This is a genomic window from Corallococcus sp. CA047B (assembly GCF_003612065.1).
Lineage (GTDB): Bacteria > Myxococcota > Myxococcia > Myxococcales > Myxococcaceae > Corallococcus > Corallococcus praedator.
Genome location: NZ_RAWD01000008.1, coordinates 1 through 57,671, shown reverse-complemented (window position 1 = coordinate 57,671; position 57,671 = coordinate 1). Strand labels below are relative to the sequence as shown.

Here is a 57,671-nt window from a genome sequence, read left to right as displayed (position 1 = left end):
ATCCCATCCAGACCATGGACATCCACACTCCCCCAAGACCGTGAAAAACAGTCGAAAAAAGTGTGTCACGGATGCGCTTCCACCGTCACGCAGGCGAGCATTGATTTGTTTTATTCGCGGTAGACGTGTTTTGCCTGCATGGGTCCACCCTCTGGATTTGCGGGCTGCGTACGAAGGCGGACGGGGCTGCGCGGGCATGCCTTCCTGCTCCCATCCATGGCCCCGGGTTACCATGTGCTTGAGGACGTCATGGGTAGGGAGCATCCTCCTGCGCATGGGCAATGGAGACAGGAAGCCGGCGACGTATGCCGACCTGGAGGGTGTGCCGCCGACGAAGGTGGGTGAACTCATCGAGGGAGCCCTGGTCATCAGTCCCCGGCCAGCGTCCCGGCACACGCGGGCGGCGACGAAGCTGGGCGCCTGGCTGGATGGGGCCTTCGACCTGGGGCGGAACGGACCTGGAGGATGGCTCGTCCTGGATGCACCGGAGCTTCGCTTCCCACACCCAGGTGATGCCTTGGTGCCAGACGTCGCGGCGTGGCGGCGCGAACGGATGCCCGAACTGCCCGACGTCCCGTTCTTCTTGTTGGCGCCGGACTGGGTCTGCGAGGTGGTGTCCGACGTCACACGGACCTGGGACCGGGGCCCGAAGATGCGCGTCTACGCGCGTGAGGGTGTGGAGTGGTTGTGGTTCATCGATCCGCTTGCGGAGGGTCTGGAGATCCACCGACTGCGGGATGGCCAGTGGCGCCTGTTCGGCGTGCACCTGGGCTCTGGCACCGTGGACGCCGAGCCCTTCGACGCGGTGCCGCTGAACCTGGGCAGGCTCTGGAGCCGGTGATCAGGGCAGCTTCGGCCGGATGATGCGGGGCGCGTCCGGGTTCACGTCCAACAGGCGCACGGGGTCGCCTTCGCGCACGGTGCCCGCCTTCAGCACGCGGGCGAGCTGACCCCTGCGGCCCCAGCTCTCCTGGAGCAGTCCGGGGCGCAGCGCATCCAGCTTCCAGCACGGCACGCACGGCTCGGTCAGCTCCACCACCACCTCGCCTCCCAGCGCCAGCCGCTGGCCCGGTGGCAGCGCATCCAGCGCCAGTCCTTCCACCAGCACGTTCTCCTTGAGCGCGCCCGCGGGCACATCCAGCGCGGCCCGCTGGGCTTCGTCCACGAGCAGCAACTGGCGCTTGTGCCCCACGGCGCGCCGCTGGTGACGGTCGCCCTCGAAGCCGTGCTGCTCCACGGCCCGGGCTTCGGGGACCTGGCGCATGGGGGTGTTGCGCTCCTGGGCCAGGAAGAGGGCGCGGATGGTGCCGGCGGGCGTGCTCACGGCGCGACACTAACGCCCGCGCGCTTCGCGTGTGAGGGGCAGGCAGGGCTGCACGGGCCTGCCTTCCCAGGCCCCGACCGTTGGAGATGCGGCATCCGTCCTCCACTCGGGCCTGCCGCGCCGGGGCGGGGGTGTTATCGCGGCAGCGACGCCGTGCGACTCCCGCCTCGCGAGGGGGCCCGGCGCCTGGACATCGCTGTTCCCTGCTGGGGAGGCCTCACCGTGAGCACGAAGAATGTTCGCATCGAGAAGGACACCTTTGGTCCCATCGAAGTCCCCGCCGACCGGCTCTGGGGCGCGCAGACGCAGCGCAGCCGCCAGAACTTCGCCATCTCCAATGAGCGCATGCCCCCGGAGCTGGTCCACGCGCTGGTGCTGGTGAAGAAGGCCGCCGCGCTCGTGAACCAGGAGAACGGGTCGCTGTCCCAGGAGAAGGCCCAGGCCATCGTGAAGGCCGCGGACGAGGTGCTCGCCGGCAAGCACGAGGAGGAGTTCCCCCTGCTGGTGTGGCAGACCGGCAGCGGCACCCAGACGAACATGAACTGCAACGAGGTGCTGGCCAACCGCGCCTCGGAGCTGCTGGGCGGCGAGCGCGGGGAGGCGCGCAAGGTCCACGCCAACGACGACGTCAACAAGGGGCAGAGCTCCAACGACGTGTTCCCCACCGCGATGAGCGTGGCCGCCGTGGAGGCCGTGGTGAAGCACGTGCTGCCGGAGCTTGAGGCCCTGCGCGACGTGCTGGCGCGGAAGTCCCAGGCGTTCCAGTCCATCGTGAAGATTGGCCGCACGCACCTGCAGGACGCGACGCCGCTCACGCTGGGCCAGGAGTTCAGCGGCTACGTGGCGCAACTGGAGCGCGCGAAGGGCCACATCGAGGCCTCGCTGCCGCACCTGCTGGAGCTGGCGCTGGGCGGCACCGCCGTGGGCACCGGCCTCAACGCGCCCCCGGGCTACGCCGAGCGCGTGGCGGCGGAGATTTCAAGGCTCACGGGCCACGGCTTCGTCACCGCGCCCAACAAGTTCGAGGCGCTGGCCGCCAACGACGCGCTGGTGCAGGCGCACGGCGCGCTCAAGGGCCTGGCGGCGGTGCTGTTCAAGGTGGCCAATGACATCCGCTGGCTGTCGTCCGGGCCGCGCTCGGGCATCGGTGAAATCAACATCCCGGAGAACGAGCCGGGCAGCTCCATCATGCCGGGCAAGGTGAACCCCACGCAGAGCGAGGCGCTCACCATGGTGTCGGCGCAGGTGATGGGCAACGACGTGGCCATCTCCCTGGGCGGCGCGTCCGGCAACTTCGAGCTCAACGTCTTCAAGCCGCTCATCATCCAGAACTTCCTGCAGAGCAGCCGGCTGCTGGCGGACGGCATGCGCAGCTTCCGGCTGAACTGCGCGGTGGGCATCGAGCCGAACCTCCCCCGCCTCCAGGAGAACCTCCAGCGCAGCCTGATGCTGGTGACGGCCCTCAACCCGCACATCGGCTACGACAACGCGGCGAAGATCGCCAAGACGGCGCACAAGCAGGGCAAGACGCTGAAGGAAGTGGCGGTGGAGCTGGGGCTCGTCACCCCCGAGCAGTTCGACCAGTGGGTCCGCCCGGAGAAGATGACCGGGAACCTGTAGGAACAGCGCCTTCCGGGCCTTGGGACACATGCCTCCCGCTTCAGCGGGAGGCACGCGTCACGGCATCGGAAGGGCCCACAGCTCACGGCCGCTCTCCCGGGTCCAGGCCGGGAAGTAGAGGTGGTCTCCCGAGGGCATGAACCACCCGCCCGGCGACGACGAGTCCGGGCCCGGCGCGAGGTCCGCGATGCGCACCGTGCTCTGCACCGTGCCGTCCGTGCGCCACAGCTCCGTCCCCGACTCGGCGTCCGCCGCGGCGAAGAGAAGGGGACCTCCCGGACGGCTCGCCGCGAGGACCGAGGGCGGCCACATCCCTCCGTATGCGTCCACCTCCACGGGGGACTTCATCAGGGGCAGGGTGCCGGTTTCGGTGCCGTCCGTCCGCCAGAGGACGGAGGCCGGCGTGGTTTCCTCCGCCCAGAACAGCACGAGGTCGTTCAGGGCGGTGAGTCGGGTGACGCCATGGAACGACGCCGCCTTGCCCAGGCTGGCCACCCGTTCCATCGACCGACCATCACTCTTCCAGAGTTCCTGGGCCCGGTCCGCCGTGTGGGCCCACCGGCCGAAGAACAGATGGCCTCCCATGACCACGCCAGCCCCGTGCCGCGAAAGGTCGGCATTGGAGGCGGTGGTGTCGCTGACGGGGGTGGTGCCTTCGACCGTGCCGTCACTGCGCCACAACTGCATGTCGCTGCCATCCACCGGGAAGCGGGACACCCAGAAGAGGAGCTGGTTGCCCAGGGCGGTGCCCGCCTGGACGAAGTGGAAGTTCGCCGGGGCCGACAGGGACTTCACCTTCACCGTGCCAGCGGCGGTGCCGTCGCTCACCCACAACGCGTGGTGCTCCTCCGACTCGCGGACCGCGAAGAAGATCCGCGAGCCGACCGGCATCAACCGGACGGGGGCCTCGGAGCCGAGTCCCGTCTTCACCCGCGCCGTCCCCTGGGGTGTTCCGTCGGTCACCCAGAGCGCGCCCTGCTCGCCCTCCTTCACCCCGAACAACACCCTTGCTCCCAGGGGCGCCAGCTCCAGGGACACTTCGCTGTCCCTGTCCGTCGCCAGGTCCTGGTAGGGCGTCAGGGCCTCGGCGTTTCCGGACGCGACGTCGTACCGCCAGAGCCGGAAGGGGGGCTGGGTGGAGGCGCTGAGCGGGGAGGCGAAGACCAGGTTCCCGTTCACGAGGGTGAGCCGCTGGGGAGACAGCAGGGCCCCCGCGGACCAGGGGCCTTCCGCGACCCGGGTGCCGGCGTGCGTTCCGTCACTCCTCCAGAGCCGCCAGCCCTCATCGCCGACAAGGTCGAAGCGCGTGAAGTAGAGGGTGCCCGCCACGTCGAGCGCCTCGCCCAGGCGGTAGCCAAAGTAGGGCTCCGTGGGAAACAGCGATCCACCGCCGGGGATGATGTCCCGCACCAGGAACGCGGTGCCCACCTGCTGGGCCGGCCAGGCCGGTTCGGGATCGAAGGGAGGGATTTCCACGCAGCCCATCCCCCACGACAATCCGGCCCCCAGCAGCCCTGCCTTCAGCATCTCCCACCGCATGGTGTTCGCCCCCTCGGGAACCGGCTGGCGGCATCCCGCCAGCGACCTGGGGCTTCCCTATCAAATCCGTCTGGCATTGGGACAGTGCATCCCGGCGGCCTTGGCGCGTGCGCGGCGCGGGAAGGCCCACAGCGCGAGCAGGAACAGTCCCCACACGCCCGCGTCCGCGCCGCCTGCCTGCTGACAGCCGCCCGTGTCCGTGTCCGGAGCCGGGCCCGGGTCGGAAGGCGGGACGCGGACCGGGGGCGGCGGGCGCACCTTCACGGTGACGTCGAAGGTGCACTCGCGCGCGTTGCCGTGCGTGTCGGTGGCGATGGCCCGCACGGTCGTGGTGCCCGGCGCGAACAGGCTGCCGCGCGCGGGGACGTAGCTCAGCGTCACCGGCGACGCGACGTCCGACGCCTGGGCCTCCGGCCATTCCACGGTGGCGCCCTGGTTGGAGTCGGTGACGCGCTCCTGCGTGGGCGGACAGCCGAGGTCGGGCGGGCGCGTGTCCTCCACGGTGACGAAGAAGGCGCACCGGTCCTCGTTGCCTGAGCTGTCGTAGGCCTTCACCGCCACCGGCGTCCTACCGAAGGCGAAGGTGTGTCCCGACGGCGGGAGGATTTCCACCCGCGTCGGGGACGCGGTGTCCGTCGCCTGCGGCAGTGCATAGTTCGCGACGGCGCCTTTCGGGCCCGAGGCCTCCAGGCGCAGGTCCGGCGGGCAGGACATGAGCGTCGGGGCCTGCGTGTCGCTGACGATGACGTCGAAGGTGCACTCGCGCGAGTTGCCGCTCGCATCGGTGGCGCGGATCCGCACCGGGGTGGTTCCCAGCGGGAAGTCACCCCACGCGGGCGGTTGGAAGTCCAGGGCGACGCGGGACACGGTGTCCATCGCGACGGCGTTCTCGTAGGCGGACACGAAGGCGCCCTGCCGGGATGTGGCTTCGCGCCGGAGGTCGGGAGGGCAGGTGAGCGCGGGCGGTGTGGTGTCCCGCACGGTGATGTCGAAGGTGCACGTGGCGGTGTTGCCCGTGTCGTCGAGCGCCAGGGCCTGCACGGCCGTGGTGCCCAGGGGAAGGGTGTCGCCGGACGCGTAGCTCATGCGCACCGTGGGGCGCGGATCCTCCGCGTCCACGGCGGTCGCCGCCGGATAGCGCACCGGCGCGCCCTGGCTGCTCACGGCTTCGGCTTCCTGCGCGCCGGGGCAGGTGAGCGTGGGCGGCGTGGTGTCCGCGACCTCGCGGGGAAGGGCCCACAGCTCGCGCCCGGCTTCCGGGGTCCAGGCGGAGAAGAAGAAGTGCCGGCCCGCGGTCGCCAGCCCCCTGGGCGACGAGGAGTGGGGACCTGGGAGCGCGTCCACCACGCGCACCGTGCCTTCGGTCGTGCCGTCCGTCTTCCACAGCTCCATGCCGGAGGCGCCGTCCGACGCGGCGAAGACGACGGGCCCCTGGGGACCCAGCGCGAACATCCGCTCCGGACCCGCCACGGCGCCCACCGGACCCGGGTTCAGGTCCTTCACCCGCACGGTGCCCCCGGGCGTGCCGTCACTCCTCCAGAGTTCGTAGCCGCTCGCGCCGTCCGACGCCCAGAACACCAGCAGCGGGCCCACCGCGGTGAGCGACCCGGGCCGCGTGAGGTTGCTGGCGGTGCCGAAGTCGTGGAGGGCCTCCAGTGTCTGGCCGTCGTACTTCCACAGGCGGGGCGGGGCGTTGTTGGCGACGAGGGAGAGGTACAGGGTGTCCCCCACCGCGGCCCAGTCGCTCGTGGAGCCCGGCAGCGTGACCAGGAAGCGGGTGCTCCCCGCCGTACCCTCCGTGACCCACAGCTGGTTGATGCCCCCCAGGCGGACCTGGAGGAACACGCGGCGGCCCACGGGGAGCAAGCCCAGCACCTCCGAAGAGTCCGACTCGGTCCGGAAGGACTTGAGCATCACCGTGCCCTCCTGGGTGCCGTCGCTCTTCCACAGCGAGTCCTGCGCATAGGCCTGACGCCACGCGAAGTAGAGCGTCTCGTTCCCGGGCGTGAGCCAACGGGGTGCTTCGGTGGGGGACGTGCCCGGACCGGTGGACAGCCGCACCGTGCCTTCCAGCGTGGCGTCCGTCGTCCACAGCTCCCATCCCCCGAAGTAGCCGCGCTGGCTGAAGTAGCCCCGCGTCCCGGTGGCGACGAGGCCGCGGGAGCCGGAGGGGAAGGCCGCCCCGCCCAGCCGCTGCAGCTTCCGCGTGGAGCCCTCCAGTCGCCACAGGTCGCTGGAGGAGGAGCCTCCCGTCAGGAAGAGGAGCTGTCCATTCAGGGGCATGAGCTGCATGGGAGACAGCGAGAACCCGCCCGTCGCCGTCTCGGTCACCTGCCGCGTTCCGTCACCCGTGCCGTCACTGCTCCACAAGGTCCGGACGAGCGTCTGCGTGGTGCCGGTCTTGACGATCTGGGGCGCGGTGAAGAACAGCGTGCCGTCCAGGTCCACGGCATCGTTCGGGTTATCGAAGTCGAAGGCGCCGGCCTCGATGGCGGACCGCCTGGGGATGGACCGCGTCCCCTCCGCCGTGCCGTCCGTCATCAGCAGCTCCCCGTCCGTCGCGGAGAAGAACAGCCGGTCCCAGGCCCACAGCTGCACCCTGTAATCGAGGCCGGGGGCCATCGTGAAGAAGGGGAAGGTGCCGGACTCCGTGCCGTCCGTGCGCCAGAGCTGTTGTTGGTCGCCGTCCCAGGCCTGGAAGAAGAGGCCCCCGGGCGTGCTCATCATCGGGGCCCGCCCCAGGTCCAGACCGGGTACCCCGGCGAACTGGACCGGAGCCACGCCTGGAGCGTCCAACCGCCACATCCGGCTCAGGCCCGTCGCATCCTTCGCGCGGAAGTAGAGCTTCCCTTCGTGGGCGGTGGGAAACTGGGGCGCGCTGTCCAGGCTGCCGGCAACGAGGTCGATGACGCGCACGGTGCCCTCGGGCGTGCCGTCCGTCCGCCACAGCTCCTGTCCACCCTGCGCGTCCCACCCGCTGAAGTAGGCGAGGTCCCCGACGACCGCGATGGGTGGGTAGCCGGTGCCGTAGCGGTCAGGCAGGACCGTGCCCAACTGCACGGTGCCCGCCTCGGTGCCGTCGCTCGTCCACAGGCGCCGGGTGCCACCGGCCACCAGACCCCAGAACAGCAGGCGGTCGCCCATCCGGAAGAACGCGTAGGGCGCCAGGTGCTCCCGCCCGGGAACCGCGTCCTTGATGAGGACGGTGCCTTCGGGGGTGCCATCCGTCTTCCACAGCTCCTGGCCTGTCTCCCACGTGTAGCAGGGGAAGATGAGCGTGTCCCCGATCCAGGTGGCGGGCGCGTCGAAGCGCGCCCCGGACGCGACCTCCTTGAGGATCCGGGTCCCCGCGGGGGTTCCGTCGCTCCGCCACAGCGTGAACCCATACGGGCTGCTGATGCTCATGGCCTCGAAGTAGAGGGCGCCGTCATGCTCGGTGATGAACGACGGGGGCGAGGCCAGGGCCAGCACCAACTCGGTGCCCTGCGCGGTGCCGTCCGTGCGCCACAGGCCGTGGACATCGCGGGAGGCGACGAGCATCCGGGCGGAGAAGTAGAGGTGGTTGCCCATCCGGGTGAGCTGCGTGGGCTCCGAGCCCCAGAGCCCCGGCAGCAGGTCCGTCACCAGGACCGTGCCCTCCCGGGTGCCGTCCGTCTTCCACAGCTCCCGGCCGTGGAGTCCGTCCTCCGCGGTGAAGAAGACGGTCGACCCCACCTCCACGAAGTGCAGGGGTTGGGCGAAGGGGAGCTGTACCTTGTTGCCCGGAGCCAGGTCGCCCACCAGGAAGGGCGCGGCCTCCAGCCCGGAGGTCACCGCGGCGGGCCCGGGCACGGCCCCGCTGGTGGACTCGCACCCCACGCCCAGCCACGCGGCCAGGATGCACACCGACACCACACCTACATTCCACCGCGAAGCCATGATGTTCCCGGGTCAACCTGACGTACCCCTCCCATACGCAGTGGGGCCAGAATCCTGGGTTCTAGCCCGTCCCCTCCACCCAAGCGTGGGACAGCGCACGCTCCGGCAAGAAGGAGGGAGCGCGCGGACTCGGGGACGATTAGGGTACGGGGGCCATGAACGTCCCCTTCGTCATTGAGACCACGCACCGCGGCGAGCGGGCGTACGACCTCTACAGCCGCCTGCTCAAGGACCGCATCATCCTCCTGGGCACGCCCATCAACGACGATGTGGCCAACCTCATCGTCGCCCAGCTCCTGTTCCTGGAGTCCGAGGACCCGGACAAGGGCATCAACCTCTACATCAACTCCCCCGGTGGCTCCGTCACCGCGGCGCTCGCGATGTACGACACGATGCAGTACGTCAAATGCCCCGTGTCCACCATCTGCGTGGGTCAGGCGGCCTCCGCGGGCGCGCTGCTCCTGCTGGCGGGCTCCAAGGGCAAGCGCTACGCCCTGCCCAACAGCCGCATCATGATCCACCAGCCGCTGGGTGGCGCGCAGGGTCAGGCCACGGACATCGACATCCAGGCCAAGGAGATCCTCCGCCTGCGCACGTACCTCAATGGCCTGTTCGTGAAGCACACCGGTCACACCATCGAGCGCATCGAGAAGGACACCGAGCGCGACTACTTCATGAGCGCCGAGGAGGCCCGGCAGTACGGCCTCATCGACGAGGTCGTGGAGCGCGCGGGCATCCCGACGCCCAAGTAGTCGCCGCTGGCCCGGCGGCCGGGGAGGCCCTCCCCGCGCCGTCGCTCCAGGCGGGCACGCGCGGAGCGGACGAGCCGCAACTGTCCCACAGTGCCGCTTGACGCTGGCGTGACCACCGTCTGGTGATGACGCCCCGATTCGTGATTGCCGCTCTGCTGCCTGCCCTCCTGGCGGGTGTTGGTTGTGCCACCGGCCCTACGGGGCGTCCGCCCGTGCCGCCCTCGTCCGCGTCCGTGCAGGCGGAGCTGGGCGAGCGCAACGTCGTCGACGCTGGCGCGGAGTACGCCCACCAGAACGGCGTCCTGCTGGCGGAGGGCGGCGAGGGCGAGGCGGTGCGCGTCAGCCCCAACTACTGGCGGATCCGCTTCGCGCTCCCGGAGGAGGGCTCCGGCAAGCTGCTGGAGCTGGACTTCGATGAGCTGGCGCGGCGCGTGACGGGTTCACGCCGCCTGGACATCACGCCCACGTTCCCGCCCACCTCCAGCACCTTCCAGCCCAGCGACGCGAGCCCCGCGACGGGCGGCTCGGGTCGCTGAAGCGCCGCGCGGTTACGGCAGCCGGGTGACGCGGTCGAGCGCCGGGGCCGGCAGCGGATTCGCCTCCGTGCTCTTCGCCGTCAGGTACGCCTCCAGCGCATCGGCATCCACCGCGCCGCCCAGCAGGTTCGTGCCCTCCGTGAGGACGGTAAAGCCGTCGCCGCCCGGCGCGAGGAAGCTGTTCACCGTGACGCGGTAGCTGGCGGCGGGATCCACCGTGACGCCGTTGAGCTGGATGCTGGCCGGGTCCACCTTGGAGCCCAGGGGCGCCGCCGCGCTGAACGCATACGAGAAGCCCGCGGACGGGTGGAGGATGCGGGTGGCGGTGCCAGGGCGGAACTGCTGCTCCAGCAGGCGCTCAATCTGCGCGCCCGTGAGCGTCAGGGTGACCAGGCTGTTGCCGAAGGGCTGCACGGTGAAGGCCTCGCCGTAGGTGATGGCGCCGGTGTCGCTGGGGTTGGCCGCATCGCGCACGAGGTCGCTCCGCACGCCGCCCGGGTTCATGAAGGCCACCACGGCGCCGCCCTGGCCCGCGGGCTTCGTGGCTTCCAACTGGGCGTCCGCGATGACGAAGCCCATGGTGGACTGTCCGGTGGGGTCCTTCAGGATGTCGCCGCGCGTGAGCGTCTGGTCAATCCAGCCGATGACGCGGTTTTCCAGTGGCGTCGTCAGGCCCTTGTAGCGGGCCACCTGTTCGGTGACGGTGGGGTCCGGCGTCACGGTGCGGGTGACGATGACGTTCTGGGCCTGGGCCTGCGTCAGGGCGCCCGTCTTCGCGTCCAGGGTCAGGTCGATGTCCGTGAGCAGCCGGCCCACGGAGGCGGCGCTGGTGACGAGCTTGCCGCTCAGCGAGCAGTTGTAGGCCTGATGGGTGTGGCCGCTGACGATGACGTTCACGGCGGGGTCCAGCTTCTGGGCGATGTCCAGGATGGGGCCGGAGATGCCCTTGCACTCGTTGTAGAGCGAGTCGAGCGCGGGCATTCCGCCCTCGTGCACCACGATGACGATGGCGCCCACGCCCTGGGACTTCAGCTCTGGCACCAGCGCGTTGACGGTCTCCACCTCGTCCTTGAAGGTGAGGCCGGCCACGCCCGACGGGGTGACGATCTGCGGCGTGCCTTCCAGCGTCATGCCGATGAAGGCCACCTTCACGCCCTCGAAGGTGCGCACGTCGTAGCGCGGGAAGAGGGTGCGGTCCGGGCCGGTGGCCACGTTGGCCGCGAGGTACTTGAACCGCGCGCCCTCGAAGCCGGTGCCGTCCTGGCAGCCGTCCACCGGGTGGCAGCCGCCGGCCTGCATGCGCAGGAGCTCCGAGCCGCCTTCGTCGAACTCGTGGTTGCCCACCGCGGCCAGGTCCAGGCCCACCTGGTTCATGACCTCGATGGTGGGCTCGTCGTGGAAGAGGGCGGAGAGCAGCGGCGTGGCGCCGATGAGGTCACCGGCGGAGACCACCACCGTGTTCGGGTTCTTCGCGCGCAGGTCCGCGACGTGGCGGGCGAAGTACACGGCGCCGCCCGCGTTCACGCGGTCCGCGGCGCCGCCATCCGGCAGCAGGGCCGTGATGATCTGTCCGCCGGTACCGCCCGCGGGCTCCAACTGCCCGTGGAAGTCGTTGAACGCGATGATCTTCACGGACACCGTCGCCGCGCTGCCTCCGTCGTCGCGGGTGCCGGCGTCGGTGCTGGTGCCCGCGTCGGTCTCCGCGGGCGGCGGGAAGGTGACGCGCTGGCAGACGTGTTCGACGCAGGTCCAGCCATTGCCCTGGCTGTCTGGGGTGACCTGCCCCGCGCAGTCGAAGGCGTTCACGCATTCTTGATTGCCGCAGCCTCCGTGCAGGACGAGCAGCAGGCCCGTGACGAAGGCACCGGCGAGGAGGAAGACGCTGGGACGCGCGACATCACGCGCGGCGGGAACAGAAGGTTGCATCGGGACGGCTCCTGGATTCAGACAGCGGAGGGGTGACCGCGATGTGAGCTCCCCCTCCGGACGGCGGGGACCCTGGCACCGTCGCATGACGTTCGCGTGAGGGCTGGGTCCCGAATGGGTGCCGGCCCTCTGGATGTGACGTGAACGACACGCAGGGGCGGGTTCAGGGGAGGGCGGACGCCTGGCACCACAGCAGCTCCGCGACGCCGCCCACGCGTCCCTGGAGCACGGCCTTCTGGCGCAACAGCCCGCCCAGGTGGCGGGCCTCGTCGCGCGACATGCCGGGGACGAAGAGGCTCTCCTCGAACCAGCTCCGGTCGTCCGCCACGCCCACGGCGGACACGGGGTGATGGCCGCGGGCTTCGAGCAGGCCGCGCAAGGTGCGCTGGAGCCGCGCGTTGGTCCGCGAGCCGTGCGCCCGCGCGTGGGGGTTCCACGCGGTGAGGAAGGCCCAGGACGTGTGGCCGTGCGCGGTGAGCGCGGCGTCGAGCAGCGGGTGCGTGGCACCCACGCGCAGCACGTGCTTCACGCCTCCGACGAGGGGGTGCGCGCGCACGACGTAGCCCGTGGACTCGAAGGCCTTGCGCAGCGGATCCGCCGGTTCGTCATGCATCGCGGCCCCTGGGGGCATGCCTTGAGCACCGGCGACCCGAAGGCCCCCGGTCCACGGGGCTGTTCATGCGGATCCGCTGCCTGTGCGCGCGGCCTACGGCTGGGTGCCCTGTGCGGTCGCGGACTGCGGACTCGTGGGCGCGGGGTTGGTGCCCTGCGGAGCCGACGTCGGCGGCGTCGCGGCGGGCGGCGTCGCGGCCTGCGGGGTCGTCGGGGTCGGGGCCGAGGGCGCCGCGAGGAGCGGCAGGGCCGGATGCCCCACGAGGAGCTCGGGCGGAATCTGGCTGGCCACGATGGGGTCCTGCTGCGCGGTCCGCCACGGCACTTCCGGCCACCAGCGCTCCGTGGGAGGTGCCTGCGCGAGGAAGTCCTGTCCCAGCCGGGGCGAGGTGACGCTCACCCCGTCCTGCTTCGCCGCCGCCAGCGAGCGCTCCATGGGCTCCGTCCACGAGTGGGTCGCCAGCGTGACGAGCCCCCAGTGCACCGGCAGCATCAACCGGCCGCGCACCAGCCGGTGCGCGAGCACGGCCTGCTCCGGCCCCAGGTGCCAGTCCGGCCAGCCCGCGCCGTACTGGCCCGTCTCAATCATCGTCATGTCGAAGGGCCCCAGCTTCGCGCCAATCTCCTCCATCGCGGGGAACAGGCCGGTGTCGCCCGAGTAATAGACGCGGTGCTGGGAGCCCACGAGCGCCCAGCCCGCCCACAGCGTCTTGTTCTGCTGGAGGAAGCGGCCCGACGCATGCCGCGCGGGCGTGCACACGATGTCCAGCCCCTTCACGCGCGTGCGCTCCCACCAGTCCAGCTCCACGATGCGCTCCGCGGGCACGCCCCAGTACTCCAGGTGCGCGCCAATGCCCAACGGCACGACGAAGGTGGTGTTCCAGTCCTTCATCGCGCGGATGGTCGCGAAGTCCAGGTGGTCGTAGTGGTCGTGGGAGATGACCACCGCGTCGATGGGCGGCAGGTCGCTGAGCGCGATGGGCGCGGGGAACCAGCGCTTGGGGCCAATCCACCCGAGCGGCGAGGTGCGCTCGCCCCACAGCGGATCCGTGAGCACGCGGTGCCCGTCCACCTCCACCAGCGTGGACGAGTGCCCCAGCCAGGTGACGCGCAGCCCGCCCGGCGGAGGCGTGGCGAAGCGCTTCGGATCGATGGGCGGCACCGTCAGCGGCGTCTGGGGCGCGCTGTCGGGGCTCGAATTGAACATGGCCGACAGGGACTCTTCCCAGTGGTTGAGGATGGGCTGCGGGTTGACGAAGCCTCCGTCCTTCCACTGCGGAGACTTCTCCATCCGCTCGCGCCGCGCGCCGTCCGCGCCCCGGCCGAAGGACTCCCAGCCATCGAAGACGACGACGAGCAGGAAGGCGACCAGCAGCACGAGCGCCCACCCGAACACTCGCAGCAGCTTGCTACCCCAGGATGAACCCTGGGGGCCGTGGGGCGGAAAGGCCGTGCGGAAGGCGCTCTGGCGGGCCTTGTCTGCGGCCCGGATGGGCCCGGCGTTCATCTTCATGCCCGGACCCTGATGGGTCCGGTGCGCGGGTGTCAATGGGAAGCGGCGAGTTCCTACGGGGTCGCCGCGACCGCGGCGCGGATCTCCGGGCGAAGCCGCTGCTCCAATCCCACGGAGAAGGCGCCCACCCGCTCCTCGTTCGTCGCCTCCAACTGCATGCCCAGGATGGCGTAGTAGCCGCTGTCGCGGTCCACCCAGGGGGTGAATCCGAACGCCCCGGGCGACGACACGACCGCGCAGCCCGTGGAGGGCGTGTCGCACTCCAGCCACGCGGTGAGGCCGTAGTGGTACGTCAGCCCCCCGTCCACCATGGGCGAGCTGCCGATGACGACGTCATACGGCTCGCGCGACTGCGCGTCGAAGAGCGAGGCGGACGCGAACGGCACGCCCCCCACGGTGCCCCGGTGGTACACGACGCCCAGCAGCTTCGCGTACTCGTCCATCGTGGAGCGCAGGCCGCCCGCGATGAGCGGGTTGCTGGTGCCCAGCGTGTTGCGCGGGAAGGTGTAGTAGGCGAGCTCCGCGCTTGTCAGCCCCAGCGGCGTCTTCACCTGCTCGTCGAAGATGTCCTGCCAGGGCTTGCCGGTGCGCACTTCCGCCATGCGCGCGGCGACGTGCAGGTGGGCGGAGCCGTAGTCGAAGCGCGTGCCGGGAGGCGCCACGGGCGTACCGGCCGCGATGGCCTCCACGCACTGCGCGAGCGTGCCCCCCATCTGCACGGTGCAGGGGTGGTTCGGCTCCAGGCCGGACGTGAAGGACAGCAGGTGGCGCAGGGTGATGCCCGCCTGGGGCCCCGTCCACCCAAGCACCTCGCCCGTCGTGGAGTCCAGGGACAGCACGCCCGCGTCCACCAGCCGGAACAGGGCCAGGCCCGATGCCATCTTGGACGCGGAGGCGATGGCCACCCGGCGGTCCGGCGCGAAGTCGCCGTAGCTCTTCACGAAGACGCGCCGGTCCTGCGCGTCGTACACCGCGAGCGTCACCCCCGGTACGCCCGCGTCCGCCACGCTCTCCGCGACCATGGCATCCACCTTCGCGAAGGGATCCACGGTCCCGGCATCCAGCACGCCCGCGTCCGGCGGCGTCGGGTGGTCGTCCGGGGAAGAGGACGCTTCTCCACACGCGGTCAGGGTGAGGGCCAGCAGCAGCAACGCTCGGATGTTCAGCACCAGGGGCCTCCAGGAGATGGAGTCCCCTTCAACCCGTGCTCCGCGAAAAGGTTTCGTCAGGGCGTCGGCGGCACGACCTTGTAGCCCCGCTGGAGCAGCGGTGAGAGCCGGTCGGTGAGGTCCCACGACTCCACGAAGCGTCCGTCGCGCAGCCGGTAGAGGGAGTCCCCGTGGAGCGTCACCGAGGGCGGCCTGCCGTCGTCGTCCACGGGGCCCTGGGCGTCGGTGCCCACCGCGCGCCAGCGCACCAGCACCCAGTCGTCCTCCGCGAGGACGTGGAGCAGCTCAAAGCGCAGGTCCGGGAAGAGCGCGAAGCCGGCCTGGGCCTGGGTGCGCACCACCTCCGGGCCCCGGAGCTGCGCGGGCGCGTCCTCCGAGCGGTCCACGTAGTCGGCCGCGACGTACTCCGGGATGCGGTCCAGGCGCTTCTGGTTGTAGACCTCCTCGGTGAACAGGCGCGCGCGCTCCTTGTTGTCCGCGCTCACCCGTTGGGCCCGCTCCGCCGGGGACACCGCCGCGCAGCCGGTCATCCCCAGGAGCCCCAGCACCACCCACCACGCACGTGTCCTCATGTCGCGCGCGAGTCTGCCGAGCCCGTGGGGGCGCCGTCAGCCGCCACGTCGTCGAAGCGTTCACCGCCGGGCGCCAGCCGTCCCAGCCCGATGGGGGCCGCGAGGCACGCGTCGGGAATGCCGAACGCGTCCACCAGCCCCACGGCGTCCGGCCGCAGCTCCGCGCACAGCTTCACGCGCTCCTTGCGGATGGCCTTCGCCTTGGGCGCCTCCAGCCAGCCGTGCTCCAGGAACCAGCCGCTGGCGGACTCCAGGCAGGAGAGGCCGAACAGGTCCGCCAGCCGCCCCAGCACCGGCTTGAGCGCTTCGTCCTTCACCGCCGCCACGCCCAGCAGGAACTGCTCCAACACGATGCGCTCCACGCTCGCGTGCGCCAGGGCCAGCAGGTGGGTCTGCACCTGGTTGAAGGCCTCGAACGCCTCCACGCCCGCGGTGAGCCGCTTGCGGATGCGCTTGGACACCGAGGAGAGGATCTCCTCCTCGCGGAACCTCAGCGCGCGCAGGTGGAAGTCGCTGTCGCGCAGGTGGTCGCTGTCGGTGCGCCGGCCCGCGATGGGGTTCCTGTCCGTCACCACCAGGGCCGCGCGGTCCACGATGAGCTTGAGCACCGCGAAGACGCGGTCGTCCTCGAAGCGCTGGCGGTAGCCCGTGAGCAGGCCCTTGGCCACCAGCTGCATGAGGACGGTGTTGTCCCCTTCGAAGGTGGTGAACACGTCGGTGTCCGCCTTGAGGGACGGCAGCCGGTTCGCGGTGAGGTAGCCCTGGCCGCCGCACGCCTCGCGCGACTCCTGCACCGTGGCGGTGGCGTTCCATGACGCGTAGGCCTTGAGGCCCGCGGCCAGCGCCTCCACTTCGCGCGCGTCGTCCTCCGTGCGGTGGACGTAGCGGTCCACCAGGTGCTCCAGCGCGAAGTCCAGCGCGTACGCCTTGGCGACCAGCGGCAGCAGGCGCAGTTGGTGCGACTGGTGGTCCAGCAGGCGCACCTCGCGAGAACCGGTGGGACCGAACTGGCGGCGCAGGTCGCCGTAGCGCACGGCGATGGTCAGCGCGCTCTTGGCCGCGCTTAAGGAAGCGCACGCCACGCTCACCCGACCCGCCACGAGCGCGCCCAGCATGGTGAAGAAGCGCTTGGAGTCGCCGGTGATGGAGCTGGTGTATTCGCCGGCCTCCGTCACCTGGCCGTAGCGGTCCAACAGGTTCTCGCGTGGCACGCGCACGTTCGTGAACCACAGCCGGCCGTTGTCCACGCCGTTGAGGCCCATCTTCTCGCCGCAGTCCTCGATGCGGATGCCCTTGAGCACCTTGCCGTGCGTGTCGCGCAGCGGAACGAGCAGCGCGTGCACGCCCAGCCGCTCACCGTCCACCTCCAGTTGCGCGAACACGGTGGCCATGCGCGCGTGCCGGGCGGCGTTGCCAATCCATTCCTTGCGAGCGGTCTCCGACGGCGTGTCGATGACGAACTCGCGCGTGTCCGCGTCGTAGCGGGCCACCGTCTCGCAGTCGCGCACGTTGGAGCCGTGGCCCAGCTCGCTCATCGCGAAGCAGCCGGGCAGCTCCAGGGTCGCGACCTGCGGCAGGTACTGCTGGTGGTGCCGCTTCGTGCCCAGGAACAGGATGCTGGAGCCGAACAGGCCGAAGTGGACGCCCGCCTTGATGACGAGGCTCAAGTCGAAGAAGGCCATCGTCTCGAAGGCGGCGATGAACGCGCCCAGGTCCGCGCCGCCCTCGCGCCCCTTGGGGAAGGCGAGCTGGCCCAGCCCGTCGTTGGCCAGGTGCTTGAGCCAGTCGAACACCTGGTCGCGGTACGCGTCGGTGTCCAGCCCTTCCTTGTAGCGGAAGTCCGCGTCCTCCAACCAACCGCGCACCTGCTTGCGCACGTCGCGGTAGGTGCGCTCCAGCACGTCGGTCATCGCCGCGGGGTCGAAGGACGCCGTGTGCGAGCGCGCCTCGGCGTAGGGGGCGCGCGACGCGTGGGGCATCAGGGAGCGCACCGCCTCCTTGCCGTCCACGCCCAGCGTGGCCTCCAGCGCGTGCAGGGCCTGGGCGAGCTCCGCCACGGGCACGTCGAGCGGCGCCTCGCCGGCGAGCACCTGGGCCAACTGCACGCCCAGCTCCGCGAGGTTCTGCTGGTTGCTGGTGGCCAGCCGTTCGGCGGTGGCGCGGATGTGGTCGCGCACCAGGGACAGCTCGCGGGGCGAGGGCGGACGCAGCGGATCCACCCAGAGGGCCAGGACGCTGCTGGCCTTGAGGTTGAGCCAGGGCTGGGCGCGGGCGGCGGTGCCCAGGGCGCGAAGCTCCTCGGCCGTCAGCTCGCCGTCCGTCCAGGCGACGTAGAGCATGGGGATGAGGGGGGCGAGGCCCGACTGCGAGAGCAGCTCCCGGGCGGAGGGACGCGAGGTGGCATCGAGCATGAAATCTCTCCAGGCGAGGGAACGGGCGCAGTCTCGCCATGGTGGAAGGTGGCGGCAACGACGGAATGGGGTCCTGTTCACCTTGCGGCCGAGGAAACGGGCGGTGGACTGCCCTGGGGGCTTGTCCGTTCCTACGTTGCAGCCCATGAGCGAGCTCCAGGATGTGGAACTGCTGCCCCAGCCGGGGGCCCATGGGTTCGATGGGGACGGTACGAACCGCAAGCACGAGATGCAGGGACCGTTCGAGCTGCCGCCCGGTCCGGAGGGCTTCTCCTTCGCGCTCTACCAGTCCACGGGCGTGGGCCTGTCGCCGGGGCACCGGGTGCACCTGCTGGAGAACAGCGAGGTCTTCGACCGGATGTTGGAGGACATCCGCGCGGCGAAGCACAGCGTCCACATGCTCATCTACATCTGGCGGCCGTGTGAGCTGTCGGACCGTTTCGTGGAAGCGCTCACCGAGCGCTCGCGCGCGGGGGTGCAGTGCCGCGTGGTGGTGGATCCGGTGGGCAGCGAGGAGACCACCGGGGACAAGGACTTCGACCAGAAGGTGGAGAAGCGGCTCACCGACGCGGGCGTGGAGGTGCACTACTACCGGCTGCTCGCGGGCAAGGTGCTGGGCCGGCTGCTGGGGCGTTCACACCAGAAGATCGTCGTGGTGGACGGGCGCGTCGCGTACACGGGCGGCTTCGGCATCTGGAAGGTGTGGGAGGGCGACGGGCTGAAGGAGGACAACTGGCGCGACACGCACATCCGCGTGGAGGGCCCGGAGGTCCGGCGCTTCCAGGTCACCTTCGCCAAGCACTGGCAGGAGTCCGGCGGCGGGCTGCTGCCGCGCGAGGCGTTCCCGGAGTTGAAGGCGGACGGCGGCGGGTGCGCGGCGTTCATCGAAAGCTCCGGGCGGCTGGGCATCACGGAGGCGGAGCGGATGGTGCGGCTGGTGGTGGCCGCGGCGACGAAGCGGTTGTGGATCGCCAATGCGTACTTCACGCCGCCCAACGACATCCTGGAGCAGTTGGAGGTGAAGGTCCGGCAGGGCGTGGACGTGCGCGTGCTGGGGCCGGGGCCGCACCACGACGTGCCGGTGGTGCGCGCGTCACAGCGGTCCACCTACGAGCGGCTCTTGGCGGCGGGGGTGCGCATCTGGGAGTACCAGCCTGCGATGCTGCACTCGAAGACGATGCTCGTGGATGACTGGCTGTGCGTGGTGGGCTCCACGAACCTGGATGCGCTGTCGCTCAACAAGTTGAGCGAAGGGTCGTTGGTGTTCGAGGACAAGGAGATCGCCGCGAAGCTGGAGGGGTGCTGGGAGAAGGACGTCCGGCACTCGAAGGAGATCACGCTGCAGAACGGCGGGCGGACGAATCCATGGCGGAGGTTCGCGCGGCGGGCCACGCAGTTCGCGGGGCATGACCGGTAGGCGCTGCTACCGGTGGGAGGTGACGCCCTCCTGCCGGCAGTAGGGGAGCACGGGACAGGTGGAGCACTTCGGGCGGGAGCCGGTGCACACGTGTTTGCCGAAGGGGACGAGGAGCCGGTTGAGCTCCACCCAGTAGGGGCGGGGGAGCACGGCTTCGAGCGCGGCGAGCGTGCGCTCCGGTGTGCTGGCCTTCACGTAGCCCCAGCGGTTGGTGATGCGGTGGACGTGGATGTCCACGCTGATGACCTCGTGGCCGCACGCGATGCCCAGGGCCAGGTGCGCGCACTTGGGGCCCACGCCCTTGAAGGACTGGAGGATGGCCGCGTCTGCGGGGAGCTGGCCGTGGAATTCGTCGCGCGTGCGCACGGCGATGGCGTGGACTTGATACGCCTTGGCTTCGTGGAAGGTGACGGGCTGGATGAGCGCGTCGATGTCCTGGGGCGTGAGGCGGGCCAGGGCGTCCGGGGTGGGCGCGCGGCTCAAGAGGCGCAGGGACGCGGGCAGGCTGACTTCATCGAGCGTGCGGATGGAGAGGATGCACGCGATGAGCTGCTCGAAGAGGGAGCCGTGGCCCTTGGCGGCGAGTTCGAACATCGCGGCGTCAGCGAAGGAGCGCACCTCGTGGCGGATGCGGCGCAGGACCTCTTCGATGTCGAACGGGAGCTTGTCTGTCTGGGCACGGGGCGCGCGGCGTGGGGCTGTCGTGGGTTTGTCCGCCATGCGGGGCCTCCTGACCTGACAAGTTGGGTCGGGAGTACAAGACTCGCCGCGTTGCACTTGCTGCTCCCTTCATGGGAGAGGGAGCAGGCAGGTTCACTTCCTGGTGCGTGCTAACCCCCCGATGATGCCGATTCATCGTCCCTGCTGGAGAGGTGCTGTTTGCTGAAACCCCTTCACGTCCTGCTCCTGGTGTCGCTCGTGGCGGACGGCGGAAGCACCCCCATGCGTTCCGATGCCGGGCTGACGGACGCGGGCATCCAGTGGCCCACCGACCTGCATCCGCTCGCGACCCTGGAGGGCCCGGCGGTCCTGGCGGCGCATGCTGTGCTTCAACGCGTGCTGGCCAACTTTCCCAAACAGGATGCTGGCGCGTGCGAGTCGTCTGCTCGCTCGCTGGATGTGGTGGTGGGGCAGGAGGGCGGGGTCTATTTCGTTCGCGTCGACCGACGTATCGACCGATGTGGATGGCCCGTGGGCAGCAGCCTGGAGTTCGACTGGTTCGAGCTGTACGCGGTGTCACCCGAGGGGAAGATCCTCGCGCGACGTGCTTTCATGCCCTAGTCCGTTGGCTCTCGACCTCTTGGGGCTGGCGGTGCGTTGCCGCGCTTGTCTGACACATCGGTTCTGAGTGCGGAGCGCTTCGGGAGCTGACAGCAGGAGCAGCCATCATGCCGGACCTGGACAACAAGATATGCCGTGGATGCCCCTACCACCCCAGCGAGGGGCGGGTTCCTCCTCCCCGAGATGGTCGGGCCCACGTTCCGCTGAGCGCTGAAATCAACGGCTCGGAGACGCTGCTGCTGTTGCAAGCACCAGGCATCAATGAGTGGAGCGACGGTAAGCCGCTGTCGTCGGGGGAAAACAACTCCGCGAGCCAGAGGTTCAATGCCGCGTTGGCCAAGGCCGGGAAGACGCGTGAGGAGTTCGACATCGCGGAGGCGGTTAACTGCTACCCCGGCCAGGACGAAAGAGGGCGTGACTTGCCGCCGCTGAGCCCCGTCGTTAAGGCGTGCAGCCGGTGGCTCGCCGAACTCATTAAGGAGAAGCAGTACAAAACGGTCGTGCTCTTCGGCAATGTCGCAGCGCAGGCGCTGGCGCTGGCTTGGTTTTCCGACCCGACTGTCGCGCGGTCGATCACGCGCATCGTGAAGAATCGCTACATCAACCTTGTGAGCGTCAAGTCGATCGCCAAGGCCCTGACGGAGCCGGAGCCGGAGCCGGAGCCGGAGCCGGAATAGTTCGGGAGCGTATCGCTCAGGCACCCTTGGTGAGGTCGAGCGCGTACCAGCGGTCACAGCCGAAGTGCCCGGTGCGGCCCATGGGGGCGCAGAGGGTTTCGAAGCCGAGGCGCTGGTAGAGCTTCTGGGCCTGCGCCATGCCGGCCAGCGTCTCCAGGTAGCACTGGCGATAGCCGGCGCTGCGCGCGAACTCCAGACAGTGTCTCAACAAGCGCTCGCCCACGCCGTGGCCCCGGGCCTGCGGCAGGAAGTACATCTTGCGCAGTTCGCAGACGTCCGGCGCACCCCCGTCCAGCGGCGCGATGCCTCCGCCTCCCACCACCCGACCCTCATGTTCGACGACGAAATAGGCGTGCCGGGGCCGGGTGTAGGCCGCGCTCATCGCGTCCACTTCGGGGTCGTGGATGGCGAAGCCTGGGCCGTCCGCTCCGAACTCCGGCATCACTGCTCGGATGACCGCCGCCACCGCCGCGTCATCCCGGGCCTCGATGGGCCGCAACGTCAGATCCGTGCTCATGACCTCCACGGTCCCATGAGTCGTTCCCGGCGGCCAGCGTCGGGTGTGCACGTGTGCAGCGATCTGCACAGGTGCCACCCGCCTACCGCACCCCGGTGGATTTCAATCCCGCGCCCTTCCAGGGCATTCTGCGTGGCACGTCCGTTGTAGAGGGGGAAGTTCCATGTACTGCCCTGCCTGTCGTCAGGAGCGCCTGGGAAGTGCCCGCCAGTGCGTTCTCTGCGGCACCCATCTGTCCGCCCGAGCCCGGTCCGCCATCGAGGCCGAACTCGCGCACGTCCACTTCCTCCTGGACGAGGTGCCGCGCTGGGATGCCTCCGACGTGCCACCCCACGTGCGCCGCCTGCTCACCGAGCGCTACGAGCGACAGGCTCGCGTCCTCCTCTCTGTCCTCACCGAGACGCCCGCTGAGTCGCTGACGTCCGCACCGGATGTGGAGGCGGTCCGGAGCGAGGCCGTCACCCCGAGGATGGGGGAGGGTGCCTTTGCCGTCGGTCCCGTGGCGTTCGTTGCGTCCAAGGGCCCGGAGGTTGACGCCTCCGTGGCGGTCACTGCTTCGGATGAGCACGTCGCCGGAGAGAACGTCTCCGCTACTGCTTCCGAGGCGCACGTCGCGCACGGCATGTCCGTGGAGGCCAACGTCGTCGCGGATGCCGCTCACGCCTCCGTCGATGCATCGGGTGTCGCCGCTCACGCTCTCATTGACGCAGCCGCTGCTCACACGCCCGCCGACGTTGCCGCTGCTCACGCCCTCACCGACGCAGCCGCCTCTGCCTCTTCCGACGCATCCGCCTCCGCCGCCCATACCGACGCGGCCAACTCCGCGGCGCACGCCCTCCCGAACACGGGGGCAACACCCGCCGCGGGTTCCTCCGCCGTTCACTTCTCCCAGCTTGATGTCTCCGCATCCCTGGGAGTCGCCACCCCGGTCTCCGGCCTTCCGCATGTCGCGAAGCCCGGCCCCACGACGGGCGCACCCGGTCCGAACGCAGTCCGCCCGCCCGTGGGCGCCAACGCCCGGCCGATGAACGCGGCCCGCGCTCCTGCGTCCCGCCCGCTGCCTCCGAACCCGGGCGAGCCGTTCATGGATCCGCCCGCGCCGCGCAGCCGCACCGCGCGCCTCGTCGAGGAGACGTCGGCGTGGAGCCGCGTCTGGCGGCCGTTCCTCTACGAAAGCATCGCGTGGTTCATCGGCGCGTTCCTCATCCTCTCCGGCACGCTCTATTTCGTCTTCGAGTCCTGGGCCGGGATGACGTCCGTCACCCGCTCGCTCACCGTCTTCGTGATGACCGTGGGCTACTCCGTTGGCTTCTCCGTGTGGGGCGGCTTCCTCGCCCGCCGCGAATCGCTGCGCAAGCCGGGCCACATCCTCGGCCTCATCGGTTCCGCCGTGGCCCCGCTGGGCGGCGTCGCGCTGGGGCCCATGGGGTTTGGTGAATCCCTCCAACTCGACGGCGTGCACCCCGTGCTGCTCGTGCCGCTGCTCTTCGTCTGGGCCGGCGTCGCCGCGTTCCTCGCGCGCAAACCCGCCGAGTCCTTCGACGCCCCTTCGCGTCCGTTCATCCAGGTGGGCCTCGTCGGCGCCACGCTCATCATGGGCCTTGCGCCCCTGGCCGCGCGGATCGGCGCTCCGGCGGTGTGGCTCAACGCCCTGCCGTGCCTCCTCTTCTTCCTGCTGTCTCGCAAGACCGTCACCCCGCAGCGCAAGGGAGATGCGCTCGCGTTCGCCCTCACCGCGCCCCTGTACCTCACGGCGCTGTTCGCCATCCGGTTGCACCTGGCCCTGGCCACCGCGGGCGCGCCCGTTCCCGCCGGCACCTACGCACCCTTCGTCGCCTTCCTGCTCGCCACCTGTCTGCGCTTCCGCACGCTCGAAGCCGAGCGTTCCGCCGACTCGCTGGCGGTCGGCACCGTGGCGCTCCAGGTGGCCTGCCTCGCGGCCGCCATCAGCGGCACCCAGCCGGCCCTCTTCCTCACCGCCGCCATCTTCACCGGCACGCTGGTGTCCCTGTCGCGCGGCACCGTGGCCCGCCTGAAGTGGCTCTACCCGGCGTACTTCGGCGCCTACCTCTCCTATGCGTCCAGCGTGCAGCTCATTCCGCACGCGGCCACGCTCCTGCTCAACGCCCTCAAGGCGCGCCTGGGCTACCCGCCCTCGGAGGTGCTGCCCTTCCAGTACGGCGCGCTGACCGCGATTCCCTTCGTGCTCGCGGGGCTGGTGCTCGCCTACCGCGTCCAGCGTCGCGGCGAGCGCACCGGTGACGCGCGCGACCTGGGCCTCGCGGATGTGCTGCTGCGCGCCACCACCTGGGCCGCGCCGGCGTTCGCGCTCTACGGACACCTGGGCACCGACGCGCGCCCGGCCTTCTTCGCCACGCTCGCCCTGGGCGTGCTGTCCCTGGGCGCGGGCCTGCTCTTCAAGCGCTTCCCGTTGACCGCGGTGGGCTCGGTGCTCCTCGCCCTGCTGCCGTTCTCCGGTGTCATCGCCTTCGGGCCGGGGCCCGCGACGGTCGTGGCCGGCGCGCTGGCGCTGGGGCTCGCGCTCCTCGTGTGGCGCCTGGAGGATGCGCGCACGCAGCGCTTCCTGGGCACGGTGGTCGGTGTCCTCGCGACGTGCGGATTCGCCATCGGGGTGGGGTCGTCTCCCGTCACCGCCCCTGTCGTGGGCATGGCGCTGGGCAGCGCGGGCGTGCTGCTGGCCGCGTACCGGCTGCGCCACGAAGGCTACCTGGCCTTCGGTGCCTTCCTCGCGGTGGCCCTCCTGCCGAAGCTCGGCTCCGTCCACTCCACGCAGGCGGTGCTCGCGGCGATGGTGGGCGGTTCGCTGGTGCTCGCGCTCCTGGGCGAGCGCGGCGGCCTGCTCAAGCGCCTGGGCGTGCCGGCCCTCCTGTACGCGGGGAGCGCCGTGCTGTGGGGGTTGATGAGCCAGCAGCCCTTCCTGGGGCCCGTGCTCCTCACCGCCGCCGCGACGATGGCGGTGGCTTCGCGCAGCTTCCCGGACGCGCGGCCGTTCGCGGTCGTGCTCGTGGGCATCTCGCTGCTGCCGGACCTGTCCTTCTATTCGGCGTGGGGCCTGCCGCCGGCCGTGTCGCTGGTCCTGCTCATCGCGGCGTCGCTCCTGGCCTCCGTGGTGGCCGCGCGCAAGGGCCGCAGCGCGAGCACCGTCACCGCAGGCATCCTCGCGCTCCTCCTGCCGCTGGTGCCGGCGGAGATGGCGGGCCCGGGCCAGCAGACCCTGTTCCTGCTGGGCGCGGCGCTGGCGGCGCTGCTCACCACGCGCGCGCTGCCTCCCACGCTGGGCCTGCTGATGGCCACCATCGAGGCGGGCGTCGCGCTGTACACGGCCGGTCCGCTGGCGCTCTTGGGGCTGGCCACGTTCCTCAGCGTCCTGGCCCTGCTGGACGACGTGCCCGCCGTGCGGCGCATCGCCACGGGCGGCGAGTCCTTCTCCCTGGTCTCCACGCTGGCCGCGATGGTGGTGCTGGGGGCCTCCACGGTGTGCTGGAACGGCCATGCACTGGCCCGGCTTCCCCACGCCACGCTCTTCGCGCTCATGGGGCCGGCGCTGCTTCCCCTGCTGTGGACGCGCACGCTGCGCCAGCCCTTCGCCGCGGCGCTCATGGTGCCCTACGGCATGCTGTCCATCGCGGCCGTGATGCATCCCCCCGCGTGGGTCGCGCTGCTGCCGCTCTATCCGCTGCTGCTCGTGCGCGTCGTGGAGCACGTGCCGTCCGCGGCCTCGTGGCTCCTGCGCTCGCATGACGAAGCCCCGCGCCAGTCGATGTCGAAGTGGATGCAACTGGCGGTCGCGGGCCTGGGCGCGCTGTCGCTGCTGGTGCCGGACGTGGGCCAGCGCACGGCCCTGGTCTCCGCGCTCGCGCTGGTGCTGCTGCCGGGTCCCCGGCCGTCGCTCCGCGTGGGCGTCGCCTCCGTGCTCCTGATGTTCATTCCGGAGGCTCGGCCCTTCGCCACCGTCCTTCTCCTGGCTCTCGCCCTGGCGTCGCACCACGTGCCGGACGCGCTGGCGGCCTTCTTCCGGGGCCCGCGCGATGAAGCGCTGCGCCCCACCGCCGTGGGCGGGGCCCTGTGCGTGACGCTGATCTCCGTCCTCACCGCGCCGACACCCGGTGCGCTCGCGGTGCTGGGCGGCGTGCTGCTGGCGGCGGCCTTCCTGTTGTCCCAGCGGTGGCTGCTCACCGCGGCGGTGGGCGCGTTCGCGCTCGCGCCGCTGGGTCAGACGGCCTCGTTCGCGGTGGGCGAGTGGCGTCCGGAGGCGGGCCTGCTCGTGGCGGGCGTGGCGCTGGTCGCCGCCGTGCTGTCCGCCTTGTGCCAGTCCGGCGCCGTGCAGCGCGCGCTGACGAACGCCGCGGCGCGCCTGTCGCCGGGCATCGAGGGCACGTGGAGCGAGCCCCTGTGGGTGGGCGGCGCTGGCGTGGCGGCCCTGCTGGTGGGCTTGCGGCTGATGGACGCGGGGCCGGGGGCGTTGCCCCTGTCGGTGGCGCTGGTGGCGGGGCTTACGTCGCTGGTGCTGATGGTGACGCGCGAGCGCCTGATGATGAACGGGGCCACGGCGCTGCTGGGCGCGGTGCTGGTCGCCGCGGTGCCGCCGCTGTGGACGCCCGCGGTGCTGGCCGGAGTGGGGCTGGTGCTGGCGCTGGTGGGCTTCGGGCTGGATGTCCGCGGCGTGGCGGTGGGCTCGGCGCTGCATCACGGTGGCGCGGTGCTGGCGCTCCTGTCGCTGGGCAGCCTGCGGAGCCTGAAGCACCCGGGCATGCCGCTGTGCGTGCTCTTCGGCCTGGCCACCGCGTGGACGGTGGTGGCGCGCCGCCGTGAGCGCGAGTGGGTGGGCTGGTCCGCGTCCCTCTTCGCCGTGCACGCCTTCATCGTGCACTTCGGCGCGGTGTACTCCACCGGCCGGGGCGCGGAGTTCATCTTCCCGTACTTCGGCGCGGCGACCGCGCTGCTCGCCACGCTGGTGCTGTCGGTGGCGGGCACGAAGGTGCGCGGTCGCATGGGCCGTGCCTTCGCGGGCCTCGCGCTGGCGGAGGTGCTGCTGGGCGTGCTGACGGTGCGCGGCCCGGACGGTGCGTCGCGCGAGGCGTGGGTGGCGTGCGGCGGGCTGGTCATCCTGCTCTTCGCCCTGGTGCGCCGCGCGGCGAAGGACGAGGACGAAGCCGCCGCGTGGATGGCGCAGGCGCTGGTGGCGACGGGCTACCTCTGCGTGCGGGTGCTGGGCGTGAACGCGAGCCTCGGCTCGGCGGACAGTCTGGCGTCGCTCATCGGGGGCGCGGTCTTCATCGGCCTGTACCTGTTCGTGCGGCGCGAGGGCGCGGGCCTCAAGGCCTTCCGCCGTCCGGCCATCGCGGGCGCGTGGTGGTTCCCGCTGGCGGGCCTGCTGTCGCTGCCGTGGGGCCAGCCCTTCGTGGCGGTGGCGCTGCTCGTGGGCTACGCGGCGCACTTCGCGGCGCTCGCCTCGGCCTCGAAGGAGAAGGGGCCCGCGTCGCTGATGTCCGTCGCGGCCTTCAACCTGGCGCTGTTCTTCGTGTGGCTGGGCACCGGCGCCGGCGAGCCGCAGCACTACGCCATCCCCGCGGGCCTGTCCGTGCTGGCGCTGTTGCGCGTGTTCCGGGGCGGGCTGTCGCAGGATGCCTACGCGCAGCTGCGCGCCGTGGCGGTGACGTGCATCTACGTGGCGGGGGCGTGGAAGCCGCTGTTGTTCAACGACGGCGAGGCGATGATCCTGTGCGTCTTCCTCTGCCTCGTGGGCGTGGGCGCGGGCATCGCGCTGCGGATCCGCTCCTACGTGTACCTGGGCTCGGGGTTCCTGGTGACGGCGGTGGCCGCCAACCTGGTGCGCTTCGGCATGCGCGACCACCGCGTGGGCGCCGCGTTCCTGTCGCTGCTGGGCCTGCTGGTGGTGGGTTTCATGGTGGTGCTCAGCGCCCACCGCGCTGCCCTGCTCCAGAGGTACGCCCGGGTGCGAGACCTGCTCGCGACCTGGGAGGGATGATCGCTGTTTGACGTACAACGATTCCGGGGTTGAATGCGGCCGCGTTCACCCCCGGAGGACTTGTTGCTGCTGCGCCGTTCGTCGCTCGTCATCCTGATGTCGCTGGGCTGCCTGGTGGGTTGCGCGCACGTCCCGGACGTCGCCTCCCACAGTGTGTTGGAGCTGCACCCCGCCGAGTTCCCCAAGGCTCACGCCGCGCCACCGAGGGTCGCCGCGGTGGGCGCCGAGGGCGCACTGGGCGTGAAGGCGGAAGCGCCCCCTCCGCTGGAGTTCGTGACGCCGGAGGGCCGTGACGCGCTGGCGTCGCTGATGGCGGCGGACCCCGGGGAGTTGCCAGAGGAGGCGGGCGTCATCGCGGCGGCGCTGGAGGCCGCGGCGCTCTTCACGGGGCCCACGCGGGGCCCGGGCGGATTCTGGGACGAGCTGTTGCCTCCGCCGTCGAAGCAGGCCCGGGGCATCGTGGCGAGAGCGGCGCAGTTGGTGGGCGCGCGGCGGTTGGACAGGTCCGTGCCCAACGACTGTTCGGGGCTGGTGCGGCTGGCGTACCTGCAGGCGGGCATCGACCTGGTCGCGCACGGATTCCTCGCGGGGGAGAACGCCGTCACGGGCATCTTCCGGCGGGCGCAGGCGGCGGGCGCGGTGCACCGGTTGAATCCGAGGCCGGGCGACCTGGCGTTCTTCAAGGAGACGTACGACCGCAACCGCGACGGCAAGCGCAACGACGGGATGACGCACATCGCGGTGGTCGAGCGCGTGGACGCGGACGGCACCGTGACGTTCATCCACCGGGGTGGCAAGGGCGTGGCGCGCAGCCACATGAACCTGGCGTTCCCGACGGTGCACCGGCAGGCGAAGGGTGCGTTGCTCAACGACTTCATCCGACCGGCGAGCAAGGGGCTTCGCGCCTACCTCGCGGGGGAGTTGTTCGTCGCGTTCGCCTCGCCTGGAGGTTTGTAGTCTCACCGCAGTCGCAAGGACATACGGCGGGCCCGTTTGAATCCGGGCGCGGGTGTGGCGTCATCCCGCGCATGAGATTGCCCCTGCTGCTGGGAACCTTGCTGCTCTCTTCGGGATGTATCGTCGCGAGCTCCCGTCCGTCGCGTCCTCCGCCGCGCCCCGCGCCGCCGCCGCGTCCGGTGGCGATGAACTACGACGAGGCGGTGCGGCGGGGGTTCGAGCAGTGCCGCTCGCGCGGGTATCGGTGTGAGTTGCAGGAGGCGCACCTCACCGGCAACAACGTGTGGAAGGTGAAGCTGCGCGCGTACGCGCAGGGGGCGAAGGGGCACCTGCACCTGGACTACGACGCGTACACGCGCAACCTGCTCAAGGTGAACGAGAAGGTGAAGGGCAAGGGCGGCGGTCGCGACGACGACTGGGATGACGACGACGACCACGGGCATGGGCGGGGCAAGAAGAAGGGCCACGCGCACCGGGACGACTGAAGCGTGTCAGCGCTTCAGCGCGAGGCCGCGGGTGGGGCTTCGCGCAGCAGGGCCTCGGTGTGCTCGAGTAGCTCCGGCCCACCGGGGGCGTGGTGGCCGGGCACGATGACGCGCGCGTCGGGGTAGTGCGCGCGTGCGCGCTGGAGGCTCGCGGGCCAGGCGGTGGTGTCCGCGTCCTCCAGGTTGCCCAGGTCCTTCGCCGCCGCGTCCTTGATGAAGCAGCCTCCGTAGAGGATGCCCGAGGCCGGGTGGAAGACGATGAGGTTGTCGGGCGTGTGGCCGGCACCCGGGAAGAACACCGACAGCGGCCCCAAGTCCTGCGCATCCGACACGCGCGAGGTGGGGACAGGGTTGCCCTGCGCGGCAGCGCGGCGGGCGGTGTCCTCACGTGCGTGGACGGCGATGTGCTGCGCTTCCAGGGTGGGGATGCCACCGGTCCGGTCCATGTGGAAGTGCGTCACCACCGCGGCGCGCACCGGGTGGTGCAGTGAGTCCCGGGCCCAGGTGATGAGGGCTTCGGCCTGACGCGGATTCCAGCCTGTATCGACGAGGATGGACGCGTCGCCGTCCTCCACGATGAGGCCATTGGCGGGCGTGCCGCCCCATTCCTTGCTGGCGTTCGTCTCGTGCATCCACACGCCGGGCGCGATGCGGCGGATGCGCACGTCCTCCGCGAGCACGACTTCGTCCTGGGGTGAAGAGGGCGCGGAGGGGGTGGTGGCGCAGGCGGTGAGGAGGAGCAGGAGGGCGCAGGTTCGCAGTGAGGTCATGGGGCTCCAGGAGGAAGCGGGTGGCTGGGCGCGCGGATGCAAGGCGTGTGCGCGCGGATCCGTCACGACGTGACCTGAAAACCTGGGGGATGGCGAGGGTGCAGGGACACGCAAGTGCGGCCCATGGGCCACGACGGGCAGTCACTCAGGGCTGCGAGCGCTTCCCGGAACGGCCTGCACTTCAAGGCTCTCCACATCGCTCGGTCCCAGCGCGTGGAGCGTTTCCACGAACCGTTCGGTGGCGATGATCAGCGTCACGGCATCTTCCAACCGGAAGATGTCCAGGTCGGCGGGAAGGGAGTCCGCGTCCAGCCACCGCTTGGAGGGCATCCGGAATCCCTGCCGCCCGCATGTTGGACAGGGCGGTGGTCTTCCCACGGGAAGACAGGCTTCGTGCAGGCGGCCTCTGGGGAGCAACTGGAGTTCGTGGAGCTGTTCCGCGTCCTGCGTCGGGAACGAGAGTTCCGCCAGCACGGGGATGAGTCCTCTCAGCGCGCCGGCCCGGAAGGACGTCAGGGCATCCTCGCGCAGGAAGATCTCCCAGGAGGGAAAGACGGTGATGGGGCCGAACCGTCCCTGTGCGTTGCCACGCAACGCACCAAAGGTGCAGCCGGGCTGAAGCAGAGCACCCGGAGGGAGCAGGGGGCGGACCTGCTCCGCGAGCCGAGTGTATTCCGCGTAGGGCTCCAGTCGTGGCTCCGCGAAGGACTTCTGTTCCGGGAGGCGGGAGAGATCCACGGCGGGATAGGACAGCACGCCACTCCATTCCGCGTGACAGGTCGGGCACGCCACTCCGGGCAGGCCCCACCGCCGCTTCGCGCGAAACTCGCCGGTCCAGCGGGTGGCGTCCGTGGGTTCTCGAAGCTCGAAGTAGCGCATTCAGTCCCTGGGAACCGGTGTGAGGTCGAACCGCTGCCAATACGTCAGGGTGTATCCGGCGAGGGCGAACTTCTGGATGAGTGCGCCCGCGTGCTCGAAGTGCTCGTGCTTCTGCGCTTCACCCAAGGTGTGCTCGATGAAGGCACGCCATTCGGCGTTCCAGGGACCTCCATTCTTCCCCCGGTGGATGCGGCCGTGGATCTCCGCGTCGATGGCAATCACGTAGTCATGCACGTTGATTCCCTTTCGCGCGAAGTAGCCCTGCAGGGCCTGGGGGAAGATGTGATGCCGCTCCTTTGGCCGGCGCTCCCACTCCTCGTAGGCCCGTTGTCGTTGGAGTTCGCTGGGCAGCTTTTCGCGTGGGTGCCAGCGGAACACCATGACGGGCAACGCATCGCCTGGAAGCCCCTGGGCGCTCCCCCACGTTCTCTGGGCACCACCCCCGGGCGCGATGAATACCGGAGGCGTGGGGCCCGCGAACGTTCGGGCGATCCGACCTGGTGCCAGGTCTTCGCAGCGATAGAGCGCACATCCCGTGTCGGAGCAGACGTGAGAAAGGCACTGGTCCTCTCCGCTATCATCGCATTCGTGGGAGTCCTCCGAGGCGCTCTCCCACGTGCTCACGGGAGAGACGCCAGGCTGGGATGCCACCGACGCCGCACAACCCAGCCAGCATCCACACAGGAGGAGAAATACCCAGCGCATGTTGTTCTCGGAGGTGGCTGGCGCCGAGGACTACGGCGCCGCCTGCGTCTTCTTCTTCAGCTCTTCGAGCGCCCTGCTGAACGCCTGCGGATTGCACGCACGCGTCCCGGCGGCGGGCTTCTCACGGGCCGCTTCCGCCACGCGCGCCAGCGTGGGCAGCGCGGAGGGGTCGCCCAGGGTCGCGAGTTTGGACGCCGCCTTCGTGCGCACGCCGCAATCCGTGGAGTCGAGCGACGACGTGTAGAGCCCCACCAGGTCCAGGCCCTCCGTGTCCTGCACCGACTCCAGGTAGCGCAACCCGCCCCATTGCTTCATCGACGGCTTGCCGCGCGCCAGGGCCTCGAAGTGCGAACGCACCGTGGCCTTCGGCAGGGTCTCCAACACCCTGCGCACGGAGCGGTCCTGCTCGCCGTTTCCGAAGTCCTCCGCCAGCCCGTCCAGGAGCCCCATCTCCAGGCCCGCCCGGCCTTGCTTGTCCAGGCTCAGCAACAGGACGTGCTCCTTGTCGTGCGTCCCCTGTGCATGATTCGCGGCAGCGCGCAGCCGCGTCGTCGCCGCGCCCTTCGGCACATCCGGGCCCTCCAGGACCTGGAGCGCCTCCGCCGGCTGGCCGTCCTTCAGCAACCCATGCGCCCGCACCAGCGGATCACTCGCGTGCACCGACCACGCGACGCCCACTCCCATCAGCACCAACGCCGCCACCCCTGCGCCCAGCACGCGCGGGCGCTGGCGCAGCATCGCCACACCCTCGCGCACCTTCGTGCCCAGGCCGCTCAGCGCTTCCATCGGTGAGCGCTTCGGACCGGCGTCCTTGATGCCCAGCGCCGCGCCGAACGGTGAACCCTCCGCCGCGCGGGTGAGGCGGTAGAGCTGGATCTTCTCCTGTCGGCCGGGAAGGGGAATGGTGCCGCACGGTTCGGCGGCCGCTTCGGCGCGGTTGCGCACCATGTTCACGGCTTCGGTGAAGGTCACTTCTCCGGCGGCGGCCACGTGCTCCACCGCCTTCACGACCTCCATCGGCTCGCCGAGCACCGCGTCGTTCGTCACCAGCACTTCGCCCGCATGCAGGCACACGCGCACGTGGAGCTGCTCATCGGGCGGCACCGTCTGGTTGTGACGCCAGAGCGCCTGCTGCATCGCCATGCCGCAACGGATGGACGACGAGGGCGCCCGGAACACCGCGAGCAATGCATCGCCGCGCTTCTGCACCAGCTTCCCGTCGTGCTCGCGCACGATGGGCAACAGCAGCCGGTCATGCGTGTCCAGCATCCGCGCGTTCTCCTCGTGCGTCTGCCGGCTCATGCGCTCGGTGAAGCCCTGGATGTCGGTGAGCAGCACCGTCACGTTCTGCGGCTTCACCACCGCCGCGCCGCCCGTCGTCGCTCCCAGCCCACCCGTGAGCCGGGGAGCCGTCCCGAACGCCGCCGTGCCCGTGCGAGGCACCGCCGGGGGCGCCGTCACCGCCGGAGAAGCCACCACCGGCTCCGTCGCCCCGAAGGCCGACGTGCCTGACCCGGGCCCGGCCGGCTCCGCGCTCACGCCGAAGGCCGACGTGCCGGAGGGCTCGTTGCGCACCTCGGAGCCTGCGAAGGCCGCCGTGCCGTTGGAGGGCGTCATGCCCGCGTGGACGATGGGCGTGCCCTGGCTCGGCGTGAACGCCACCAGCGCGGCATGGGCCACCCCCAGCGCATCCGCCAGCTCGTGCGCCGACTGGAGCCTCTTTGCCGGGTCCTTGTCCAGCAGCCGCATCACCAGCGCCAGCAACCCCACGTAGCGCGACAACTGCGGCGCCGCACGGTCCAGGGGCAGTGGCGCGCCCGAGGCGTGCTGCGCCAGGAAGTGGCGCGGCGACGGCCCGTCGAACGGCAGGCGTCCGGAGAGCACGCGGTAGGCCAGCACGCCGAAGGAGTACAGGTCGCTGCGCGTGTCCACCTTCGCGCCCACGGCCTGCTCCGGGGACAGGTATTCCGGCGTGCCCAGCACCACGCCCACCTGGCTGAGCGCGCTGTTGGCATCCGGCTCCACCAGCCGCGCGATGCCGAAGTCCAACAGGCGCGCCTGCTCACCGCGCACGCTGGGCGAGATGAAGACGTTCTCCGGCTTCAGGTCGCGGTGGATGATCCCCTTGTCGTGGATCGCCGCGAGCCCTTCCGCCAGCTGCTGGAGCAGGGCCAGCGCCCGGGGCGCCAGCAGCGGGCCCTGCTGGAGCGCGTCGTGCAGGCTCTGGCCCTCCACGAACTCCATCACCAGGCAGGCGGCGTCGCCGGACTGCCCGAAGTCCACGATGCGCACCACCGACGGGTGCTCCACGGCGGAGAGCAGGCGGGCTTCGCGCTTGAAGCGCTCGGCCATGCCGGGCTGGGCGTGCAGATCGTGGTGCAGGACCTTGATGGCGACCTTGCGGCCCAGGGACACCTGCTCGCCCAGGTACACCTCACCCATGCCCCCGGAACCCAGGGGTCCGAGGACCCGGAAACGACCATCGAGGACCAGGGCGTCGGGGACCAGCACGGCGCGGCATCTTGCACGGCTTCCCCCTGGCGCGCATGACGTTCCTCGCCAGCAGAATCTCCAGGGGAATCACCTGGGTATCCGTTGCCCCTCCGCCTGCCGAACGAGCGGGGGTTTGTCCAAAATTTCGAGGGCTTAGGGGTCATGGTAGCCTCTCCCCCCTCCGAAGATGGCCACCGATAGCGAGTCCCCCAAGTCCGCCGCCCCCCAGTCGGGCGCCGCCCCCGAGCTTCGCCTGTTGGATCGGCGCGCGTTCGTGGGCTTTCCGGCATTGGAGGTGCAGCCCGGCCTGCGCATCTCCGACTTCGCGCTCCAGATTCCGGATGTCAGCTTCCCGTTCAACGTCAGCGCGGGCGCCACGCGCTACCAGCGCAAGAAGCTGCTCTTCGGCTTCCTGGAGCTGTCCGTCGACGCGGACCTCATCACGCGCAAGGTGGCGGAGCTGGCCGGACGGCTGGCCGGCGTCGAAGAGCTGCGCCTGCACTTCCGCCCCGGCTACCTGGAGGGCCAGGGCCGTCTGCCCGCGCCGGAGCGCACGCCGTTCACGTTCAAGGTCGCCTTCGACGCGGACGGGGACCGGCTCGCCGTCTACATCTACGACGTGCGCCTGTATGGCTTCTCCGCCACGCCGTCGGTGCAGCTGCCGGGGCTGTTGTCCACGGCGGTAGGCGCGCTGGCGCTCCTGCCGGAGGTGGAGGTGCGCGGCGCCACCGGCTTCTCCACCCGCGTGCTGCCCGCCCTGTGCGAGCGCGCCGCGATGAGCCGGGGCTACAAGGTCCCCACGCTCGACACCGCGCGCCTGTCCGCCGCGGAGGTCTCCAGCACCGGCCTGCGGCTGCGCTTCGCCGCCGGTGGACTGCCCCCGCCCGCCGCGCCGGACGAGGAGCTGATGCTGGCGCTCGAGGGTGCTCGGGCCTTCGCGGACGCGGAAGGGCTCGTCGCGCAGGGGCGGCTCGCGGAGGCCCGGCAGGCGTACCTCCAGGCCGGGGACGCGCAGGACGCGCACCCGTTCGCGGCGGAGCGACTGCTGGCGTTGCTGGTCGCGGATCCGCAGGCGCACGACCTGGCGCTGGACGTGGCGGCCACGCTGTCGCGCCGTCGCGACCGCAGTCCCGCGGCGCTGTGGGGCGAGGCCGTGGTGCGCGAGCGTCGGGGCGAGGGTGCCCGCGCGGCGGAGCGCTACCTGGCGCTGTGCGCGCTGGCCCGTCGCACGTCGGAAGAGGCCGCCGCGTTCTTCGCCGCCGAGGCCGCGGCCCGTTCGTCTCGCGACACCGCGCCCCAGGTGGCGGTGAAGGCGCTGCATGAGCTGCTGGGCCTCAAGCCGGATCACCTGCCGTCGCTGAAGGCCCTGGCGCGCGCGTCGGATCAAGCGCGGGACCGGGCGGGCGCGGTGCGGGCGTACCGGCGGCTCGCGGCCCTGGCGCGCGACCCGCTGGAGGCCGCGGACGCGCACGTGCATCTGGCGCGGCTGTGCGCGCAGACGGAGGACGACATCGCGGGGGCCCGGCTGCACTGCGAGGCCGCGCTGCGCCTGTCGCCCGACCAACCGGATGCGCTGCTGCTGCTGGGCGAGCTGTGCCATCGCGGCGGCGAACACCTGCGCGCGTTGAAGGCGTTGGATCGGCTGCGTGAAGTGTCGATGGCGCGCCATGAGCTGGACCGCGTGGGACAGGCGGACCTGCTCGCGGGCCGGGTGTGGGAAGAGGGGCTGAAGCAGCCGGAGAACGCGCTCCTGCGCTACCGCGAGGCGGTGTCGCTGCTGCCCGGTGAACCCGAGCCGCTGTTCGCCTCCGCTCGCGTGGCCGAGGGCCTGGGGCGTCTGCAGGAGGCCCTGAGCGGCTACCAGCAGGCGTTGGAGCTCGCCGGCCCGGCGCCGCGTTCGGAGGGCATCCGTCACGCCGCGCACGCGAGCCATCACGCACTGGCGCGGCTGTCGCGCACGAAGCTGGGCGACCCGGCGCGGGCTCGCGAGCATCTGGAATCCGCGCTCGCGTTGGATCCGCGCGACGCGGTGGCGCTGGACGAGCTGATCCCATACTTCCGCGTCACCGGCCGCTCGCAGGAGCTGGCCGAGGCGCTGGAGAAGGCCGCCGCCCTCAAGGAGGAGCCCAAGGCCCGCGCGGCGCTGTGGGCCGAGGCCGGCGAGCTGTACCGGGGCAAGCTCCAGCAGGCGGACAAGGCCGACCGGCTGCTCACGCTCGCGCTGGAGGCGGATGGCGACCACCGCCCCGCGCTGGAGTCGCTGCTCGCGCTGGCCGAGGCCCGCCGCGATGGCGCGCAGCTCACCCGCTGCCTCGCGGCGCTGGCGAGGCTGACGCCGGAGCCCAAGGAGCGCGCGCAGAAGTACCGCCGCCTCGCGGTGGCCGCGCGCGACCTCGCCTTCGACCTGGACCTGGCCGTGCACGCGTTGCAGGAGGTGCTGCGCGCGGAGCCGGACGACCTGCCGGCGCTGGGCGAACTGTGCGCCCTGCAGCGCAAGCGCTCCGACATGGCGGGGCTCGCGACCGCGCTGGAGGACCGCGCGCGCGTGGCCGAGGCCCAGGGCGACAAGCGGCTGGCGGCGGCGGCCCTGCGTGAACTGGCGGGCGTGCTGGAGGCGCGGCTGGGCCGGGTGGGCGACGCGCTGGTGGCGCTGGAGAAGGCGGCGCGGCTGGCCCCGGATGCTGGCGTCCTGCTGGACCTCGCGGACCTGAGCCTGCGCTGCGAGCGGCCCGAACATGCGCGCCGCGCGCTGGAGTCGCTGCTGGCCATGCTGCCCCGCACCGCCGCGCCGGAGAAGCTGGCGGACGTGCGCGCCCGGTTGGGGCGGGCGTGTGAGCTACTGGGGGACCGCGAGGGCGCCATCGCCGCCTATGCGCAGGCGTTCCCGCTGCGCCGGCTGGACGACGTGCTCGCCACGCGGCTGGAGGCCCTCTACACGGAGGCCGGCGAGACGCAGGCGCTGGCGGAGCTGTGGGCCACGCGCGCGCAGGCGCTCGCGGGCGCGGACCGTGCGGAAGAGGCCGCGCCGCTGTTCCTCCAGAGCGCTCGCGCCCTGCTGGAGCGCGGCGAGAAGGCCGCGGCGCTGATGCGGCTCTCCTCCGCGTTGGAGGCGAGCCCCGAGGGCCCGCTCGCCGCCGAGGTGCTGGAGGCGCTGGCCGAGCTGGAGCTGGAGCGCGGCGAGAAGCTGGAGGCGGCGCGGTTGTACGCGCGGCGTGCCTCGCTGGTGCCGGACGCGCGAGCGGGCGCCAAGCTGCTCTTCCGCGCGTCGCTGCTGGCGGCGGGCACGAGCCGCGAAGAGGCCTTCCTCGCGGAGGCCCTGGAGCGCGATGCCACCTTCGCCCCCGCGCGCATCCGCCGGGGCGAGCTGCGGCTGACCACCGATGCCCGCGCCGCGCTGGAGGACTTCGAGGCGGTGCTGGCCCTGCCGCCCGCCGACGTGGATGCCCCGCGCGAAGCGGAGCGCGTGGCCCTCACGCGCAAGGCCGCCACCGCCGCCGTGCGCGGCAACCGCACGGACTCGGCCCGCCGCCTGCTCGCGGAGTTCTGCGCGCGCACGCCGGAGGACCTGGACGCGCGGCTGGAGTTGGCCGCGCTGCACCGCAAGGCCGGCGCGCGCGAGGCCCTGGCGGACCTGCTGGTGGAACTCTGGCCGCGCCTCGCCGGAGACGCCCGCCGTCAGGCCCGCCGCGAGCTGGCCGAGCTGTGTCTGTCATTGGGCCGTGCGAGCGCGGCGGCGGATTCGCTGCGCAGCCTGCTGGTGGAGGAGCCGCAGGACGCTTGGGCCGCGCAGGCGCTGCTGGAGCTTTTGCCCCCGCCGGGCACGGGCAGTGCGGAGGAGGAGGCCGAGCGGTTGGAGCTGCTGGGCACGCTGGTGTCGGCCGCGTCGGGAGAGGTTCGCGCCGAGCTGCTCGCACGCCGGGCCGTGCTGCACCGGAGCGCCGGTCGCGTCGGGGCCGCGCGGGATGACTGTGCCCAGGCCGCGAAGCTGTCGCGCAAGCCCGCGCCGCTGCTGCTGATGCTGGCGGAGCTGGCACGCGAGGCGGCGGATGCGCCCGCGGAACTCGATGCCTGGCGCCGCGCCGTGGCCGCCGATGCCAGCCTGGGCGCTCGTGCCCGTGAGCGGCTGCTGGCCCTGGCCAGCGTGCTCCTGGAGAAGGATGAGCGCGCCTCCGCCGGGGACGCACTGCGCGCGGCCATCGCGCTGGAGCCGCCCGCCGACGCGCGGTGTGACGCCTTCTTCGCGCTCGCGGAGCTGGCCCGTCGAGAGGGCAAGGTCGCCGACGAGGCCGCCGCGTTGGCGGAAGCCGCGCGCCAGGGACCCATTGCCCGCCGCGTGGAAGCGCTCCAGCTGCGCGCCGCATTGCTGGAAGGGCAGGGGCAGCGCGAGGCCGCCGCGAGCGACCTGGAAGCCGCGCTCCTGCTGGCCCCTCGCCACGAGGAGGCGACGCTCGCGTTGCAGCGCGTGCTGCGCGACCTGGAGGACTGGGCGCGGCTCGCGGAGTTGCTGGCCGCCGAGGCCCCGCATGCCTCGCCCGCCGTCGCGGCGGCGCTGTACTCGGAACTCGCGAGCCTCTACCTCGACCGGCTGGGCCAGTCCGCGCCCGCCGAGGCCGCGCTGCGACAGGCGCTGCGGCTGACCCCGACGGATGCCTCCGTCCGCCGCCGACTGGTGTCGCTGGTGGCCGACCGTGGCGAGCTGCTGGAAGCCGCGGGACTGCTGGAGGCCGCGGCCGAGGAGGCGGAGCCCGCCGAGGCCGCCTCGCTGCTGCGAGAGGGCGTCACGTACGCGCGGCAGGCGCAGGAGCTGGATCGCGCGCTGGCCCTGGCGCGCCGGGCGCATGCCCGGGTGCCCGCGCGGGGCGAGGACCTGGCCACGCTGGCCGACCTGCTCTACCTGCGCGGCGCGGTGCGCGAAGCCCTGCCGTTGCAGGAGGCCCTGGCCACGGCGGCGGACTTCCGCGCGGCCCCGGACGCGGCGGAGGCGGCGTACCTGCGCCTGGGAGACCTGGCCGAACAGGCTGGAGACGTGAAGCGCGCGGTGGCCGCGTACCGCCACCTGCTCACGGAGCGTCCGCTGAGCGAGCGCGCCGTCGAACGGCTCGCGGCGCTGCTGGAGAAGGATGATCCGCGCGGTGCCTTCGAGGTGCGCGTCGCCCACGCGCGCGTGCTGGCGCCGTCCGAGGCCACCGTCACGCGGCTGGTGTCGCTGGCGGAGCGGGCTCGCGAGGCGTTGGCGGACGCGGGCATCGCTGCGTCGCTCCTGTCGCACGCGGCGCAGATGGCGAAGGAGCCCCTGCCGCTGCGCCGCCGGCTGGCCGCGCTCTACCGGGAGACGGGCCGCTCGACGGAGCTGCTGGCGGAGTTGCAGCCGGTGGCCGCGCTCAGCCTCCAGGCCGGGGACGTGGACGCGGCGCTCGCGGCCTACGACGAGGAGGCCCGGCTCGCGGAGGTGCTGGGCCGCGCGGATGAAGCGCTGCGCTCGCTCGCCAACGCGCGCGACCTGCTCGCCTCCGAGGACCGCCGTGCCGAGGCCGCCGCGTGCGAGCGTCGCCGCGCGGAGTTGCTGCGCGACGTGAAGCTGGACCTGAACGCGGCGGAGGAGGCGCTGGAGCGCGCCTTTGGCTTCGCCGCCGAACTGGACACGGCCCGCCTGGGCGCGGCCCTGGCCGAACGCCGCGACGACGCGACCGCCGAAGCCCGGTGGTGGGAGCGCGCGCTGCCCCGGCTGACGGGCACGAAGCAGGGCGCGGCGGTGCTGTTGCGGCTCGCGCGCCTGAACCTGGGCGAACTCGCGGACGCGCCGAAGGCCGAGGGCTTCCTGCGCCAGGCGCTGCGTCAGGACCGCGCGCTCGCGGAAGCCGAGACCCTGCTGGCGGAGCTGCTGGAGCGCGACGGACGGCTCGCGGAGCTGGCCGCCTGGTACGAGGAGTGCGCGGAAGCCGAGACGGACGTCGACCGTCACGCGGCGCTGCTGTACCGGGCCGCGGTCATCTACCGGGATCGCGCGGGCAAGCCGGAGGCCGCCGCCGCCGCGCTCATCGCCGCGCGCGCCGCGAAGCCGGACGACCTGGAGCTCACCGCGCAGGCGGCGGAGCTGCTGCATCAGGTGCGCCGCCCCGCGGACGCCGCCGAGTTCGACGCCATCCTCCTGGAGGCAGACCCCTTCCGGGAGCCCGTCTTCACGCGCCACCGCGCCTTCCTGGAGGAGACGGAGGAGCGCCAGTCGCTGGCCGAGCTGATGCTCCGCCGCGCCGAGCGCCAGAAGCCCGCCGACGCGGCAGTCAGCTACCTCGCCGCCGCGAGCGCCTTCCGCGAGGGCGGTGCCCGCGAGCGCGCCATCCTGTGCGAGGACCGCGCGTTCGAACTGGACGCCAGCAACGCCGAGGCCTTCCACCACGTGCGCGAGCGCGCGGCCGGAGACGTGCGCCGGCTGGCGGAGCTGCTGGGCCAGCGCGCCGAGGCCGTGTCGCCCTCGGAAGCACTGCCCCTGTTGCGCGAGCGGGCCCAGCGCCTGCTGGACGCGGGCGAAGCGCTCAAGGCCGCCGAGGCCTTCGACGACTACCTGGGCCGCGCGGGCGGCGACGTGGAGGCCCTCTGCGCGCGCGCTGAACTCGCCGCGCAGGGTGGAGGCCCCGCCGCCGCGCAGCCGTACGACCGCCGCGTCCTTGCGCTGGGCGGGGACACGCTGCCGGTGCCGGTGCTCGTGCGCACGTGGCTGCGATTGGGGCATGCCTCGCTCGCGTCAGGTGCCTTCCACGACGCGGCGGATGCCTTCGAGGCCGTGGTGACGCTGGAGCCGGAGGGCGCGCGCGGCGGTGAGGCGCTGTCGCTGCTCGCGGAAGTGCACTCGCGCACGGGCAACGGACCGGGCCTGTACCGGGCGTCGTTGCAGCTCGCGCGACGGGCCCAGGACACCGCGACGGAAGAGGTGCTGCTGCGCCGCGCGGCCGACCTCTTCGATGATCCGCGTGAAGCCATCGACGCCCTGGTGCCCCTGGCCCGGCTGCGCCCCGCCGACGCGAGCGTCATCGACCGCGCGGTGGAGGGCCTGCGCGCCCTGGGCCGCCACGGCGACCTGCTGGGCATCTACGAAGTCGGCGCGGAGGCCGCGGGAGGCGCGCGCGCCGCGGAGCTGCTGCTCGCCGCCGCGTCCGTGGCGAGTGACTCGCTGTCGGACGCGGACACCGCCTGGGCCCTCACGCAGCGCGCGGCGGACGCGGATCCGGAGAACCCGGCCGCCCTGCGCGCGTTGGTGGAAGGACTGCGCGCGCGCAAGGCGTCGGAGGCCCTGCTCGCCGCGCTGGAGCGGCTGGTCCCCCGCACGGACGACGCGGACGAAGCCGCCGTGCTCCGGCTGGAGCTCGCGATGCTCGCGCGCGACGCGGGCCGCGAGGACACGGCCCGCGATGCGCTCGAAGCGGTGGTGTCGCGCGGTGCCTCTGGTGCCGGCTACGCCGACGCGCTGGAAGCGCTGGAGCCCCTGCTGGGTGAAGCCCACGCACGCCGCGCCGAGGTGCGCGTGGCGCGCGCCGAGCTCGTGTCGGGCGAGCCCCGGGTGTCCCTGCTGGTGGCCGCCGCCCGGGCCTTCGAGAAGGCGGGCCTGCTGGAAGAGGCGCTGAAGGCCGCGAAGGCCGCCGTCGCCACCGAACCGGACCTGCGCGCCGCGCTGCTGGTCGCGCACCTGCACCGTGCCCTGGGAGACGCGCCCCGCGCGGCCCGTGCGCTGTTGCAGGCTGCGCGCCTCGCCGCGCCCGAGGAACGGCCGCCGCTGCTGCTGGAGGCCGCGGGCCTCTGGGAGAAGGCTGGCGACATGGGCGAGGCGCTGGAGGTCATCGAGCGCATCGCCACCGACGCGCCGGACATGTTGTCCCCGGCGGAGCTGGCCGAACGCTTCGCCCGCCTGGGCGCCTTCGCGCGCGCGCTGGACGTGGGCTTCGAGCCCGCCATGGTCGCGGGCGAATACATCGACGCGCTGGCCATGGCCGCGCAGGCCGGCGACGTGCCCCGCACGCGCGTGGCCCTCTGGGCCCTGGTCGCGATGCCGGACGCGGATCCGTCCCACGCGGCGGCCCTGGCGGACGGCCTGCGCGAGGACTCCGAATGGGAGGGCCTGCTGGAGCTGGCGGCCCTGTCCTTCGACCGCGACGCGGCCTTCGCCGTGGCCCTGCGGGACGAGGTGCTGCGCGCCCGTCCGGCCCCGGTGTTCGCGCGCCTGCGGGCCCTGGAGGAACTGGGCGCGGATCCAGGCCTCGCCGCGCGGCTGATGCTGCTCCTGCCGGAGCTGGGCCTGGAGCCCGAGCCCCTGGCCGAAGCGGTGCTTGCCCGGGTGCACGCACTGCCGGAGCCCGCGCGGCTGGAGTCGCTGGCCTTCGCCGCCGACGGCTGGCCCGCGCGCCGAGAGGAGCTGCTGCGCGAGCGGTACGCGCTGGAGCTCAAGCTCGAACACCTGGAGTCCGCGGAGCGCACGCTGGCGCTCATCGCGCAGGACACCGCGGACGTGAAGGCGCGCGCTCTCTTGCACCTGGAGCGCGGCGAGCTGTTGCAGGGCCCGCTCGCGCAGCCCGCCGAGGCCCGCGAGGCCTTCGAGGAAGCGCTCGCCGACGACGCGGAGAGCCTCGCCGCAGTGCAGGCGCTGCTCGCGCTGGTGGACGAGGCGCGCGAGTCCTCGGTGTTCCTGTCCCTGGCGGACATGCTCGCGAAGCTCTCCGGCCCCGACGCGTGGACGCCGTACCGTGAGCGGCTGGCGGATGCCTACGAGGCCCAGCAGCGCTACGCCGAAGCCGCCGCGCAGCTCGAACAGCTCCCGGACACGGACGAGCGGCTCGCCCGCCGCGTGCGCTTCGCCGAAGCACGCGGCCTCGTGGGCGAAGCGCTGCGCCTGCGCGAGCGGCTCACGCACGAACCCGCGGAGCTGGAAGTCATCCTGCGCGGCTACCTGGACGCCCAGCTCGTGGGCCCCGCGGTGCGCCTCACCGAACGGCTGGCGGACGCGAAGCACCTCACGCCGGACCTCACGCGGTGGGTGACCGAGCGGCTGTCCCCGTCCCCGGACGGCGCCGCGCTCGCGGTGCGCTTCTGGCCAGCGCTGCTGCGCGAGAAGTGGCCGGACGTGGACGGCTGGACGCTGTACGCGGAAGCGCTGCGCGCCCTGGGCCGCGCGGAGGCCGCCGAGCGCACGGATGGCATTGGCGCCGCGCTCGTCTCCAGCGATGCCCCCGCGCCGCGCGCCCCGGTGTCCGTGCTGGCCCGCCCCGCGCAGGACTTCCAGCACCCGGAGCCGGAGGGCCGCGTGCCGGTGACGGGTGAAAGCCTGCCGCGCCTGTACGTCGCGCTGAAGCCGGTGCTCACCTCGCTGGGCGCGGAGCACGTGCGCCTGTCCGTAGACCCCAAGGGCGGCGTGGAGGCGTACCTCACGTCGCCGGACGCGCTGGTGCTGGGCGCGGGCGCGCTGGGGTGCTTCGGCGCGGTGGAGCTGGGCTGGCTGTGCGCGCTGGCGCTGGCGCTGGGCGACGCGGGCATACAGCTCACCCGTCCCGGCACGGTGCTGGCGTGGGAGGCCGCGGCGGTGGCGGCCTGGCGCGCGATGCCGGCGTCGCTGGCGGCGGGCCGCGTGCTGGCCCAATTGGATGCGTCCTCGCGCGGCGGCGACCCGACGCGCGTGGATGTGGGTGAGGTGCTTGCCCGCAGCGAGGCCTTCCACCAATTGGCCCTGGCGTCGCTGGACGTCTAACCTCGGGGACGACATGCACCTGAAGCGACTCGCGCTGGCGCTCTTTCCCGCGGCGGCCCTGGCCGTCGCGGTGGGCTGTTTCACCGACCCCGTGTACCCGGGCAACCAGGTGCTGGGCTCGTTCCGCTTCCAGGCGAAGCTGGACGCGGCGCGCACCACCTGCGACGCGGGCTCGCGGGAGTTCGCGCAGCTGGACGACGCGGGCTCCTTCTATTTCGAGGGCACCTTCTCGCGCGACACCGACGCGGGCACGGGCTTCCTCACCGTGCTGGGCTTCACGCGCGACGCCGGCTACTCGGGCCAGAGCGTCAACTCCACCCACCGTGCCACCGCGCCCCGTGCGTCGTGCGGCACCGGCTGCGAGGACTCCGAAATCGAGGAGAACCTCAACGTGATGCTCCTGAGCGACAGCCAGGCGCGCAACGTGGCGCGCGACTGCGCCCGCCTGGATGGTGGCGTCCCCGAGGGCGCCATCCCGGCCCCCACGGAGAACGGCTACGACGTGTCGCTCGCATGCGGCACGCTCACGGACGTCTTCCTGCCGGGCAAGGGCGCGAGCTGCAACTGCCAGCCGGCCACCTGCACCACCGTGTACACGGTGCGCGGCGACCGGCAGGACTGAAACACCCGGGGCCCGGCCCCGTCGTGTAACGTGCGCCGCCCCGAAGTGGAGGATGGAATGGCGAAGCGTGCGGTGGTGCTCCTGTCCGGCGGACTGGATTCGACGACCTGTCTGGCGATGGCGAAGGCGGCCGGCTTCGAGCCGGTGTGCCTGTCCATCGCCTATGGCCAGCGTCATTCCGTGGAGCTGGAGCGGGCGCGCAAGGTGGCGCAGGCCATGGGCGTGCGCGACGTGCGCGTGGTGACGGTGGACCTGCGGCAGGTGGGCGGCTCGGCCCTCACGGACGACATCCCGGTGCCCAAGGACCGCTCGGACGAGGACATGTCCCACGACGTGCCCGTCACCTACGTGCCCGCGCGCAACGCGCTGTTCCTCTCGCTGGCGCTGGGGCTCGCGGAGGTCGTCGGCGCGACGGACCTCTACATCGGCGTCAACGCGGTGGACTACAGCGGCTACCCCGACTGCCGCCCGGAGTTCATCCGCTCCTTCGAGACCATGGCCCAACTGGCCACCAAGGCCGGCGTGGAGGGCGCTCGCTTCCAGGTGCACGCGCCGCTCTCCGGCCTCACCAAGGCGCAGATCATCCAGGCCGGCGTGAAGCTGGGCGTGGACTACGGGATGACCCACTCCTGCTACGACCCGGACGCCCAGGGCCGGGCGTGTGGCCGCTGCGACAGCTGCCTCCTGCGTGCCAAGGGCTTCCAGGAAGCCGGCGTGCCGGATCCCACCACCTACGTGGACGGGGTGCGCTGATGCACGCGACGACGCGGCTCGCGCTGACGCTGGCGCTCTTCGCAAGCGCTCCGGCCCTGGCGGAGGACGCGAAGCCGAAGCCCGCTCCCACGGCCACGCCGAAGCCGAAGGTGGAGCTGGTGGACGCGGCCACCGTCATCCCGGACCTCATCCTGGACCTGCGCTACGCGACGAAGGACAACTTCCTCAAGCGGCAGGTGTACCCGGACGGGGCGCGGTGTCTGTTGTTGCCGGACTCGGTGAACCGCCTGAAGAAGGCCGCGGACGTGCTGCGTCCCCAGGGCTACCGGCTGAGGGTCTACGACTGCTACCGGCCGCGCGCGGTGCAGTACGAGATGTGGAAGATCCTGCCCAAGCCGGGCTACGTGGCGAACCCGGCCAAGGGCTCCAATCACAACCGGGGCGGCGCGGTGGACCTGACGCTGGCCACGGCGGAGGGGGGCGAGGTGGAGATGCCCACCCCCTTCGACGACTTCACCCCCAAGGCGCACCACGGCTACATGGGCGGCACGCCCGCCTCGCGTGAGCACCGGGAGGTGCTGCGCGCGGCCATGGAGGGCGTGGGCTTCCAGCGCAACAAGATGGAGTGGTGGCATTACGACCTGCCCGGCGCTACGAAATTGCCGGTGCTGGACGTGCCCTTTACGCCGACGAACTGACGCTCGGCCGGTCGCCAGCCCAGTGGTTTCGCGCGGTTGCGTCATGGACTGCGCGTAGGTGGGCGCGCGCACGGTGTGCCTGCTATTCCTGGCGTCCCATGAGGCAAACGCTCTCGGCTGGCCTGGAAAACACGCTCATCTCCCCGTCCTCTTCGTCGGAGCTGGCGCCCACGCTCGCGCCCGGGTCCTCGATGACCAACCGGCGCAACACGGTGCTGCCCCGGGTGCAGTGGACGGGCCAGCAACCCAGCGTGGTGCCCCTGCAACGCGAGCGCTTCGAGGAAGTGCGTCCGCTGGGGCAGGGCGGCATGGGCGAAGTGGTGCTGATGCGCGACCACGACATCGAACGGGAGGTGGCGCTCAAGCGGCTGCCCCCCGGCGCGGAGCTGGACCGCGTGCTGCGCTTCGTGGAGGAGATCCGCACCGTCGGCACGCTGGACCATCCGAACATCGTGCCGGTGCACGACGTGGGCGTGGATGAGCAGGGCCGCTACTTCTTCATGATGAAGCACCTGCGGGGCGAAACGCTGGAGTCCATCATCGCCCGCCTGCGCCGCTCGGACCTGGACGCGCTCGTGCGCTATCCGTTCCAGGTGCGGGTGCAGATCTTCCGGGGCGTGCTGCACGCGCTGTCGTACGCGCACGGCAAGGGCTTCATCCACCGCGACCTGAAGCCCGCGAACATCATGGTCGGGCCCTTCGGTGAGGTGACGGTGCTGGACTGGGGCCTCGCCCGCAGGGTGGGCGCGCCCACGCCGCCGAGTCTCCCGGCAGGCTCCGCGAGCGCGTCGGCGGACCTCGCGACCGCGCGCCCGCTGCACACGGAGGTCGGCTCCGTGGTGGGCACGCCCCTGTACATGTCCCCGGAGCAGGCGCGCGGCGAGCATGACCAGATGGACGCGCGCAGCGACATCTACAGCCTGTCGGTGCTCTTCCACGAGCTGCTGGGGCTGACGCACTACCTGGACGGGCTCCAGTCGGTGCCGGAGATCATGAAGGGCGTGCAGACGCGCGAACTCACCCTGTCCACCCTGCACGTCAACAACGCCCAGGGCCCGGTGCCCGCGGAGCTGATGTGGTTCGTGGTGAAGGGGATGAAGAAGAACCCCGCGGAGCGCTACGCCTCCGTGGACGACATGGTGCTGGAGCTGGATGCCGCGCTGGATGGCCGGTGCGCGGTGCAATGCCAGCGCACGTTCCTGAAGAAGACCTTCCACCAGGGCCTGCGCGCGGCGGACCGCAACCCCATGGCCATCACGATGGCCGCGCTGGTGGGCGCGGGGTTGGTGGTCGCCTCCGCGGTCCACCTGGGCATGTCGTTCTTCGCGACGATGCTGCACTGACGACGGACCGCGCCGCGGCATTCGCGACCTCGATGCGCTTCTTCGCGCCTTGTCGAGTGCGCGAAGCTCGCGGGTCGTGCGCTCCAACCCGAGTTCCGGCGTCCGGCCTCCTGAGACGAACGCCGCCATGCGCCTTCCGGTGCGCGTCCTCCCTCCGCCGCGCGTGATGTGATGGAGTGGCGGCGTGCAACGTCATCGCCGCCTGCTCATGGCCTTCCTGCTCATCTCCGGCATGCTGTACCTCGCGCTGTGCGCGGTCACCTTCGCCGCGCAGCGCTCCCTCATCTATCCCGCGCCGCGCGTCGGTCCGGAGGCCCTGCGGGACCGTCCCGGCTTCGGCCAGGTTCCGCTGGCAGCGGGCCTGAGCGTGGACACCTTCTACCTGCCCGCGCCGCCGGGAGCGCCCACGGTGCTGCACTTCCACGGCAACGGCGAACAACTGCTGCAGCAGCGGGGACTGGGCCAGCTGCTCGCGGACGCGGGCCTGGGCTTCCTCTCGGTGGAGTACCCGGGCTACGGCGCCTCGCGGGGCAGCCCCTCGGAGGCGGGCCTGTACGCGGCGGCGGAGGCCGCGCTCCAGTTCCTGCGCGAGCAGGGCGTGAAGCCGGAGCAGGTGGTGTTGAGCGGCCGCAGCCTGGGGACCGGCGTCGCGGTGGAGATGGCGCGGCGCGGATATGGTGCCCGCATGGTGCTGGTGGCGCCGTACACGTCCATGGTGGCCATGGGCCAGCACATGCTGCCCTTCCTGCCCGCGACGCTGCTGGTGCGCGACCGCTTCGAGTCCCTGTCCAAGGCCCCGGACATCGCCATCCCGGTGCTCGTCATCCACGGCGAACAGGATGAGGTCATCCCGGTGGAGATGGGCCGCACGCTGGGTCAACGCTTCCCGCACGCCACGGTGGTGACGGTGCCGCGCGCGGGCCACAACGACGTGCTGGAGCAGGACGGCCTGAAGGAGTTCGCACGGCTGGCCACGTTCGCGCTCGACGGCACCTGAGCCGCCCGTGGCCCCAGGGGACATGACGTCCCGCGTCGCGTTCCCTTGCGCCTACCGGTAAGCGCCGGATTATGCTCCGTGTCATCAACGCGATGTTTCATCGCGTCCTGGTTCCCCCGAGGGATGGATGAGCGTCAACCCGGCCCCCGCCGCCACCCTGTCCGAAGCCGCCCGTGAAATCGTGGAGGTGGGCCGCTTCCTGAGCGTGCGCAACTTCGTGCCCGCGACCAGCGGCAACTTCTCCCGCCGGCTGGACGCCCGCACGGCCGCCGTCACCCGCTCCGGCGTGGACAAGGGCGAGCTGGTGGAAGCGGACGTGCTGGTGGCGGACATCCACGCGCCGCCGCCGAAGGGCTCGTCGGCGGAAACGCCGCTGCACCTGCAACTGTATCGCGACAGGCCGGAGGCCCAGGCGGTGCTGCACACGCACTCCGTGGTGTCCGCGCTGCTGTCCAACCTGCGGCAGTCCGAAGGCGAGCTGGTGCTCCAGGACTTCGAACTGCTCAAGGCGCTGGGTGACACCCGCACGCACGAGGCGGCGGTGTCCATTCCCATCTTCCCCAACGACCAGGACATTCCCCGGCTGGCCAGCAAGGTGACGGCGATGCTGGAGAAGCGGACGGAGCTGGTCGCGTATCTCATTGCCGGCCACGGGTTGTACACCTGGGGTCGGAGCATGGCCGAGGCGCGTCGCCACGTGGTGGCGCTGGAACACCTGCTGACGTACGAACTCGAGAAGATGAAGGTGCGGCGATGAGCAACCTGACGGTCTACAAGGAACACCACCCGGCGGAGCCGCTGGGCGTCTTCACGGACCCCGCGGACATCGGCCGGGAGCTGGCCCCCATCGGCGTGCGCTTCGAGCGCGTGGACGCCTCCGTGGCGCTGCCGGACGGCGCGGGGCAGGACGAGGTGCTCGCGGCCTACCAGCACGTGGTGGACGCGGAGAAGAAGGCCCACGGGTACAACACCGTGGACGTGGTGCGCATCAAGCCGGACGCGGCCAACGTGGTGCAGGCGCGCCAGAAGTTCCTCTCCGAGCACACCCACACGGAGGACGAGTCGCGCATCATGGTGGAGGGCAGCGGCTGCTTCTACCTGCACGCGCAGGACAAGGTCTTCCAGGTGGTCTGCACCCGGGGCGACCTCATCAGCGTGCCGGAGGGCATGAAGCACTGGTTCGACATGGGGCCCGCGCCCCTGTTCGCCGCCATCCGGTTCTTCATCCGCCCGGACGGCTGGGTGGGCAACTTCACCGGCGAGACCATCGCCGAGCGCTTCCCGAAATACGAACCGTGAGCGCCCCCGTCGCCATCGTCACCGACATCGAGGGCACCACCAGCTCCATCGCCTTCGTGAAGGACGTGCTCTTCCCCTTCGCCCGCAAGCACCTGGCGGAGTTCGTCGCGACGCACGGTGAGCAGTCCTCCGTGCGCCAGTGTCTGTCCGACGCCCGCACGCTCGCGGGGGAGCCCGCGCTGGACGACGTCAGCACGGTGGCCCTGCTCCAGCGCTGGCTGGACGAGGACCGCAAGGCCACGCCGCTCAAGACGCTCCAGGGGCTCATCTGGGCGGACGGCTACGCGCGCGGCGAGCTGAAGGGCCACGTGTACGCGGACGCGGCCCGGGAGCTGCGCGCCTGGCACGGGCGGGGCCTGCGCCTGTATGTCTATTCCTCCGGCAGCGTGGCCGCGCAGAAGCTCATCTTCGGCTACAGCGTGGAGGGGGACCTGACGCCGCTGTTCTCCGGCTACTTCGACACCACCACCGGGCCCAAGGTGGAGGCCGCGTCGTACACGAAGATTGCCCAGGCGCTGGAGCTGCCGCCGGGGGACATCCTGTTCCTGTCGGACAACGTGGCGGAGCTGGACGCGGCCCGGAAGGCGGGGCTGCGCACGGCCTGCCTGGACCGGGGCGAGGTGGCCGTTCCCGCGGGCCACGGGCACCCGACGTTTCATGACTTCACGACGCTCGACCCGTTCGCGCGCGCCTCCTGAGAGGAGTCTCCATCCATGTCGAGTTCCAACAAGCCCGTGCTGGGCATCATCGGCGGCAGCGGCCTGTATCAGATTGACGGCCTGACGGACGTGTCGTGGCGCCGGGTGTCGTCGCCCTTCGGGGAGACGTCGGATGAGTTCTGCTTCGGGCGCATTGGCGACCAGCCGGTGGTGTTCCTGCCGCGGCACGGGCGGGGGCACCGCATCCCGCCGTCGGAGCTGAACTTCCGGGCGAACATCGACGCGCTCAAGCGCAGCGGCGTGACGGACATCCTGTCCATCTCCGCGGTGGGCAGCCTGCGCGAGGACCTGAAGCCGGGCACCTTCGTGGTGGTGGACCAGTTCGTGGACCGCACCTTCTCGCGCGTGAAGAGCTTCTTCTCCGCGGGGCTGGTGGCGCACGTGTCCATGGCGAAGCCTACGTGCACGCGCCTGGGCGACGCGGTGATGGCGGCGTGCGAGGGATTGGACATCCAGGCCGTGCGCGGTGGCACGTACCTGGTGATGGAAGGCCCGCAGTTCTCCACGCTGGCGGAGAGCAAGATGTACCGCCAGTGGGGCTGCGACGTGATTGGCATGACGAACATGCCGGAGGCCAAGCTCGCCCGCGAAGCGGAGATTTGCTACGCGAGCGTGTCCATGGTCACGGACTTCGACTGCTGGCATCCGGACCACGACGCGGTGACGGTGGACCAGGTGGTGGCGGTGCTCCTGGGCAATGCGGGCAGGGCGCGCGGGCTGGTGAAGAACATCGCGCCGCTCGTGGGCCGCCACGAAGGCCCCTGCTCCAAGGGCTGCCAGACGGCCCTGGACCACGCCATCATGACCTCGCCGGACGTGCGCGACCCGGCCGTCGTGGAGAAGCTCTCCGCGGTGGCGGGCCGCGTCCTGAAGCGCTGAAAGGAAGACACGGCGATGAAAGTCCAAGGCGAGCCAACGCGCTCCATCTGGGTCGAGTCCGACGGCTGGACCGTGGGCGTCATCGACCAGACGCGCCTGCCGCATGCGTTCGTGAAGGTGAAGCTGTCCACCGCGGAGGAGGCGGGGCGCGCCATCCGCAGCATGCTGGTGCGGGGCGCGCCGCTGATTGGCGCCACGGCGGCGTATGGCGTGTGTCTGGCCATGCGCGAGGACGCGTCGGACCCGGCGCTGGAGACGGCGCTGACGATGCTGCGGGCCACGCGGCCCACGGCGGTGAACCTGCACTGGGCGCTGGATGGGATGCGCCGGGTGCTGACGCCGCTGCGGCCGTCGGAGCGGGTGGCCGCGGCGTACCGGCACGCGGCGGCGCTGTGCGACGAGGACGTGGCCATCAACCGGGCCATTGGCGAGCACGCGCTGAAGCTGTTCCAGGACGCGTGGGACAGGAAGGGCCGCAAGGGGCGGCTGAACGTGCTCACGCACTGCAACGCGGGGTGGCTCGCGACGGTGGACTGGGGCACGGCGCTGGCGCCCATGTACCTGGCGCACGACGCTGGCATGCCGCTGCACGTCTGGGTGGATGAGACGCGGCCGCGCAACCAGGGCGCGGTGCTGACGGCGTGGGAATTGGGCCAGCACGGCGTTCCGCACACGGTCATCGCGGACAACGTGGGCGGCCACCTGATGCAGCACGGGGACGTGGACCTGTGCATCGTGGGCACGGACCGCACGACGGCGCACGGCGACGTGGCGAACAAGATTGGCACGTACCTGAAGGCGCTGGCGGCCAAGGACAACGGCGTGCCGTTCTACGTGGCGCTGCCGTCGCCCACGGTGGACTGGACCATCCAGGACGGCGTGAGGCAGATCCCCATCGAGCAGCGCGAGGGCACGGAGCTCAGCGACGTGACGGGCCGGCTTCCTTCGGGTGAGGTCGCCACGGTGCGCATCACCCCGCCGGGGAGCCCCGCCGCGAACTACGCGTTCGACGTGACGCCCGCGCGGCTGGTGACGGCGCTCATCACGGAGCGGGGCGTGTGTCCGGCGTCGGAGGAGGGGCTGCTGTCGCTCTTTCCGGAGCGGAGGCCGGCGAAGTGAAGGAGCACGGTGCGCTGCGCGAGGCGATGGTGGCCACCTGCCGGAGGATGAACACGTCGGGCCTGAACCAGGGCACGTCAGGCAACCTGAGCCAGCGGGTGGAGGGCGGCTTCCTCCTCACGCCCTCGGGGATGAACTACGAGACGATGACGCCGGAGGACCTGGTCCTCATGCGCTTCGACGGCACGCACGTGGGTGCGCGCAAGCCGTCATCCGAGTGGCAGCTGCACCGGGATCTCCTGGTGGCGCGTCCGGAGGTGGGCGCGGTGCTGCACGCGCACAGCATGTTCAGCACGACGCTGGCGTGCCTGCGGCGGGGCATTCCGGCGTTCCACTACATGGTCTCCGCGGCGGGAGGCACGGACGTGCGGTGCGCGGAGTACGCGACCTTCGGCACGCCGGAGCTGGCGCGGCACATGATGAAGGCGCTGGAGGGCCGCAAGGCGTGCCTGCTCGCGAACCACGGCATGGTGGCGGCGGGCGTGGACCTGCCCGCGGCCTACAAGCTGGCGGTGGAGGTGGAGACGCTGGCGGCCATGTACTGGCGCGCGCTCCAGGTGGGCGAGCCTGTCATCCTGGACGACGCGGAGATGGCGCGCGTGTTCGAACAGTTCCGGGGCTACGGGCAGTAGCGCCCCGGAGGGCTCAGGCGCTGCGCAGGGTGAGCAGCGTCACCTCGGGCGGCACTCCGATGCGGAAGGGCAGCCAGTGCCCGGTGCCGCCGGAGACGTAGAGGTGGCTGTCGCGGAAGCGGTAGCGCCCCAGCATGTGCTTGAAGGCGAAGCCGAACAGCGGGACGCCCAGGAAAGCCACCTGTCCTCCGTGGGTGTGGCCGGCGAGCGTCAGGCGGGCGCCGCGTTCCGCCGCGTAGGTGAAGAAGTCCGGGTGGTGGGACAGGCAGATGACGATGTCATCCGGATTGCCTCCCTGGAACGCGGTGTCCGCGGAGTGCTTCCAGCGGGCCTCGCGCACGGTGTGGCTGCGGCCGGACATGGGATAGTCCACGCCCACCACGCGCACGCGCTGGCCGCCGTGCTCCAGCACGTGGGATTCATCCACGAGCAGGCGGACCGGTGCGCCGCGCTGGGCCAGGGCCTCGTAGCCGCCCAGGACTTCTTCCAGGCCGCGCCAGTGCTCGTGGTTGCCGAGGATGGCGAGCATGCCGTGGCGGGCCGTCGTCGCGGCCAGGGCGGCCATCGTCGCATCCACCTGGTTCACGTCGTCGATGAGGTCGCCCGTCATCACCTGGAGGTCCACGCCGGCCGCGTTCATCGCGTCCACGGCGCCGCGCAGGTACTCGGGGCTGATGAAGGGGCCCACGTGGACGTCGGTGATCTGCCCGATGCGGAAGCCGTCGAGCGCGGCGGGAAGGCCCTTCAGCTTCACCTCCACCTCACGCACGGTGAAGCCCAGGCTGCCGCTCACGACGCCCAGGGTGCTCCCCGTCACGGCGAGCACGGGCATGGCCTGTCCGGCCTTCACGAGCAGCCCGCGGCGCTCCAGGTCCACGCCGGGGGGCGCGGCCTTGCGGCGGCGCTCGCCCCACAGCTTCAGCACGAGGAACGGCAGGCCCAGCAGCATCACCATCAGCGCGGCGATGCTCCAGATGACGGCGAACAGCTTCACCGGCACGAGGGGCGCGGGCGTGTCGTGGAGGCCGTAGCCGGTGAGCGCGGGAACGGTCCAGGCGACGAAGGACAGCCCCATCAGGCCCAGCAACACGCCATGGCGCCATCCGCGCGTGACGGCGGGCCACAGCCTGCGCAGCACGAGGTACGAGCCCAGGTAGACGAACAGCAGGACCAGGAGCCTTCCCATCGTTTTAGCGCTCTCCGTCACGTCCCGGGCGCAAGAGGTCCGGGGCCGCCCTCGAAGTGAGGGAGCCCGAGGATAACGGACCCCCTGACAGCGCGCTGTCCCTCCGACACCGTGGCCGCTCGCCTGAGTCACGGCGCACCTGATGGCCTGGACGGGGAATCCCCGGAAGATAAGGGGCCAGCTTCGGGAGGGTGGGATGCGCGCGTGGTGGTTGTGGATCGTCTTGGTGATCGGTTGTGCCTCGGTGTCCTCGCCCACGCAGGAGTGGTCGAGGACGGACGCGTCGCAGGAGTGCGAAGCCAGCGACGAGGACCAGTGCCTCACGCAGGTGTGCGAGGAGGAGGTCTGCGCCCTGTTCCGGTGCGAGGACCTGGCGCTGGAGCGGGTGGTGCGCACGCGAGGTTCCGCACCGGTCGCGCCGGTGTTCGTGGCCCCGGGCAGCGGGCCACAGCGGACGTGGGGCAGTGCCCAGGGCGTGCCGGGCGACGCGGTGCCCGTCATGGTGTTCCGCTGGCACCCGCGCGAGAAACTGCCGAGCGAGCTACGACGGGAGAAGGCCCGGGAGGAGTGGGCGAAACGTCCGAAGGAGCGGCACCACATCTTCCCTCAGGCACACGTGAAGCATTTTCAGCGCAAGGGTATTGAAATCCACAAATACGTCCTGGCCATCGATGCGGAAGTTCACGCGCGCATCCATCGGGGGGCGAATGGCGGACCTTGGAACAAGGACTGGAAGCGCTTCATCGACGAAGAGGGGGAAGAAGCGAAGGTGCCGCGTCATTTCGAGCATGCCTCCTGGATGATTCAGAAGTACGGACTCTTTGGACTGCCGATGACCTACTGGCAGCAGGTCGACCTCTCACCCGTGCCCTTCGAGGACTGAGCCATGCGCTACTTCGAGATTCGTGGCCCGCGCGAGGATGCAGAGCCACAGTGGAGCGGAGAGTATCGGGCCAGTCACCGATGGCACCTGCCAGGGGTTGACTGCCCCAAGTGCGGGAGCTGGGCAGGAATGGCTGCATATCCTTCAGTGGATCTGTCGAGCGTGGAGGAGCCTGTGCTCGCGAAGGTGACGGGACCGACCCGCTTCGCGGAGTACATGCGATTGGTGTCCCTGATTCGACCCTGTCTCCCCTCTGCGATACCCATCAAGGGCGGGAGTTCGTTCGGTCCCATGATCGGAACAGCACGAGGCAGGTTCGGCCCCATCTCCTGCGATCCTCCATGGGAAGTGGTCCTCCGTGAGGACGCGGTCGAGCTGCTCAACGCAGAGGGGCTGAACGGCGTCATCGCAGTCCGGATGGAACTCAGGTCCCGTCGAAGCACCACACCCACGCTTTACGAGTTGGAAGCCCGACCCCTGGCGAAGCTGCATCCCGACTGCATCGGAGAATGGAAGACGCCCCCGTGTGACGTCTGCGGCCGACCCGAGATGTTTGCTTTGCCGCCGAAGCGCTGGCTGCTGCGCTCCTCCATCCCGGAAGGGCTCGACGTCTTCGGCCTTGCAGGCGCGAACCCGCGCGTCGTCAGCGAGCGCTTCGTCGAAGTCATCCAGCGGCTGGGCCCCAGTGACGTGACCTACCAGGAACTGCCCGCCGAGTAGTTTTCGCGGCGCATGTCCGTGGGTGCAGCGCAGGTCGAGCACACGAAGCCGGAGGCGGGATGCGCGCGTGGTGGCTGTTCTGTGTGGTCGTGTTGGGAGGTTGTGCCTCGGTGTCCGAGGTGTCCTCGCCCACGCAGGAGTGGTCGAGGACGGACGCGTCGCAGGAGTGCGAGGCCAGCGACGAGGACCAGTGCCTCACGCAGGTGTGCGAGGAGGAGGTCTGCGCCCTGTTCCGGTGCGAGGACCTGGCGCCGGAGCGGGTGGTGCGCACGCGAGGTGCCGCACCGGTCGCGCCGGTGTTCGTGGCCCCGGGCAGCGGGCCACAGCGGACGTGGGGCAGTGCCCAGGGCGTGCCGGGCGACGCGGTGCCCGTCATGGTGTTCCGCTGGCACCCGCGCGAGAAACTGCCGAGCGAGCTACGACGGGAGAAGGCCCGGGAGGAGTGGGCGAAGCGGCCGAAGGAGCGACACCACATCTTCCCGCAGGCGCATGCGAAGCATTTTCAGGAGAAGAGAATCGAGATCCACAAGTACGTCCTGGCAATCGATGCGGAGGTTCATGCGCGCATTCATCGGGGCGAGAAGGGCGGGCCCTGGAACAAGGACTGGAAGGTCTTCATCGACCGCGAAGGGTTCGACGCGACCGTGCCGCGTCATTTCGAGCATGCCTCGTGGATGATTCAGAAGTACGGACTCTTCGGATTGCCGCTGACCTACTGGCAGCAGGTCGACCTTGCGCCCATCCCCTTCGAGGACTGAACCATGCGCTACTTCGAGATTCGTGGTCCGGCCGAGAATGCGGAATCGCAATGGAGCGGGGAGTACCGGGCCCATCACCGCTGGCATCTGTCTGGAGTCGAGTGTCCCAGATACGGGGTCTGGGCCTGGATGGACGCGTTCCCCTCGGTGGACCTGTCACATGTCCCCGAACCAGTACTGTCCGAGTGGAAGGGCCCGACATCCCTGGAGGAATATAATCGACTGGTGGCCCTGGTTCGCCCCTTCGTTCCACCCGAGCTTCCCGTCAGGGCAGGCACTGCGTTCGGGCCCATGGTCGGAACCGCGAGAGGCAGGTTCGGGCCCATCACCTGCGACCCGCCGTGGGAAGTGGTCCTCCGTGAGGACGCAGTCGAACTGCTCAAGTCCGAAGGTCTGATCGGAGTCATCGCGGTCCGGATGGAACTCAGGTCCCGTCGAAGCACCACGCCCGCACTCTACGAACTGGAGTCGCGCCCCCTCGCGAGGCTGCATCCCGACTGCATCGGAGAATGGAAGACGCCCGCGTGTGACATCTGCGGCCGGCCCGAGTCGTTCTCCCTGCCGCCGAAGCGCTGGCTGCTGCGCTCCTCCATTCCGGAAGGGCTCGACGTCTTCGGCATCGAAGGCGCGAACCCGCGCGTCGTCAGCGAGCGCTTCGTCGAAGTCATCCAGCGCCTGGGCCCTGCGGACGTCACCTACCGCGAACTGCCCTCCGCCGACTGATCCGTCACATCCCGCCGCCCGGGCTCGCCAGCCGCAGGTGCGAGTGCAGCGTCTCCGCTCGCAGGTACAGGAACTGCGCGTCGCCGAACGACAGCGCGTCCCCGTCCGTGAGCAGCCGCACCTCGCCCTCGCCCAGCGCCGCCGCGTTCAGCCAGGTCCCGTTCATCGAACCCAGGTCGTGCACCGAGCACGTCCCCTGCTGCTCGTGCCAGCGCAGCACCGCATGCTGCTTCGACACCGACGGGTCATGCACCATCAGCGCACACCCCTCCATGCGCCCCACCTTCAACTCCTGCCCGTCCGACTCCGGCGCCAGGAAGTGCACCTCCAGCGAGTCGAACCCCTGGAGCATCACCAGCAACCGGTCCACCAGCCGCGACCGGTGCGCCATGCCCACCGTGCGCGCTTCCGCCAGTCGCAACGCGACCTGCTGGAACACCGGCTCCGGGGGCTGCTGGATGAGCACCACCGGTCCAGAGGCTTCCAGGAACGCCTGGACGGGGGCGTAGGCGAACGGGCGGAGCTGTTGGACGGAAGGCATCACCCCCCTACCGTACCCCCAGCCC

The 57,671-nt window shown here is 71.2% G+C and carries 44 protein-coding genes (1 of these 44 running past the window's edge); 26 read left to right on the top strand and 18 right to left on the bottom strand.

What is annotated here, in order from left to right; translation table 11 throughout:
- Positions 1-22 carry the beginning of a hypothetical protein gene (locus D7X74_RS02940; protein WP_120531376.1) on the bottom strand. 530 nt of this gene lie to the left of the window's left edge, so only the first 22 of its 552 coding nucleotides appear in the window; the start codon lies at positions 20-22; its stop codon lies beyond the left edge, outside the window.
- A gap of 252 nt (positions 23-274) precedes the next feature.
- On the opposite strand from D7X74_RS02940, the gene D7X74_RS02935 reads away from it, so the two are divergent.
- On the top strand, positions 275-841 hold the full coding sequence (locus D7X74_RS02935; RefSeq protein WP_120531375.1) for a Uma2 family endonuclease: 567 nt from the start codon (positions 275-277) through the stop codon (positions 839-841).
- Here the strand turns inward: D7X74_RS02935 and D7X74_RS02930 are convergent, their stop codons facing one another.
- Entirely contained in the window at positions 842-1,324 is a 483-nt protein-coding gene (locus tag D7X74_RS02930; RefSeq protein WP_233595297.1) for an MOSC domain-containing protein, read from the bottom strand.
- Between the two features lie 222 nt (positions 1,325-1,546).
- Between D7X74_RS02930 and fumC the strand changes: the two genes are divergently transcribed.
- A complete protein-coding gene (gene fumC / locus D7X74_RS02925; protein WP_120531374.1) occupies positions 1,547-2,944 on the top strand; it encodes a class II fumarate hydratase in 1,398 nt (465 codons plus the stop codon).
- 57 nt (positions 2,945-3,001) lie between these two features.
- Here fumC and D7X74_RS02920 read toward each other — a convergent pair whose 3' ends face one another.
- Positions 3,002-4,483 carry a hypothetical protein gene (locus D7X74_RS02920; RefSeq protein ID WP_120531373.1) on the bottom strand — a complete coding sequence of 494 codons (1,482 nt, stop codon included), beginning with the start codon at positions 4,481-4,483 and terminating at the stop codon, positions 3,002-3,004.
- Between the two features lie 60 nt (positions 4,484-4,543).
- Positions 4,544-8,374 (bottom strand): ELWxxDGT repeat protein, encoded by a 3,831-nt coding sequence (locus tag D7X74_RS02915; RefSeq protein WP_158622161.1) that lies wholly within the window; start codon positions 8,372-8,374, stop codon positions 4,544-4,546.
- A gap of 182 nt (positions 8,375-8,556) precedes the next feature.
- Between D7X74_RS02915 and clpP the strand changes: the two genes are divergently transcribed.
- Together clpP and D7X74_RS02905 are read left to right on the top strand one after the other, a co-directional pair.
- Positions 8,557-9,153 (top strand): ATP-dependent Clp endopeptidase proteolytic subunit ClpP, encoded by a 597-nt coding sequence (gene clpP / locus D7X74_RS02910; protein WP_120531371.1) that lies wholly within the window; start codon positions 8,557-8,559, stop codon positions 9,151-9,153.
- A gap of 212 nt (positions 9,154-9,365) precedes the next feature.
- Positions 9,366-9,689, top strand: coding sequence for a hypothetical protein (locus D7X74_RS02905; protein WP_233595296.1), 324 nt, complete (start codon positions 9,366-9,368; stop codon positions 9,687-9,689).
- 12 nt (positions 9,690-9,701) lie between these two features.
- Here D7X74_RS02905 and D7X74_RS02900 read toward each other — a convergent pair whose 3' ends face one another.
- The 6 genes from D7X74_RS02900 to D7X74_RS02870 form a co-directional block, all read right to left on the bottom strand.
- Positions 9,702-11,615 carry a bifunctional UDP-sugar hydrolase/5'-nucleotidase gene (locus D7X74_RS02900; protein ID WP_120531369.1) on the bottom strand — a complete coding sequence of 638 codons (1,914 nt, stop codon included), beginning with the start codon at positions 11,613-11,615 and terminating at the stop codon, positions 9,702-9,704.
- Positions 11,616-11,778: 163 nt separating this feature from the next.
- Complete coding sequence (locus tag D7X74_RS02895; protein ID WP_120531368.1) at positions 11,779-12,228, bottom strand: DUF3293 domain-containing protein; 450 nt, start codon at positions 12,226-12,228, stop codon at positions 11,779-11,781.
- A 93-nt stretch (positions 12,229-12,321) separates the two neighbouring features.
- Positions 12,322-13,740, bottom strand: a complete 1,419-nt coding sequence (locus tag D7X74_RS02885; RefSeq protein ID WP_233595295.1) for an MBL fold metallo-hydrolase — start codon at positions 13,738-13,740, stop codon at positions 12,322-12,324.
- Positions 13,741-13,793: 53 nt separating this feature from the next.
- Positions 13,794-14,909, bottom strand: coding sequence for a serine hydrolase (locus D7X74_RS02880; protein WP_233601936.1), 1,116 nt, complete (start codon positions 14,907-14,909; stop codon positions 13,794-13,796).
- Between the two features lie 56 nt (positions 14,910-14,965).
- Positions 14,966-15,481 carry an ester cyclase gene (locus tag D7X74_RS02875; protein WP_120531367.1) on the bottom strand — a complete coding sequence of 172 codons (516 nt, stop codon included), beginning with the start codon at positions 15,479-15,481 and terminating at the stop codon, positions 14,966-14,968.
- Entirely contained in the window at positions 15,478-17,892 is a 2,415-nt protein-coding gene (locus tag D7X74_RS02870) for an acyl-CoA dehydrogenase (protein ID WP_120531366.1), read from the bottom strand. The genes D7X74_RS02875 and D7X74_RS02870 overlap by 4 nt, the downstream gene beginning before the upstream one ends.
- Positions 17,893-18,037: 145 nt before the next feature.
- Here D7X74_RS02870 and D7X74_RS02865 point away from each other — a divergent pair, with 145 nt between their 5' ends.
- A complete protein-coding gene (locus D7X74_RS02865) occupies positions 18,038-19,309 on the top strand; it encodes a phosphatidylserine/phosphatidylglycerophosphate/cardiolipin synthase family protein (RefSeq protein WP_120531365.1) in 1,272 nt (423 codons plus the stop codon).
- A 6-nt stretch (positions 19,310-19,315) separates the two neighbouring features.
- Here the strand turns inward: D7X74_RS02865 and nth are convergent, their stop codons facing one another.
- Positions 19,316-20,029 carry an endonuclease III gene (gene nth / locus D7X74_RS02860; RefSeq protein ID WP_120531364.1) on the bottom strand — a complete coding sequence of 238 codons (714 nt, stop codon included), beginning with the start codon at positions 20,027-20,029 and terminating at the stop codon, positions 19,316-19,318.
- Positions 20,030-20,188: 159 nt separating this feature from the next.
- On the opposite strand from nth, the gene D7X74_RS02855 reads away from it, so the two are divergent.
- Complete coding sequence (locus D7X74_RS02855) at positions 20,189-20,590, top strand: hypothetical protein (RefSeq protein WP_233601935.1); 402 nt, start codon at positions 20,189-20,191, stop codon at positions 20,588-20,590.
- 107 nt (positions 20,591-20,697) lie between these two features.
- Positions 20,698-21,267, top strand: a complete 570-nt coding sequence (locus tag D7X74_RS02850; RefSeq protein WP_120531363.1) for a uracil-DNA glycosylase family protein — start codon at positions 20,698-20,700, stop codon at positions 21,265-21,267.
- A 16-nt stretch (positions 21,268-21,283) separates the two neighbouring features.
- Here D7X74_RS02850 and D7X74_RS02845 read toward each other — a convergent pair whose 3' ends face one another.
- Positions 21,284-21,784 (bottom strand): GNAT family N-acetyltransferase, encoded by a 501-nt coding sequence (locus D7X74_RS02845; RefSeq protein WP_120531362.1) that lies wholly within the window; start codon positions 21,782-21,784, stop codon positions 21,284-21,286.
- Between the two features lie 163 nt (positions 21,785-21,947).
- Between D7X74_RS02845 and D7X74_RS42880 the strand changes: the two genes are divergently transcribed.
- From D7X74_RS42880 to D7X74_RS02830, 3 genes are all read left to right on the top strand, one after another.
- Complete coding sequence (locus D7X74_RS42880; RefSeq protein WP_158622160.1) at positions 21,948-27,794, top strand: hypothetical protein; 5,847 nt, start codon at positions 21,948-21,950, stop codon at positions 27,792-27,794.
- A 33-nt stretch (positions 27,795-27,827) separates the two neighbouring features.
- Complete coding sequence (locus D7X74_RS02835) at positions 27,828-28,751, top strand: CHAP domain-containing protein (RefSeq protein WP_233601934.1); 924 nt, start codon at positions 27,828-27,830, stop codon at positions 28,749-28,751.
- A 71-nt stretch (positions 28,752-28,822) separates the two neighbouring features.
- Positions 28,823-29,236 (top strand): hypothetical protein, encoded by a 414-nt coding sequence (locus D7X74_RS02830; RefSeq protein ID WP_120531360.1) that lies wholly within the window; start codon positions 28,823-28,825, stop codon positions 29,234-29,236.
- Between the two features lie 14 nt (positions 29,237-29,250).
- Here D7X74_RS02830 and bla read toward each other — a convergent pair whose 3' ends face one another.
- From bla to D7X74_RS02810, 4 genes are all read right to left on the bottom strand, one after another.
- Positions 29,251-30,006 carry a subclass B1 metallo-beta-lactamase gene (bla, locus tag D7X74_RS02825; RefSeq protein WP_120531359.1) on the bottom strand — a complete coding sequence of 252 codons (756 nt, stop codon included), beginning with the start codon at positions 30,004-30,006 and terminating at the stop codon, positions 29,251-29,253.
- Positions 30,007-30,147: 141 nt separating this feature from the next.
- Positions 30,148-30,885: a double-CXXCG motif protein gene (locus D7X74_RS02820; RefSeq protein WP_120531358.1), complete on the bottom strand. Its 738-nt coding sequence runs from the start codon at positions 30,883-30,885 to the stop codon at positions 30,148-30,150.
- Positions 30,886-31,590: a TIGR02269 family lipoprotein gene (locus D7X74_RS02815; RefSeq protein WP_120531357.1), complete on the bottom strand. Its 705-nt coding sequence runs from the start codon at positions 31,588-31,590 to the stop codon at positions 30,886-30,888. It lies immediately after the preceding gene.
- A gap of 30 nt (positions 31,591-31,620) precedes the next feature.
- On the bottom strand, positions 31,621-34,101 hold the full coding sequence (locus tag D7X74_RS02810) for a serine/threonine-protein kinase (RefSeq protein WP_120531356.1): 2,481 nt from the start codon (positions 34,099-34,101) through the stop codon (positions 31,621-31,623).
- A gap of 169 nt (positions 34,102-34,270) precedes the next feature.
- Here D7X74_RS02810 and D7X74_RS02805 point away from each other — a divergent pair, with 169 nt between their 5' ends.
- The 12 genes from D7X74_RS02805 (at position 34,271) to D7X74_RS02750 (ending at position 52,835) form a co-directional block, all read left to right on the top strand.
- Positions 34,271-43,813 carry a flagellar hook-length control protein FliK gene (locus D7X74_RS02805; protein WP_120531355.1) on the top strand — a complete coding sequence of 3,181 codons (9,543 nt, stop codon included), beginning with the start codon at positions 34,271-34,273 and terminating at the stop codon, positions 43,811-43,813.
- A gap of 13 nt (positions 43,814-43,826) precedes the next feature.
- Positions 43,827-44,435 (top strand): hypothetical protein, encoded by a 609-nt coding sequence (locus tag D7X74_RS02800; protein ID WP_120531354.1) that lies wholly within the window; start codon positions 43,827-43,829, stop codon positions 44,433-44,435.
- Positions 44,436-44,492: 57 nt separating this feature from the next.
- Positions 44,493-45,188, top strand: coding sequence for a 7-cyano-7-deazaguanine synthase QueC (gene queC / locus D7X74_RS02795; RefSeq protein WP_120531353.1), 696 nt, complete (start codon positions 44,493-44,495; stop codon positions 45,186-45,188).
- On the top strand, positions 45,188-45,847 hold the full coding sequence (ddpX, locus tag D7X74_RS02790) for a D-alanyl-D-alanine dipeptidase (RefSeq protein WP_120531352.1): 660 nt from the start codon (positions 45,188-45,190) through the stop codon (positions 45,845-45,847). The genes queC and ddpX overlap by 1 nt, the downstream gene beginning before the upstream one ends.
- A gap of 98 nt (positions 45,848-45,945) precedes the next feature.
- Entirely contained in the window at positions 45,946-47,190 is a 1,245-nt protein-coding gene (locus D7X74_RS02785) for a serine/threonine-protein kinase (RefSeq protein ID WP_120531351.1), read from the top strand.
- A gap of 184 nt (positions 47,191-47,374) precedes the next feature.
- A complete protein-coding gene (locus D7X74_RS02780; RefSeq protein ID WP_233595289.1) occupies positions 47,375-48,187 on the top strand; it encodes an alpha/beta hydrolase in 813 nt (270 codons plus the stop codon).
- 127 nt (positions 48,188-48,314) lie between these two features.
- Positions 48,315-48,944: a methylthioribulose 1-phosphate dehydratase gene (locus D7X74_RS02775; RefSeq protein ID WP_120531349.1), complete on the top strand. Its 630-nt coding sequence runs from the start codon at positions 48,315-48,317 to the stop codon at positions 48,942-48,944.
- Positions 48,941-49,486, top strand: coding sequence for an acireductone dioxygenase (locus D7X74_RS02770; protein WP_120531348.1), 546 nt, complete (start codon positions 48,941-48,943; stop codon positions 49,484-49,486). Before D7X74_RS02775 ends, D7X74_RS02770 begins: the two co-directional genes overlap by 4 nt.
- Positions 49,483-50,184 carry an acireductone synthase gene (gene mtnC, locus D7X74_RS02765; protein ID WP_120531347.1) on the top strand — a complete coding sequence of 234 codons (702 nt, stop codon included), beginning with the start codon at positions 49,483-49,485 and terminating at the stop codon, positions 50,182-50,184. Before D7X74_RS02770 ends, mtnC begins: the two co-directional genes overlap by 4 nt.
- Before the next feature lie 15 nt (positions 50,185-50,199).
- Complete coding sequence (locus tag D7X74_RS02760; protein ID WP_120531346.1) at positions 50,200-51,084, top strand: S-methyl-5'-thioadenosine phosphorylase; 885 nt, start codon at positions 50,200-50,202, stop codon at positions 51,082-51,084.
- A 15-nt stretch (positions 51,085-51,099) separates the two neighbouring features.
- A complete protein-coding gene (mtnA, locus tag D7X74_RS02755) occupies positions 51,100-52,203 on the top strand; it encodes an S-methyl-5-thioribose-1-phosphate isomerase (protein WP_120531345.1) in 1,104 nt (367 codons plus the stop codon).
- Between the two features lie 26 nt (positions 52,204-52,229).
- Entirely contained in the window at positions 52,230-52,835 is a 606-nt protein-coding gene (locus D7X74_RS02750) for a class II aldolase/adducin family protein (protein ID WP_120531396.1), read from the top strand.
- Positions 52,836-52,848: 13 nt separating this feature from the next.
- On the opposite strand, the gene D7X74_RS02745 is transcribed toward D7X74_RS02750, so the two are convergent.
- A complete protein-coding gene (locus tag D7X74_RS02745) occupies positions 52,849-54,021 on the bottom strand; it encodes a metallophosphoesterase (protein ID WP_120531344.1) in 1,173 nt (390 codons plus the stop codon).
- 142 nt (positions 54,022-54,163) lie between these two features.
- On the opposite strand from D7X74_RS02745, the gene D7X74_RS02740 reads away from it, so the two are divergent.
- Genes D7X74_RS02740 through D7X74_RS02725 form a run of 4 tightly spaced genes read left to right on the top strand, consistent with a single transcriptional unit; the run spans position 54,164 to position 57,105 of the window.
- The gene (locus tag D7X74_RS02740) at positions 54,164-54,904 is read left to right on the top strand and encodes a TIGR02269 family lipoprotein (protein ID WP_370450704.1); all 741 of its coding nucleotides are present in this window, start codon (positions 54,164-54,166) and stop codon (positions 54,902-54,904) included.
- Between the two features lie 3 nt (positions 54,905-54,907).
- Positions 54,908-55,624, top strand: coding sequence for a double-CXXCG motif protein (locus D7X74_RS02735; RefSeq protein WP_120531342.1), 717 nt, complete (start codon positions 54,908-54,910; stop codon positions 55,622-55,624).
- 59 nt (positions 55,625-55,683) lie between these two features.
- On the top strand, positions 55,684-56,382 hold the full coding sequence (locus D7X74_RS02730; RefSeq protein WP_120531341.1) for a TIGR02269 family lipoprotein: 699 nt from the start codon (positions 55,684-55,686) through the stop codon (positions 56,380-56,382).
- Positions 56,383-56,385: 3 nt separating this feature from the next.
- On the top strand, positions 56,386-57,105 hold the full coding sequence (locus D7X74_RS02725; RefSeq protein ID WP_120531340.1) for a double-CXXCG motif protein: 720 nt from the start codon (positions 56,386-56,388) through the stop codon (positions 57,103-57,105).
- Between the two features lie 4 nt (positions 57,106-57,109).
- Here D7X74_RS02725 and D7X74_RS02720 read toward each other — a convergent pair whose 3' ends face one another.
- Positions 57,110-57,646, bottom strand: coding sequence for an FHA domain-containing protein (locus D7X74_RS02720; protein WP_120531339.1), 537 nt, complete (start codon positions 57,644-57,646; stop codon positions 57,110-57,112).
- Positions 57,647-57,671: the final 25 nt, after the last annotated feature.

Excerpts from the sequence above, each read along its gene's own strand:
- D7X74_RS02935 (WP_120531375.1), top strand. The coding sequence starts at position 275 with ATGGGCAATGGAGACAGGAAGCCGGCGACGTATGCCGACCTGGAGGGT.
- D7X74_RS02920 (WP_120531373.1), bottom strand. The coding sequence starts at position 4,483 with ATGCGGTGGGAGATGCTGAAGGCAGGGCTGCTGGGGGCCGGATTGTCG.
- clpP (WP_120531371.1), top strand. The coding sequence starts at position 8,557 with ATGAACGTCCCCTTCGTCATTGAGACCACGCACCGCGGCGAGCGGGCG.
- D7X74_RS02900 (WP_120531369.1), bottom strand. The coding sequence starts at position 11,615 with ATGCAACCTTCTGTTCCCGCCGCGCGTGATGTCGCGCGTCCCAGCGTC.
- D7X74_RS02895 (WP_120531368.1), bottom strand. The coding sequence starts at position 12,228 with ATGCATGACGAACCGGCGGATCCGCTGCGCAAGGCCTTCGAGTCCACG.
- D7X74_RS02885 (WP_233595295.1), bottom strand. The coding sequence starts at position 13,740 with ATGAAGATGAACGCCGGGCCCATCCGGGCCGCAGACAAGGCCCGCCAG.
- D7X74_RS02875 (WP_120531367.1), bottom strand. The coding sequence starts at position 15,481 with ATGAGGACACGTGCGTGGTGGGTGGTGCTGGGGCTCCTGGGGATGACC.
- D7X74_RS02870 (WP_120531366.1), bottom strand. The coding sequence starts at position 17,892 with ATGCTCGATGCCACCTCGCGTCCCTCCGCCCGGGAGCTGCTCTCGCAG.
- D7X74_RS02865 (WP_120531365.1), top strand. The coding sequence starts at position 18,038 with ATGAGCGAGCTCCAGGATGTGGAACTGCTGCCCCAGCCGGGGGCCCAT.
- nth (WP_120531364.1), bottom strand. The coding sequence starts at position 20,029 with ATGGCGGACAAACCCACGACAGCCCCACGCCGCGCGCCCCGTGCCCAG.
- D7X74_RS02850 (WP_120531363.1), top strand. The coding sequence starts at position 20,698 with ATGCCGGACCTGGACAACAAGATATGCCGTGGATGCCCCTACCACCCC.
- D7X74_RS02845 (WP_120531362.1), bottom strand. The coding sequence starts at position 21,784 with ATGAGCACGGATCTGACGTTGCGGCCCATCGAGGCCCGGGATGACGCG.
- D7X74_RS42880 (WP_158622160.1), top strand. The coding sequence starts at position 21,948 with ATGTACTGCCCTGCCTGTCGTCAGGAGCGCCTGGGAAGTGCCCGCCAG.
- D7X74_RS02835 (WP_233601934.1), top strand. The coding sequence starts at position 27,828 with ATGCGGCCGCGTTCACCCCCGGAGGACTTGTTGCTGCTGCGCCGTTCG.
- D7X74_RS02830 (WP_120531360.1), top strand. The coding sequence starts at position 28,823 with ATGAGATTGCCCCTGCTGCTGGGAACCTTGCTGCTCTCTTCGGGATGT.
- bla (WP_120531359.1), bottom strand. The coding sequence starts at position 30,006 with ATGACCTCACTGCGAACCTGCGCCCTCCTGCTCCTCCTCACCGCCTGC.
- D7X74_RS02820 (WP_120531358.1), bottom strand. The coding sequence starts at position 30,885 with ATGCGCTACTTCGAGCTTCGAGAACCCACGGACGCCACCCGCTGGACC.
- D7X74_RS02815 (WP_120531357.1), bottom strand. The coding sequence starts at position 31,590 with ATGCGCTGGGTATTTCTCCTCCTGTGTGGATGCTGGCTGGGTTGTGCG.
- D7X74_RS02805 (WP_120531355.1), top strand. The coding sequence starts at position 34,271 with ATGGCCACCGATAGCGAGTCCCCCAAGTCCGCCGCCCCCCAGTCGGGC.
- D7X74_RS02800 (WP_120531354.1), top strand. The coding sequence starts at position 43,827 with ATGCACCTGAAGCGACTCGCGCTGGCGCTCTTTCCCGCGGCGGCCCTG.
- queC (WP_120531353.1), top strand. The coding sequence starts at position 44,493 with ATGGCGAAGCGTGCGGTGGTGCTCCTGTCCGGCGGACTGGATTCGACG.
- ddpX (WP_120531352.1), top strand. The coding sequence starts at position 45,188 with ATGCACGCGACGACGCGGCTCGCGCTGACGCTGGCGCTCTTCGCAAGC.
- D7X74_RS02785 (WP_120531351.1), top strand. The coding sequence starts at position 45,946 with ATGAGGCAAACGCTCTCGGCTGGCCTGGAAAACACGCTCATCTCCCCG.
- D7X74_RS02775 (WP_120531349.1), top strand. The coding sequence starts at position 48,315 with ATGAGCGTCAACCCGGCCCCCGCCGCCACCCTGTCCGAAGCCGCCCGT.
- D7X74_RS02770 (WP_120531348.1), top strand. The coding sequence starts at position 48,941 with ATGAGCAACCTGACGGTCTACAAGGAACACCACCCGGCGGAGCCGCTG.
- D7X74_RS02760 (WP_120531346.1), top strand. The coding sequence starts at position 50,200 with ATGTCGAGTTCCAACAAGCCCGTGCTGGGCATCATCGGCGGCAGCGGC.
- mtnA (WP_120531345.1), top strand. The coding sequence starts at position 51,100 with ATGAAAGTCCAAGGCGAGCCAACGCGCTCCATCTGGGTCGAGTCCGAC.
- D7X74_RS02750 (WP_120531396.1), top strand. The coding sequence starts at position 52,230 with ATGGTGGCCACCTGCCGGAGGATGAACACGTCGGGCCTGAACCAGGGC.
- D7X74_RS02745 (WP_120531344.1), bottom strand. The coding sequence starts at position 54,021 with ATGGGAAGGCTCCTGGTCCTGCTGTTCGTCTACCTGGGCTCGTACCTC.
- D7X74_RS02740 (WP_370450704.1), top strand. The coding sequence starts at position 54,164 with ATGGCCTGGACGGGGAATCCCCGGAAGATAAGGGGCCAGCTTCGGGAG.
- D7X74_RS02735 (WP_120531342.1), top strand. The coding sequence starts at position 54,908 with ATGCGCTACTTCGAGATTCGTGGCCCGCGCGAGGATGCAGAGCCACAG.
- D7X74_RS02730 (WP_120531341.1), top strand. The coding sequence starts at position 55,684 with ATGCGCGCGTGGTGGCTGTTCTGTGTGGTCGTGTTGGGAGGTTGTGCC.
- D7X74_RS02725 (WP_120531340.1), top strand. The coding sequence starts at position 56,386 with ATGCGCTACTTCGAGATTCGTGGTCCGGCCGAGAATGCGGAATCGCAA.
- D7X74_RS02720 (WP_120531339.1), bottom strand. The coding sequence starts at position 57,646 with ATGCCTTCCGTCCAACAGCTCCGCCCGTTCGCCTACGCCCCCGTCCAG.